Here is a 57,671-nt window from a genome sequence, read left to right as displayed (position 1 = left end):
TTAAATGTACGACCGATTTCCGTACCTTTTCCGGCCATCGTTTCCAGCGCGATTTGGACATGTTGCTCCTTATCAAGTACTTCATTTAAGCCTTCTATAATTTTTTCAATTCCAGCTTCTGCACCAGCACCTACATGGGCACCCGGATGAAGAACTATTTGATTAGCTCCAATCGCCTCTGTACGTTCAATTTCACTTCGCAAAAAGTTAACACCTAGTTCGAATGTTGCCGGTTTCGTTGTATTGCCTATGTTGATAATATAGGGAGCATGCACAACTAAATCAACAATTCCATTTTCCTCCATATGCGCTTTCCCGGCTTCAATATTAAGCTCCTCAATCGGTTTTCTCCTCGTGTTTTGTGGTGCTCCGGTGTAAATCATAAAAACATTTTCCTCAAATGAAACTGCTTCTTCACTTGAACCTAATAACATTTTCTTTCCGCTCATTGAAACATGTGAACCTATTTTTAACACGTGACACCTCTCCTGCCTGAATTATTTTCTACGTTTTGTATCTTTTGTTAACTGGCGTTTAATTTGTTCCTGTTGCTTTTTCATTTTCTTTTTGTAACCTGGTTTTACTTTTTTCGTTTTTCGTACCTTTTTCCAGGCTTCCTTCTCCGCATTTGTTTCGGTTTTCGTACGAAGATTGCGTTCATTCCACGCCTTGACTTCTTGCCATTCTCCATTTTTAATCGTATAAAATGTAAATGCAAGTCCTTTTCGTTCTAATTTTTCGATCAATTTAAGATCCTGCTCATCGTACAAGCTGATCGCGGTACCTTCCATCCCTGCTCTAGCTGTCCGTCCAACACGATGAATATAAAAGTCCTCTTCTTTCGGCAACTGTGCGTTAATCACATGGCTAACACCTTTAATATCAATTCCTCTTGAAGCAAGGTCTGTTGCCACAATATATTGATACCGGAGATTTTGAATATCTTTTAGCATCCGTTTGCGTTCTCGTGGCGTCAATCCACCATGAATTAATCCTACGTCCAATCCCTTTTGCTGCAAGGACGCTGCAAGTTCATTGGCCAATTCTTTCCCATTCGTAAAAATAATCGCTAAATATGGCTGGATTGTTTTGGTTATATCAAAAATAACCTCGGCTGCAGTCCGGTGTTTTAATGGAATTAGTCGGTGTTCCATTGTTTCTGGTGATAACTTGTCATCAATTTTTACATGTAATGGATTTTTCAAATACTTTTTGAAAAAGTGTTCCAGCCGCTGTGGAATTGTTGCCGAGAATACTAGTAATTGGATATCTTGTTTACAGCGTACCAATAATTGATCGACATCATGAATAAATCCTAGATCCAACATCAGATCCGCTTCATCAATGACAAAGGATTTGGCTGAATAAAGTGAAATGGCGTCTTCCTTTACCAAATCCAAAATTCTCCCAGGTGTTCCAACAACAATATGGGGAGGCTGTTTCAATTTTTCCATCATTTTTTGTTTATCTGTACCACCAACTAATAACTTCGCGAACCATTGATTGTCTTTATCAGCATAATGGATTATTTTCTTTACCTCTTCATGTATTTGCATAGCAAGCTCTCTAGTTGGTGCGGTAATGACAAATTGCACTTCACGTTTATTTACATCAATTTGGTTAAACAATGGTAATAAATAGGCATGTGTTTTCCCTGATCCTGTGTGTGACTGTCCGATGACACTTTTACCGTTTAAGGCAGCCGGAATCACCTGTCGTTGAATTTCTGTCGGTTGATAAAATTGCAGACGTTCTACTGCCTCAAGTAAAACTGGATGAAATGCAAACATACTAAAATGATTATTTTCCATAAATGTACTCCTTTTTCAGTTAACGATCTAATGTTTAAGATAGACTTTATTTCTATTATAGAGTACTTTCTTAAATAAAGCGAAATGGTTCTGTGTTTGCTTTTGACGTAATAACCTCGATATTTTGCTGTTTAAGTTGTTCCTCTAAATAATATTTGACAGCTTGTTTCATCACTTTTTCAACATGATGACCAGGATCAATAACGGAAAGCCCCATTTGCCAGGCATCCTGTGCTGCATGAAATGTTATATCACCTGTTATATAAGCATCCGCACCTTTGGCTTTAGCAGCATGAATATATTTTTCACCACTTCCACCTAAGACTGCTACTTTATTAATAGGTGTTGTCAAATCACCTGTTACCCGCAAATTAGGTACATCTAATACTGTTTTTAGATGTTCGCATAATTCAATTAAATCCATACTTTTCGTTAACCTACCAACCCGACCAATTCCATACGTATCTCCTTTGTTGTTCAGCGGATAAATATCATAGGCTGGCTCTTCATATGGATGTGCATGAAGGACAGCTTTTACGACTTTCTCTATCCTTTGTTCTGGTACAATTGTTTCTATTTTCACTTCATCAACTTTTGCTAATTCATTTTTTGTACCAATAAAAGGGGATGTCCCTTCCAGCGGTTTAAATGTGCCTTGGCCTTCTGTTTGAAATGTACAGTGACTATAATTACCGATATGACCTGCACCACCATCATGAAGGGCCTGTCGTACTTCTTCCAGTTGTGGACGAGGAACATAGACACTGAATTTCACTAATTTGTCTGTACTTGTTTCAAGCAGAACCTCACGTTTGTTGATACCAATTACATCACATAACATGTCATTAACGCCACCATTTGCAGCATCAAGATTTGTGTGTGCAGCATAAACAGTGATATCATGCTGGATCAATTTCTGCAGAATACGCCCTTGTACCGAATCGGTATTTAATTGTTTGATCGGTTTAAATAATAACGGATGATGTGCGATAATTAGATCAACATTTTTATCGATCGCTTCATCCACAACAGATTCTAGCACATCTAACGTTATCATAATTTTATTTACTTGTTTATCAAATGTTCCAACTTGTAAGCCTACATTATCCCAATCGTACGCCAAACGCTTTGGAGCCCACTGTTCAAGGATAGAAAATATAGTTGCATTAGTTGCCATCGTTCATAACCTCCTTGATCCAACTTAGTTCTCGTTCAAATTCTGTAATCTTTTTCTCATCTCGAATTGTTGCTTGTTTCATTTGGTTAATCACCCGAGTCATTTTTTCCATCTCATGTTGCCACTTACGATAAAAATCTGACGTTTGTTTTGCTAATAAAAAAGGACCAAATAACAATTCTTTTTCTGTCCATCTGTTCAACAAGGAATTATCATGACGTTTAGTTGCGTTAATGATTTCATAAAAATGACCATTCTCTTCAACTAGTTCTTCATCTGTAAGCTGAAAATTATGTGCCATCAGCCATTTTCGAACACCTCTTGCATCTACATTGGGTTGAGCGATGATTTGCTCGACATGTTGAAGCTTGTCCTTTCCGTTTTCTAAAATGGATTGAATTAGTGGTCCGCCCATTCCAGCAATAACAATCTGCTTTACCTCACCTTTTTCAATCACTTGCAATCCATCACCTAGACGCACATCAATTTTGTCGGAAAGCTGATACGCCTGTACCGTCGTTTTAGCACTGTTAAACGGTCCTACATTTACCTCACCGGCAATTGCTTTTGCTACACGATCTTGTCGACATACATAACATGGTAAATAAGCATGGTCCGATCCTATATCTGCAAAATTAGCACCTTTAGGTAAAAATAATGCTACTTTTTTTAATCGATTTGAAAGATTTATCTTTTGCGACATCTTACTCTCCTTTAATAGCGATTGTCCAACAAAGAGGATAAAAGAGGACTACGTAATTTCAATATGTCATTTTCACCGAACTTTTTGGACAACATTTTCTATGATAAAAGAAAGCCTTCTGCATGAATCAGAAAGCTTTCCCTGTAGTCTATATTGTTAATATTTGTTATTTCTTTTCTGAAAGCCATTTAGCTAATGCTTCTGCTTGTGGATCTTCTACTAATCCAGATGGCATTTGTCCACGGCCATTCATAATTGTGTTTTTAATTTCATCCTCAGAAAGTCGGCCGCCAACTTCCTGTAAGTTTGGTCCCATTCCACCAGATAGATCAGCACCATGACAGCTAGCGCAAGTATTTTCAAAAATAGCTTCTGGGTCGTCTGTTGCACCCTCTTCTCCGCCATTATCAGCTTGTTCGGTTGTATCTCCGCCTTCTTCAGCCTCTTGAATAGCTTCACGTTGGTCAATACCAGCAACAGAAAGAATGATTACTAAAGCTATCCCTACAACGGCGATAAGTGCAAACGGAATGATGTTTTTCTTCATTCGTATTTCCTCCTTATGTATACCCTTATTCAATTTTGTCAAAAGACTACCCTTATTTTACTTGAAAACCAATTTAGTTTAAAGAGAAATGATGCGAAAACTTATAGAACTATTATTAAAACTGTCAACACAATCCCAACAACACTTGCAATATTAATATATTTCAACTGGTTTTTCAGGCCCAATAGAAGCCAGCCAAAAAACTGTGCGATTATCAAGGCATTCGTCAAACCTTGATGATGGACATATAAGTTACTTAAAAAAACAGTTGTCAAAAGCAACAACAATAAAAAAACCACCAATGACAGGTGAGACAATGGCTTATCTTCTTTTTTGTAATAATAGTATTGCCAAAAAGAAGATCCCATAAATAAAATTAAAATACAAAGTTGCAATATTGGATGAAATTCCGTAAAATAGATAACAAGAAATGAAAACGGTACCAACAGCAATTGGATCACAAACTGCACCAAAAAAGACGGTTTGAAACGTGACTTTTCCTTTGCTGTCGATGGTTCACTAACTACTTCACCATTCGAATAAAGGGCTAAGAGATAATCACAATACATCTCTGGAAGCAGCTTATGGCTTTTCCAATAATTTATTTCCTTAATAATGGTAGCAATTCGTTCTTCTTCCATACATCATCACCTCAGTATAGGCGGCAATCTTGAACTGTGATATGTTGATAAAATAATCACGTACAGTCATTGTTCACGGAGTGAGTGTCCAATGACTGAACACCAATTATTCAAGGAAATCTTTAAGACGTTTACTACGACTAGGATGACGCAATTTACGTAATGCTTTTGCTTCAATTTGACGAATTCTTTCTCTTGTTACGCCAAACACCTTGCCGACCTCTTCCAATGTCCTTGTCCGTCCATCATCAAGCCCAAAGCGTAACCGTAATACATTTTCTTCTCGATCTGTAAGCGTGTCTAATACATCTTCCAATTGTTCTTTTAATAGTTCATATGCAGCATGATCAGAAGGTGAAATCGCTTCTTGATCTTCAATGAAATCACCTAAATGGGAGTCATCCTCTTCCCCAATCGGTGTTTCAAGTGATACAGGTTCTTGAGCAATTTTTAGAATATCTCGAACCTTGTCTGGTGATAAATCCATTTCCTCGCCAATTTCTTCTGGTGTAGGTTCACGGCCAAGATCTTGCAGTAACTGACGTTGAACACGAATAAGTTTGTTAATCGTTTCCACCATATGAACTGGAATTCGGATTGTTCTAGCCTGATCAGCAATCGCTCTTGTAATTGCTTGACGAATCCACCATGTAGCGTACGTACTAAACTTAAATCCCTTCCGATAATCGAACTTTTCGACTGCTTTCATAAGGCCCATGTTACCCTCTTGGATAAGATCTAAAAATAGCATACCTCTACCGACATAACGTTTAGCTATACTAACAACCAGACGTAAGTTAGCCTCAGCAAGCCGTCTTTTCGCTTCATCTTCACCTTGCTCGATTCGATTTGCAAGGTTAATTTCTTCAGCTGCTGATAATAAATCAACTCGACCAATTTCCTTTAGATACATACGAACTGGATCATTAATTTTAATACCAATTGGTACACTTAAATCATTTAAATCGAACTCTTCCTCTTTCGCTATTTGTTGCATCTTAGGATCTTCTTCAGACTCACCGATTACTTCTACACCTTGCTCATTCAGGTACTCATAAAACTCATCCATTTGTTCTGATTCAAGCTCGAAACTCGACAATCGATCTGCAACTTCTTCATAAGCAAGTGCACCACGTTTCTTTCCTATCTCAAGTAATTGGTCTTTTGCTTGTTCAAGTGTCAACTCATTTTGATTGTCTTTTGTCTTTGCGGGCTTATTTTCGGCCATGAGTCCCCCTCCTTCCATACTTCTAAAAACATCAATTTGTATTTTTTAGCTGCTTTTGTATTTCAATAATTTGCATTGCTATTTGGGCGGCTTTTATTGGATCGCTTTGCTGTTCAGCTATTCTCTGTTGTTCTCTCAGCGTCTTTATTGTCGCGACATCATGGTTCTCTGCGTAAATAATCCTCAGATAATCATTAATTTGTTGATCACTGATATTTTCAACCATAGGTATCATCGCGATTTCAATCACTATCTGCTTTATTTTTTCATCTGTCAACCTGTTAATAAAGAGGCTAACATCAGCAGGATGCCCTTCCTCATAATAAGCATACAAATGTGTAGCAATAATTTTATGCTCATCCACATTAAAAGCCCCACCAATTTCCTGTTGCACCTTATCAGCAATTGATGTGTCCTTTAACATATAAGCAATAAGTTCTCGTTCTGCATTGTGAAATGCCGGTAACAACTTTTTTGTTTGATAAATGTCTTTTGCATTATTAGTATATCTTTTCTTCCTGCTCTTATCCTTATTAACCTCGACATTTTGGCGGTATTTACGGATCTCCTGCTCCAATGTCTCCATTGTTAAATCATATTCACTGCTTAACTCTTTTAAATAATATTCCCGTTCAACCGCATTATCAATCATTGCCAATTGTTTTAAAATAATTTCAATATAGTTTATGCGATCGCCCTCAAGTTTTACATTATAATCCTTTTTCATATAACGCATAAAAAAAGTCATATACGTATCACTAGCTTTGATCACTTTATTCGTGAACGCATCAGCACCGTACGATTTAATATAGTCATCAGGATCCATTCCGTCTTCCAAACGGGCAATCTTCACTTGACATCCAACTTTTCTAAGTAGGTTCGCAGCTTTATAGGTAGCTTCAGTACCAGCATTATCTGAATCATAGCAAAGAATAACGGTATCTACATAGCGACGCAATAATTTTGCCTGATTTTCTGTTAAAGATGTGCCTAATGTTGCAATTACATTTTTCACACCTGCCTGGTATGCTGCAATGACATCCATATAGCCTTCAAACAGGACAGCTTCACCACTTGTGCGAATGTGCTTTTTGGCTTGATCAAAATTATATAGCAGTTTCCCTTTTTGAAATAATTCACTTTCAGGGCTGTTTAAATATTTTGGCTCTTGACCAGCAATTGCACGACCACCAAATGCTACTGTTTTTCCCAGGTGGTTTCTAATCGGGAAAATCACTCTACCTCTGAACCGGTCAGAAACGGTATTATCATCGTACAATGAGAGCAGACCTGCTTTTACTAGAACTTGTTGGTGAAATCCTTTTTTCTCAAGAAATTCAGCAGTAAAATCTTTTACGTTTGGGGCAAAGCCTAATTGAAACTGATCAATCGTTTCTTCTTCAATCCCCCGATCGATAAAATATTGATATCCTTCTTTTCCATCTTTAGTAAACCGAAGTAAGTGATGATATAATTTTTGCAACCATTCATAGGCAGATAAAATACTCTGGTTTTCCTGGGAAAGAGAACTTTCTTTGTTTATACCTGTTTCAGGTAATTTCGTACCACTTCTATCTGCAAGAAATTTCAAGGCATCATAAAAAGAATAGCTCTCCATTTCCATTAAAAATGTCACGACATTTCCACCTTTTCCACAACCAAAGCAATGAAAAATTTGTTTTTCCTGTGTGACTGAAAACGAAGGGGTCTTCTCACCATGAAAAGGGCACAATCCGAAAAAGTTTCGCCCTTGTTTTTTCAATTGTACATATTCTCCAATGACATCAACAATATCATTTGCTTTACGGACTTCTTCGATCACATCTTCTGGAACTTGATAAGGCATATAAAACCACCACTATACTATTATTCGAGATTGTTTTAGAAAATCCTTCATGGTTCGACAATATTTTTTATAACTCGAAAAAAATTTCCTTCTATTTTGTATGCTAAACTTAGAAGGATCTTTCCTATCTATGCAATTTTATTCACTATTATCTATTGTACCTCTTGAAGGATAAACATAAACACTAAGATGTTCCTAGTGATTGCTCTACAAGTAACTTTCCATTATAGATTAATTCTACACAAGCGAAATAGAATCCTCCTTAATTGGTAATGTTTTATTTTTCTGACTATGTCTTCCATCCTAAAAATATTATAATGTTAGAACACATTTTTACACAAATATTAATTATAATACAAGAAATACTAAAATGCCATAAAAAAATTCAAGAAAACATCCTACTCCTTTATGCAGAATGTTTTCTTGTTTATTCTATGATTTAATAATGCGTAAAATGCTATTTGCTGTTTCCTCGACTGCCTTACTGGATACATCCACTACTTTACAGCCAATTTTATTCACGATTTTATCAAAATAATCCAGTTCTTGATGAATCCTATCCATGTTTGCATATGTGGCTTGATCACCTAGCCCCAAAGCTTTTAGCCTCTCTCTTCGAATATCATTTAACTTCGTCGAATTTATTCTAAGCCCAATACATTTTTTTGGATTAACTTCAAATAATTCCTCAGGAGGTTCAACTTCCGGAACGATTGGCACATTTGCAACCTTTAATCGTTTGTGTGCTAAATATTGTGATAATGGTGTTTTCGATGTACGGGAAACACCAATCAAAATAATATCTGCACGTGCAATCCCACGTGGATCCCTTCCATCATCATATTTAACAGCAAATTCAATTGCCTCCACGCGTTTGAAATAATCCTCGTCCAATTTATGTACTAACCCCGGTTCGAGTCGCGGCTTTCCGAATAACCGCTCCATCGCTTCCATCATCGGACCCATGATATCAATCGCCTCAATATCAAGTTTTTTCGCTTCCTGATTCAAATAATTACGAAGTGCTGGATCAACCAAAGTAAAGCCAATAATTCCTTGTTGTTCTTTTGCTAACGCTAATGCTTCATCGATTGTTTGTTTGTCTTCTACATAAGGAATACGTTGGATTTTATATTCGCCATTATTAAATTGGCTCAGACCAGCCTTAATAACTAAGTCTGCCGTTTCCCCGACAGAGTCAGATAAAACATAGACTAATGGTTTTGATCCCATCTATCTCCACTCCTTTCCAGTTCGGACTTATTCTATAAGTGCTCATCCATAATCAATTCCACAAACGCCTTCGTGATCGTTGTTTTTGTAATACGGCCAACAACTTCTAGACCTTTTTCCGCATCTTTAATTACTGGGACGCCATCAATTTGTTTATCGATTAATTTTTTTGCAACGTCTAAAAGCGGATCGTCTCTCATACAAACCGTAATGTTAGGCATACGGGTCATGATAATGTGCACTGGTATATCATTTAGGTCTTGTTTTCCGATACTTGCTCTTAGCAGGTCTTTTCGTGACAGAACCCCAGTTAAACAGGCATTATCATCGACTACAAATAATGTGCCGACATCTTCTAGGAACATTGTTGAAATGGCATCATATACCGATGCACTTTCCTTAACTACGATTGGTACAGATTGGTATTCATGAACCTTAAATTTCTTTATCTTTTCAGTTAACAGTTCTGAACCAGTTTTCCCTGTAAAGAAATAGCCTACACGTGGTCTGGCTTCTAAAAAACCAGCCATTGTTAAAATAGCTAAATCTGGTCGTAAAGTTGCACGCGTCAATGACAGCCGATCAGCAATATGTTCTCCGGTAATTGGACCATTCTCTTTGACAATTTCAATGATTTGTTCTTGTCTATTTGATAATTCCACCTTTTCACCACCTACTAGCACAAATGTGACATACTATTCTATAAACATTATAGTTTATTTAAAGTGAAAAAGAAAATAAAGACATACAATTAGGAGGTAAAGGGCAATCGAAATCATTTGAGCCAGCCCTTTCCGTACACCCCCACAATCAATTTATGAACTAACTAATTTTAAAAATACTGTTTCCAGCTTACTTGTGTCATGTCAGCGTAATCATGGATTAAATTGGCAATTAAATGAATCAATGCTAGGCGATTATTCCGAACCCCGTCATCATCAGCCATTACCATGTTATTTTCAAAAAAGTCATGGATTCCACTATGAAGCTTACTTAATTCCATTAACGCTTGCTCAGCATCCAAATTATCCTTCGCTTGATGGTAACCAGTCGAAACTTCTTGAAATTTTTCATATAAATATCGCTCGGATGGTGTTTCAAACAAATTCGGATCAACCTGATTGCTGTCTGCTTTTTTCGCTAGGTTCAAGACCCGAGTAAATGCTTCTTGAGTCTGCTTGAAATCGGCTTGATTCCGTTTTTCTGATAATTCGGTTGCCCTTGCCAGTGTATAATCAAAAACCCCAATTTCTTTTGCTAAGATCGCTTGGATAATATCTTGCTCAACGCCCGCTTCTTTCAGCAAATACGTAGCACGTAATACTAGGAAGTCGTGCAATTCATTTACTACAGTTTCTTGATCATTAAGCTCGATATCAGTTGTTTGATACAGCTTTTGCGTGATTTCTAATAGCTGCTCAACAGAAATATCCCATTTGTTGTTTTGTAAAATTCTCAACACACCAACAGCCTGGCGTCTTAATCCATATGGGTCTTGTGAGCCAGTTGGCACCAATCCCACTGAAATACATCCGACAATTGTGTCCAGCTTATCTGCTACACTTACAATAGCACCTTCGATTGTTTCTGGTAATTGATCATTTGCATTTCGTGGCATATAGTGCTCTGCAATAGCTTTTGCAACGGTTTTGTCCTCACCATAGTTAATGGCATATTTTTCTCCCATTATCCCTTGTAGTTCTGTAAATTCGTTAACCATATTCGTCATTAAATCAAACTTACTGATTTCTGCTGTTCGAACTGCTCGTTGCTTTATCTCGTTATTCAAATCTAATGTATCAGCAATTTGTTTCGTAATCGCCATTACGCGTTCAACTTTATCATGAATGGTCCCCAGCTTCTCCTGGAAAACTACTTTATCTAGTTTTTGCAAGTAAAAAGCAATTGGATGCTTCTGATCTTCCTCGTAGAAAAATTGTGCATCCGATAATCGAGCTTTTAATACTTTTTCATTTCCTTTAGCAACCATTTCAAGCTGATGGTCATCACCATTTCTTACACCAACAAAATGCGCGAGAAGTTGACCGTCATTTGATTTAACTGGAAAATACCGTTGATGTTCTTTCATCGATGTAATTAGTACTTCAGGTGGCAATTTCAAGAACGCCACATCAAACGATCCCATAAAAGCAGTTGGATATTCAACTAAATTACGGACTTCATTTAACAAGTCTGCATCCATTGGGATACGCAAATCATTTTGTTTCTCCAATTCTTTTATTCCTTCAACAATTAATTTTTCACGTTTTTCCGGATCAGCAATGACAAAATTCGCAGCCAATTTGTCAACGTATTCACTTGGTTCTTCAAGTGTAATAGCCTCCCCTAGAAACCGGTGACCATATGTCTGGTTGGCTGTATGAACATGGGTAATCTCAAACGGAATCACTTCATGATCATATAATGCCACAAGCCAGCGAATTGGACGCACGTAGCGCAGACTTTCTGCTGCCCAGCGCATATTTTTTGGAAACTGTATCGATAAAATAACATCTTTGAACGATGGTAGTAATTCAGATGTTTGCTTTCCTTCAATATGTTTTTTAACAAAGATATAGGAAGTACCTTTCACCTCTTTTGTGTATATATCCTCCGTTGTTTTGCCCTGTCCTTTTGTAAACCCAACAGCTGCCTTAGTCCAATTTCCTTTCTCGTCTTGAGCAATTTTTGTTGCGGGTCCTTTTGCCTCTTCCTCAATTGTCGTTTGCTCTTCCGCCATTCCGTGGATAAGGACAGCAAGCCTTCTTGGCGTTGAATAGGAAGAAATGGACTCATAAGCGATCCGTAGTTCTTCCAGCCATTTTTTCGTTTTATCTTTTAATTGTTTTTCTGCATCATCAATAAAGCGTGCAGGTAACTCTTCTAATCCTATTTCAAATAACGCATCCTTTGCCATTATTCTTTCTCCTCCTTAAGCATCGGAAATCCAAGCTCTTCCCGTTTTGCCACATATGCCTTCGCAATGCCTCTGGCTAAATTACGAACTCTGGAGATGTATCCTGTTCGTTCTGTAACGGAAATTACACCCTTTGCATCAAGCAAATTGAATGTATGGGAACACTTTAATACATAGTCATACGCTGGGAAAACCAATCCTTTTTCCATTGTTGTCTTCGCCTCTTGCTCATACATACTGAATAATTGGAATAACATGTCCGTATTTGATTCTTCAAATGTGTACGTTGAATGCTCATATTCTGGTTGGAAAAAAATATCCTTAACCGTTACACCATCTGTCCATTCCAAATCAAACACATTTTCTTTATCTTGGATGTACGAAGCTAGTCGTTCAATTCCATATGTTAACTCAACTGTAACAGGATTTGCTTCTAAACCACCAATTTGCTGAAAATAAGTGAATTGAGTAATCTCCATTCCATCCAGCCATACTTCCCAGCCTAAACCTGCAGCACCAAGTGTAGGATTTTCCCAATTATCTTCTACAAATCGAATGTCATGTTGTAATGGATCAATTCCTAAAGCCTTGAGCGAATTTAAATATAATTCCTGAATGTTATCAGGAGACGGCTTCATAATCACCTGAAATTGATGATGCTGATACAAGCGGTTTGGGTTTTGACCATATCTGCCATCTGCCGGACGTCTTGATGGCTCTACATAAGCAACCTTCCATGGTTCTGGCCCCAAACTCCTTAAAAGTGTCATTGGCGACATTGTACCTGCACCTTTTTCCACATCATAGGCTTGGACTAAAATACACTTTTGATCTGACCAATGTTTCTGCAATGTTAGAATCATTTCTTGGATATTCATTGTGATTTACCCTCCAGTTTATACAATAAAAAACGTCCCTATGTCTATAATTATCTAGACATAGGGACGGGATTTCCGCGGTTCCACCCTATTTGCTCATATAGAGCCACTTTATTAAATTGCTCAGAAGCGCCTTTCCTTATTGTACTATTATCCAGCTCACACCGTTCCGGACTCGCTTTATGAGGTTGTTCAAAAAGTCACCAAATGATAAGCTGCGAACCTCTTCGTTGGCTTGTCATTCCGGTCCTCATGTGAATTTTACCTACATTCCGGCCCTTAAGACTACGCCGTCTCAACTTTCTTGCTTCTAATTTGGCAACTCTTTGAACACGCACTTTGAATAGCAATCAATAAGTACTTTTTCTCCATCTTCGCAATTGTATCTCACTTGAACATATGTACAAATAATACTGTATTTATAATGATTTTGTCAACATAATTCACCTAAAGAGATCCAGTTGATTTAAGAATTTCTTGGATTTTATATAAAACCCGCCATAGCGATCATAATAAGCGTCTAATAATTGCCTTAACAACCGAATATTCTTCTCTTTCATTGATATGTTACCAATCTGTTCCAGTCCAGCATGCAGAAAAACATGCAATAACTTTACTAAAACATTTGGCAAGGCGATTGCATCCTGATCCAAGTGTAAGCATCTTGTGCAAAGTAGACCTCCTTCGCTAATGGAAAAAGAAAATGGAGCTTCTTTGCAGCCGCAATTGACACAGCAATCAACAGTAGGAGCAAATCCACCTTTTGCAAACAGTTTTAATTCATACATCATAATCGGGATTTCTGCACGTTCATTTTCAGCAATCCAATATAGTGTTCGGTTCAACTGATCATATAAATAAACGTCGGGTGTATGCTGGTCCAAAAGCTTATCTGTTAGTTCAACAAGGTAAGCTGTGTAAGCTGTTTTAATAATATCTTCACGGATAGCACGGAATGATTGGACTATTTCCCCTTGCTGGATCGTACTTAGTCCAGTATTCATATAGACAAAAAATTCACCAAGAATGAATGGCTGCGTAACAGCAGCCATTCTGCTCTTAGGCTTCTTTGCGCCTTTGGCAATTGCCGCAAACTTCCCTACCTTTTTACTAAAAATCGTAACTATTTTATGTGTTTCACCGTAATCTTGTGTTTTAATGACAATACCTTCCACCTTTTCAAGCACATAGCTTCACCTATCCTTTATTAGGCAATCAAATCTCGTCCATTACCTAATACGTCCCCACGTCTATTGAAAAGTTTTCCAATTCAATTTAAATTTTCGTATCATGTTGCGTAATTTCGTCATTTTCATGTGGTGTTTGACCATTTGGTTCTGTCTCCAACTCTTTCAATAACAAATAGGTTTCAACGTTCCCCGTTTGACTAAATAATTTCCAAGTAAAGTCGATCACAAGAAACCACACCTTCCTTTATATCGTTTGAAAAAGCAATGTTTTTCCAGTTCAAATTGTAACCCTAAAAAATTTGAACCCTATTACTAGAATGACCCACACATGGTGAAAGAATGAGTTTTAAATTTTACCATGTTTAATATTCATCACGACGAAAACCTAACTCTCGAAGCTGACTTTGTCTATTCCGCCAGTCTTTTTGAACCTTTACCCAGAGTTCAAGATATATTTTTGTACCAAGTAACGCTTCAATATCTGCGCGCGCTTTCTTCCCAATTTCCTTCAACATATTTCCTTGTTTTCCAATCAAAATGCCCTTTTGTGTTTTTCTTTCCGTAATGACAGTCGCCTGAATAAAGACTGTATTAGAGTCTCTCTCTTCAATATTTTCAATTACAACCGCAATTGAATGCGGAACCTCTTCCCGGGTTAATTGCAAAACTTTTTCTCTAATTAATTCGCTGATAATAAAGCGTTCCGGGTGGTCTGTGACTTGATCTTCCGGATAGTACTGCGGACCTTCTGGTAAATGACCTTTTAAAACATCTAATAGATGATTAACATTATTACCTTGCAATGCTGAAATCGGGATGATCTCTTCAAAATTATATTTTTCCTTATATAATTCAATCAGCGGAAATAAATCATCTGGATGGATCAAATCAATTTTATTTATAATGAGAAAAACCGGCTTTTTAACTTGCTGGAGTCGATCTAAAATATATTGATCTCCCCTACCATATCCCTCTTTCGCATTAATCATAAACAAAACAGCATCCACTTCATTTAACGTGTTTTCAGCAATTTGCACCATAAAATCACCAAGTCGATGCTTCGGTTTGTGTATTCCTGGAGTATCAATAAAAACTAATTGCGCATCGTCCTCGGTAAGTACACCTTGAATTTTATTTCGGGTTGTTTGTGCTTTATCACTCATGATGGCAATTTTTTGGCCAATTACCCGATTCATAAATGTTGATTTTCCAACATTTGGTCTACCAATTATTGCAATAAAGCCAGATTTAAAATTATTTTCCATGCTATATCCTCCGGTGCCTAAGTTATTTCGTCTTTGTTTATACTATAATACTACAAAAAAGCGCTACTTTCATGTTATCGACAAAAGCTTTAAAAAGTTTTTCTTTTTCTTTGTTTCCTGACATGGAACTATACCCAAAAAGCGGCAATCTTTTATAAAACATTCAAAGTAAAAAACCCATCACTAAGGAAGGGTCTTAAATCATAAACAATCTGTATAGTTTCGGTAAAAAAATGATGAAGCCGATAATCACAGCAATTAGTGCAGCAACTAGCACGGAACCAGCAGCAATATCCTTGATTGCTTTTGCTATGGGATGGATATCAGGTTTTACGTAGTCAATTATTCTTTCAATCGCTGTATTTGTCATTTCCGCAACAAATACAAAGCCGATGGAAAACAATATGATGGCCCATTCGACAACGTTTAATTGAAGTAGAAAGCTTACGCCGATTATGATAATGGCTGTTACTGTATGAATTTGGAAGTTTCGTTCGGTTTTCAATACTTCAACAAGCCCATTCCATGCATATCGAATACCGATTCCACGCTTCTTTTGATTATCGTTCGAGCCCAAACGCATCTAAAATATCCTCTTGTTTTTGAAACATTACCGCTTCTTCTTCCTTTACCATATGATCATAGCCAAGCAGATGGAGGAAACCATGAACAGTTAAAAACCCGATTTCACGCTCAAGTGAATGGTTGTAATCCTCTGCCTGTTCTTTTGCACGATCGACTGAGATCACAATATCTCCTAACACGAGTGGTATATCCTCGCCAACGACATGAATTTCCCCTTCCACTGTCTCCTGTAATGCGAACGATATAACATCAGTTGGTTTATCTATCCCTCTGTAATTACGATTCAATTCTTGTATTTCTTTATTATCAACGAAGTTAACGGACACTTCCGCTTCGTTTGAAATACCTTCCTTTTCTGCAGCAAATATCAGTAATCGTTGAAGCATATCCACATAATCACTAGGGATCGATGTTGTTTGATCATGAAAATCAATATGCATGCTACTTTGCCTCCTTCATTGGGTATTGAATTCTAGAATGAAAAATTCCCTTCAACGTTTCACAAACCGTTTTATGAATGGTGTGTATTTCTTGAATCGTTAATGGACATTCATCAAGTTGCCCATCCATTAAACGATCTTTAATTATCGATGAAACAATTTCCTCAATTTTTTCCTCTGTTGGTTCCTTTAATGAACGAACGGCCGCTTCTACTGAATCACAGATACAAACAACTGCGGCTTCTTTCGTTTGCGGTTTTGGGCCAGGATAACGAAATTCAGCTTCCTTTACTTGGTTATTATTCTCTTTCTCCTTATAATAAAAGAATTTTAATAATGTTGTTCCATGATGCTGATTTGCAATATCAATTATTTCTTTCGGCAGCCGATGTTTTTTCAGCATTGCTGCACCATCATATGGATGATTAATAATAATTTCTGCACTTTGTTTTGGTTCGATCCGATCATGCAGATTTTTAATGGCTAATTGGTTTTCAATAAAGTAATGGGGCTGTACAGTCTTACCAATATCATGATAATAGGCACCAACCCTTGCCAGCAAACCATTTGCTCCAATTGCTTCGCATGCTGTTTCACTTAGATTTGCTACCATAACAGAATGATGATAGGTCCCTGGTGCTTCGGTTAAAATTTTTTTAAGTAAAGGCTGATTTGGACTCGATAATGAAAGTAACTTTATGTCCGATAATATACCTAACCCTGTTTCAAAAAACGGTAATAAACCAATTGTTAACACCGCGGATAAAAGGGCAGATCCAAAACCAAAGCCTAACGGAATAAAAAGATCATTTAATGAATATTTCTCGAATGAAAGAAATAAGAATAATAATACAGTAACTACATTTACAACTGCCATACCAATTCCAGATTTCACAATTGCCAGCCTGTCTTTTATATTCATTAAAAAGATGATACCAGCAATTTGCGAGAAAAAGAAATAAATACCGGCTTCAACATTTAATGATCCAGGGATTTCCCCATTGAAAATAATACTTCCCAAAATAGCGTATAAACCAGCTAATACAATTGCCAATCGTTCCTGAATCAACTGTTTTACAAGAAGTGCCCCTGTTGCTACGGGTACTAAGAAATAAAGTTGGTTTATTTGTGTTGTAAATAAACTAACACCCTTCATCAAAAATACAACGATAACACTGATGAGAAAAACAGCCGCAATTTTTCCACCATCCAACTGTTTCTTCTTGTCTAATAAGTACATTTCATACCCAATTACAGTAGCAATTAACACAATAAGTAAAGCTAGCCCAATTACCGGATATACATTGCGTTCCTTATTTAACAGTCCAACTAACTTTAAATCTTCATATATTTCATTTGTAATTGTTTGGCCTTCTCTAACAATTATTTCGCCAGCTCTAATAACAACCGGTTCAACACTGCTTGCCGCTTCCTTTCTAGCATCCATTGTTTTTTCAACATCAAAGAATGAATTTTCTACCACGGCAAACCCACTTAACGACATTAAGGCTTGTTTCAAATCGCCTCCAAGCTCCGTATATTTAATTTTCTGCTTTACCTCGGCTGTAGCACTTTGTACATTTTCCGTACGAACCCCATTGTGTAGTACTTCTCCCAATGCATCTAGCATGATCTTTTTGCCTGTTGCCCGCTCTTTTGGCGCAGTTTCAATTAATTGGGTTAAAATTAGTTCATCAACTTGCTCCGTTATTTCAGGCGAAAGTATGTTTTGTAATCGCTGCACTCTTTCTTGTGTAGTTAGTACAACCGCTTTCTCATTATCCTTAGAATCTTCTACATTTATAGGATTTTCCTCTTCAAGTTTCGTAATTGCATCAAAAATTTCATTGATATAACCAACTTGTTCCTCTGTAATTTCCGTTGATATGTCATATCGATCTTCAATCGACTGCACTGTTTCTCGTGTTTTTCGTTTCGTCTCCTGCTCGTTTTCAATCGTTATTGGAGAGCGAATTGATTCTTTTGCAACACTAAACCGGTCGATATCATACGTTTCGGTAAAGACATTATTTAATGTTACAGTAAAAATAACGATAGCTAGAGCTGTAACTGGTATGCCAATTCTAATCCATCTTGACTTTAATTTTACTAATGACGATAAATATTCCCCAAATTTTTTCATTATCGTTTCACCCCATTAATAGACCCTCATATAGAAAATAAGACCCTCTAAATTGGGGCCTTACCTATCAAGAATACCAGCACTAATTAACATTTTCATATGCGTCAATAATTCGTTGTACTAATGGGTGTCTGACAACATCCGTTTGTGTTAAATGTACAAAAGAAATGCCTTTTACGTTTGCAAGTAAATGGTTTGCAACCTGTAATCCAGACTTCACACCTTTAGGCAAGTCGATCTGTGTTATATCCCCGGTTATCACCATTTTCGAGCCGAACCCTAACCGGGTCAAAAACATTTTCATTTGTTCAGGAGTAGTGTTCTGCGCCTCATCTAAAATCACAAATGCATCATCAAGTGTTCTCCCTCGCATGTACGCTAGTGGTGCTATTTCTATCGTTTCACGCTCAATTAGCCGCATTGTATGTTCTGCACCAAGCACATCATGCAATGCGTCATACAATGGTCGTAAGTAAGGGTCCACCTTTTCCTTCAAATCGCCCGGTAAAAATCCTAAACTCTCCCCAGCCTCTACTGCTGGTCTTGTTAGAATTATTCGCTTTACTAAACCATTTTTTAACGCATGGACAGCCATTACAACTGCCAAATACGTTTTTCCTGTACCAGCGGGACCAATTCCAAAAACAAGGTCATCCGTTTTTATTGCTGTAATATAGCTTTTTTGTCCTAACGTTTTAACACGGATTGATTTTCCTTTTACATTTTTTGTGATTTCATCTTCAAACAATGTTTCAAGTTGATTGATCTTGCCAGCTTTTGCTAACTCAACCGCATAGACAACATCACGTTCTGAAATTGTTAATCCCTTTCGAATAATTGATAAAAACGTTAACAAAATAGCTTGAACTAATGCAATATCTTCCTCTGAACCTGAAACACGAACTTGTTCGCCTCTTGTAACAATCGATACCGATAATTGTTCTTCTATTTGTTTTAAAAACTTATCGTTTGTTCCAAATAAAGCCAGTGCTTCACTTGGACTTGTTATTTGTAAATCAATTGTGCTAAGATTCTCTGACATAATCAATCTCCTTGATTTATAGGTTCTGCTTTAGCAATATTTTCTTCAACTGTATGATATAAGGTTAATTTAACTTTACCACGCTCCGTGGTTTCATGCAAAACTTTTTGAGAGATTATTTTTGCCTCAGGCCCCAGCCTTAGTTGTAATTCGTTTTTCGCCTGTTTTCTTCCGACCTGAATTGCTTCTTTCTTCGTTCGGTCAAGTTTATGATACTTTTTTTCACTTAATTTAGATTCGATAAAGTTAATTGGCAGTTCCCATTTTAAAAAATGAATGGGATTGTCATTAACCTCTTCATGAATATTTTTATATTCGGGATCACCAAATCCCCAAATAGGCAATTTAACATCACCAAAACCTAAATAGTACTTTTTTTCATTCTTTCCAGTTAACATTTCAAAATTAGCATGAAGTGGAACGGTTACAGATACTTCATACCATGTTTTTGCGATAACCTCCCCTTCTGCTGCTATCAACTTTGGTTTATCATCATCTTTTTCTTCCTTTCCTGCATCTTCTTCAAAATCAAGTTTCCCAGACACAAGAATATCTCCTGGCTCCACATAATCATTTACATGTTTTTTAGAAAGCCCCTTAGAAACATACATATTTTGGATGACACCTTTTTTAGTTGCAACTAAATTACGGGGGCCTTTAACCTCCTTTTCTTTAACGATTGATTTCTCTACACCTTCAAGAAAATAGGTTGTCCCTTTTTTATTCACACCAACCCACAGTAATTCAGGTATATCACTCACTAACTTTTGTTGAATTACACTTGGTGGTTCTAGTGTTAAACTCCACGACCCTGGGTGAATGCCATATATATCAAGCTGTTTGACGATTTTCTTTTCGATATCTTTAGGCAATCCTGTCACCTTTACATCCCATATAATATTAGATAAAAGAAAAATCAACAGAATACTAACCAAGAGACCTGTAACGATCTCTTTTTTTCTGATTATCCTTTTTAAGAAAAAGGGGGAGCCTTTCTTGTGAATAAAAGATAGCTTGTATATTGTTTCCCTTTTTAATTGCTTGATTAATTTTATATCCTGTAATTTAACATTACCTTGGCAGGAAGTTTGGGACACTTTTTTTACATCCCAAACAAGAATCCCTTGTTTAACACACTTTTGAAAGAAAAGTTCTGGCATATGTCCTTTTACTAAAATGGTTACATATCCGGTTATAAACGATCCTTGAATTTGCTTCATTTCCTCCTCCTTATCACACTTCAATAAAATTACGCTGGAATAAACTTGACTTCCTCAATTTGCCCTTCCACTAAAATCTCTTCAGGAAGCATCATTTTTAAAACAAAGGAAGACCCTAAAATCTGAATAAAACCTTTGTTTGTTTTTAATTTTAGTTCGGTGTCTGAATAGACTTCAAGCCCTTGGTGATTCTCGATATAGCAATGTATTTGCCCAATCATGGTAATTCTAGGAAGTTCAAGAATGACATCTGAAGGAAGTGCAAGATGCTTAGTTAACCATGGTGCGATACGTTTATGCCATTTCACTTACAGAGCCCCCCTCTCACATTCATATTTATGAAAGTTACAGTGAGATAAGAACAAGAATTACGAAAGTGACCAATTCCCTGATTGTACTGTCGGGATCAATCATACATAATCTTTTCACTGACCATCACGATTTTAAAAGCACCGTGAATCTCGCCCCGTAATAATTTGGATTGAATTAACATGTTATCAAAACAAAAAGGCCTTCAAGAAAGCATGCTCGCTTTTCCTGAAGGCTTTTAAGACAGCTATTAATTTTTTCTTCTTCGTTCAGAAATAATACTTTGGTATGGCTTATGTGCCTTGGGTGGTCCTAAAACCTCGGCCATGATAATACCATCAATCAATCCTTTATTTGATAAATTTTTCTTAACCTGTTTCTTTAATGGGGACTTTCGATTCGAAAGCTCACCAGGCTTTCGAATTGTATTACCAATTATCGCATCATGAGGTTGTTTATCAGCCTTTTGCTTGGTATTCGTGTTCATGATATCCGCCAATTGTTTCATTTGGTCTTCTCGCTGTTCCTCCAGTGATGCAGTATTCTTCACCTGTTTCGGTTGCATAGCCGGACCTTCACGTCTTGATTGATAATTTCCACCAGATGGCGTTGCTGTTGGCTTTGGCACTTGATATGGCCGTTTATTTTTTGTCTCTGTTGATTTGTCCTTGAACATCCCAATAGCGCCACCAATTATAGCAAGAATCGCGAGAAATACTTCCATAGTAGTCCTCCTCTATAGCTTTGAGCTTCCTTTATTTGTCGTTATCCTCGTCGTCTTCTTTGGATAGCTTGCCAATTGTATCACGCATATCTGTATCGGCATCAATGTTCTTATAATTCATATAGTCCATTACACCTAGGTTACCCGAACGTAATGCTTCAGCAAGTGCAAGCGGAACATCTGCTTCAGCTTCGACAACTTTTGAACGCATCTCTTGAACTTTTGCAACCATTTCTTGTTCTTGGGCAACAGCCATTGCGCGTCTTTCTTCCGCCTTGGCCTGTGCAATGTTTTTATCAGCCTCAGCCTGGTCTGTTTGTAAGATTGCCCCAATATTTTTACCAATATCAACGTCTGCAATATCGATCGATAAAATTTCAAAAGCCGTTCCAGCATCAAGCCCTTTATTTAATACATTGTGGGAGATTGAATCCGGATTTTCCAACACTTTTGTATGGGCCTCTGAACTACCGATTGTACTAACAACACCCTCACCTACACGGGCGATAACCGTTTCTTCACCAGCGCCCCCGACAAGACGATCAATATTTGCTCGTACAGTAATTCTTGCTTTTGCTTTTACCTCAATTCCATCCATCGCAATACCTGCAATAAACGGTGTCTCAATTACACTTGGATTCACACTCATTTGTACCGCTTCAAGAACATCACGGCCTGCTAAATCGATCGCAGCACAACGTTCAAAACTAAGTTCAATGTTTGCCCGCTGTGCAGCAATTAAAGCATTGACAACCCGATCAACATTACCACCTGCTAAATAATGACTTTCCAATTGATTTGTCGTAACATCCAAACCTGCTTTATGTGCCTTGATTAACGGATTAATTACTCTTGATGGTACAACACGACGTAAGCGCATACCCACCAATGTAAAGATACCTACTTTTACCCCAGCCGCAAGTGCACTAATCCATAACATTACTGGAATAAATGTAAATAGCACAGCAATAACAATCAAAATGATTCCGATGATGATAATCGGCATTAGTTCCTGAAATTCCATTTTTGTATTCCTCCTATTATTTTTCTATTTCTATATACTATAATTCTCTAACCACTACCCTAACTCCTTCAACCTTAACAATTTTCACAAATTTATCTTCCGGTATAAAACTCCCCTCTGACACTACATCGATTCGTTCTTCATCAAATAGTGCTGCGCCTGATGGTCTAAGGGGTGTCACTGTTTTTCCCTCAAGCCCAATTAGTTCTAAACGGTTTGTCGATGATACATAACCCAATTCTGTGGATGTTGTGTCTTTTAAAATAACATGTCGGAAAAAGCCTTTATCCATCCCCATCATTTTAAACAGAATAACAGCGGCAGCAATAGCAATAATTAATGCAATACTAACACTCATTGCCATGTGTCCAATGTCCTGACCTGATAAAAAGAGGGAGCCAAGAATGGAACCAATCCCTAACAGACCAACAATACCACCCGGCACAAAAAACTCTGCAATAATTAAAATAATACCTAGGATAAGTAAAAAAATCGCTTCAAACCCCGCTAATCCAGCAACAATATGGCCATAAAAAAACAACACAAGAGATAGGAGTCCCATTATACCTGGTACGCCAAATCCTGGTGAAAAAAGCTCTACAATAAGTCCCAGGCTTGCTATTGATAATAATATCGGAACAACTACTGGATTCGTTAAAAATCTCGCAATTTCTTCTGAAAGCGTTGGCTCGATTTCTACGACCGTTGCTTTGCTTAAACCAAGTGCTTGTAACAGTTCCTCCCGATTGTCAACGGTTCCTTGCGAATAACCAATATCAAGAGCTGAAGAAGGTTCTAATGTTAAGAATTCTCCTTTTGGTGCTCCATAATCCGGCAAATCGATACTAGAATCAGCCATTGCTGCTGCATATAAAGGATCACGCCCCTTTGATTCTGCGGCACTTTTCATGGCTGATAACCAAGCCGATTGAGCTTTTTTATCAGCGGCTGTACCATTTTGATTTATCACACCACTTGCACCCATTGTTGCCTGCGGTTTCATAAAAATCGAGTCGGTATTTAAAGCAATATAGGAACCTGCCGATAACGCTTGGTTGACAATATAACTGGTTGTTGAAATTTCTAGATTTTGCAGTAATTCCGCAATTTGACTTGCTGCATCTACTCTCCCGCCCGGGGTATCAATTTCAAATATAATGTGATCGGCACCCTCATTTTCAGCCTCTTTAGTAGCACGAGTTAAAAATGATTCCAAGCCTTTCTCTACTTCGTGTTCAATCGGGACAACGTACACTAATTTGCCATTACCATCTGCAGCATGTGTAAAGCTAACACTATGTAAAAAAGCGAATATCATTACAAGACTTATTATGGTATATGCTGGTAACTTTTTTCGTATCACTTTCTCACCCCCTATTTAATTGATTAACTTATATACGGATTGCGATGTTTTTAGGTTTCACTTTATTAATCTGCAAACGAAATAATTAAGATAGGATATAACACAGTAAATGACAGGGCAATACAATAACTACAGATAGTAAAAAAGGTCTCTGCCTAGTTTGACAAAGACCTTTTGTAATTCTTATTTGATGAATAATTAGCTTAAATGCTTTTTCACAAGCATATTAATTTTTGAGCCGTCTGCCTTCCCTTTAACTTTAGGCATAATCGCACCCATCACTTTACCCATCTCATGCATTGATGTTGCATTTACTTCCTGAATCGTCGACTGAACGATTGCCTCAAGTTCATCATCTGACAACTGTTTTGGCATATATTCCTGTAAAATATTGATTTCAATTTCAAGTTTTTTAACAAGATCATCGCGTCCAGCTGATTTAAATTCTTGGAGGGAATCTTTTCTTTGCTTTAACTCTCTCGACAGAATAGTTAATTCTTCGTCTTCAGAAAGTTGTTCTTTACCGAGCTTAATTGTTTCATTTTGTAATGAAGCTTTAACCATGCGAACAACACTTAGCTTTTCTTTATCTTTTTGCTTCATTGCTTGCTTCATTTCCTGATTAAGCTGTTCTAACAATGTCATGCTTGGCACCCTCTTTAGAATTTACGCTTTCTAGCAGCTTCCGATTTCTTTTTACGCTTAACGCTAGGTTTTTCATAATGTTCACGTTTACGATATTCCTGTAGTGTACCACTTTTTGACACACTACGTTTAAAGCGACGAAGAGCATCCTCAAGAGACTCGTTTTTACGAACGCGAGTTGTATTTGACATGCTAATTTCCCCTCCCTCCGAAGCATAAAACAGTTTGTACAGGCATATGTAACTACCTCACATGCCTTGTTAAATTATAATATAACCATTCTTGAAGGTCAACTCATTTTCCCGAATTCGTTAACAATATTAGTTTTAGTAATCGGAATTCCCTTGATTTCCCGCTATGATATCAACACCGGCACTAGCACCAATTCGCGTTGCTCCGGCATCAATCATCGCCTTTGTTGATGCTAAATCACGCACACCCCCAGAGGCTTTTACTCCCATTTCATTACCTACTGTTTCACGCATTAATTTGATATCTTCAACGGTTGCACCACCACCAGAAAAACCGGTGGATGTCTTCACAAAATCCGCACCTGCTGCTTTTGCCAATTTACACGCACGAACTTTTTCATCATCAGTTAGCAATGCTGTCTCAATAATTACCTTTGTTAACGCGTTTCCTTTAGCGGCTGAAACAACTGCTTCAATATCACGTTTTACGGCATCATCATTATTTGATTTCAATTGGCCAATGTTAATCACCATATCAACTTCAGTAGCCCCATCTTTAATTGCTTGACCAGTTTCAAACACTTTTGCTTCTGTCGTTGTAGCACCCAACGGAAAACCGATAACTGTGCAAACTTTTACTTCTGTATCTTTTAAATTTTCATGACAATAAGATACCCAATATGGATTGACGCAAACAGAAGCAAAATGATTTTCTTTTGCCTCTTCAATAATTTGGGTGATTTTATCTTTTGTTGTATCCGGCTTTAATTGTGTATGGTCAATGTATTTTGCTAGATCTTTTCCCATATAAACTCCCTCTCTTGATTGTTGTACGTACCTCTTCGACAATCATAGCATGGTTTAAAATGAAAAACAAATAAACCCGGTATTACACCGGGTTTTAGAAAGCGCTAAAGCCATTAAGAAGTGGCACTAATGTAATCATTTGTCACATCATCCATAACTCGCACAAACGTTCCTTGATTATATGGGTATCCTGATTCCGTGATTTTTACGCGGACAATTTTACCAACCATGTCATGACTGCCCGAGAAAACTACTTTTAGATAATTATCTGTATACCCAACAAGTAAATCTGGATTATCTTGATCAGGCATGCGTTCTTCTGGGATAACTTCTAATACTTCATTTTCATAGTCTGACGCATATTCTTTAGCCAATTGATCAGATAATTCAATCATACGATGGACACGATCATTTTTTACATCGTCATCCACTTGATCACTCATTCGAGCAGCTGGTGTACCTGTTCTTCTTGAAAAAGGGAAAACATGCAGTTCGGAATAACCAATATCTTTAACAAAGTTATACGTCTCCATAAATTCTTCCTCAGTTTCACCTGGAAAACCTACAATAACATCTGATGTGATAGCTAGGCCAGGCAATGCTTTACGAATCTTTTCCACTTTTTCTTTATAGTAAGCACTTGAATATTTTCTACGCATTCTTTTTAAGACTGAATCTGAACCAGCTTGAAGTGGAATGTGTAAGTGACGGACAATTTTCTCCGATTTGTCAAGTACGTCAATTACTTCATCGGTAATTTGACTTGCTTCAATTGAAGAAATACGAATTCGTTTTAAACCATCTACTTTTGTTTCCAGTTCTTGAAGAAGCTTGGCGAAATTGTAATCCTTCAAGTCCTCTCCGTATCCTGCAGTATGAATACCAGTTAAGACGATTTCTTTATACCCCGCATCAACTAACTTCTGAGCTTGATCAAGTACATCTTCTGGTTTTCTAGAGCGCAATAAACCGCGTGACCACGGAATAATACAAAATGTACAGAAATTATTACACCCTTCTTGTATCTTTAACGATGCCCGTGTTCTATCCGTGAATTCAGGAACATCCATTTCCTCAAAGACACGATTTTTCATAATATTAGTGACGCCATTAATTGGCTCACGCGTTTTTTGATGTTCTTCAATGTAATCGATCATTTTTTTCCGGTTTTGCGTCCCCACTACAACATCTACACCAGGGATCTCCATAATTTCTCCAGGAGATGTTTGGGCATAACACCCAGTTACACAAACAACCGATTCTGGATTTTTTCGAATAGCACGACGGATAACTTGTCTACTTTTCTTATCCCCTGTATTTGTAACAGTACACGTATTAATAACATATACATCGGATTGTCGGTCAAAATCTACCCGTTCATATCCATTTTCCTTAAAAATATTCCAAATACCCTCTGTTTCATAATGGTTTACTTTACAGCCCAATGTGTGAAAGGCTACTGTTGGCATTATTTGCACCCCAATTCTTCAAAATGATAAGAAATACTTGCTAATACATATAACGGCGCTGTTTCTGTTCGTAAAATACGTGGCCCTAAACGAACGGGAGAAAAGCCGCCTTCTTTTAATTTATCAACTTCCTGCAAGGAAAATCCACCTTCTGGACCTACACATACCAGAATATTTTGCTGCTCCTTCAAAGAACTTACAGCCGCTGCAAATGACTGATATTCGGCTGTCTTCGCTTCTTCTTCATAGGCAAACAGTAAAACATCATAGTTGCTGCTTTCCCTGATAAGTACATCTACGTTCATCATTTCCCTTATTTCAGGTATTTTATTGCGATGACTTTGTTCACTTGCTTCTTTAACAATTTTTTCAAAACGCTGCATTTTTTTCTCTGTTTTCTTCTTGTCCCAGACAACAACCGATCGTTCAGCTTGAAAAGGAATAAATGCTGCTGCACCTAATTCTGTCCCTTTCTGCAGGACAAAATCAAATTTGTCTCCTTTTGCAAGTCCCTGAGCAATCGTAACATTAACAGGGAGTTCAGTATTTTCGTCAAGCCACTCCATGATCGTTGCTTGGACATAATCGTGTTCAAGTTTGTCAATTACACATATTGCTGCATTGCCACCCGGATTGTTGCATATTATTTTACTACCTTCTTTATAGCGCATTACCCGTGTAATGTGGTGGACATCATCACCGGAAATAATAACTTTATCGCCTTGCCATTTTGTTGCCGGAATAAAATAGCGTTGCAAATTGAACACCTACTTTTGAGCTGGTTTCTTTGCCACAATAGAAACCCAGTCTTCCATCTCATTTATTTCTAAAATAGTAAATCCATTTTCCTGCAGTTGATCTTTTACCATTTGTTTCTTTGCTTGAATGATACCAGATGTGATGAATAACCCATCTTCTTTTAAATTATTCCATGCATCATGAATAAATCGAACAATAATCTCCGCTAATATGTTGGAAACGATAATATCGGCCTGTTTACTTACATGATCCAACAAATTATTTTGCTTGGTCTCAATTTGTTGTCCTAGTTTATTCAGTTTTGCATTCAATTTTGTACTTTTAACAGCAATTTCATCTAAATCATACGCATAAACCTTTTGAGCACCAAGTAAAACAGAAGCAATGCTAAGGACGCCAGAACCACAACCAACATCCATGATCATATCATCTTGTTTAATGTATTGCTCCAGCGCTTGAATACTTAATACCGTTGTTGGATGTGTGCCCGTTCCAAATGCCATACCAGGATCTAGTTCGATGATTAGCTCATCACTTGCTACAGGTGGATAGTCTTCCCATGTTGGTGTAATCGTAATCTTCTTTGATATTTTAACAGGCTTATAATATTTTTTCCATGCTGTCGCCCATTCCTCTTCTTTTACTTCACTTAATGTAATGTTATTTCTACCCAAATCAATATCATAAATCATTAAATTATTAATCGCTTGCTTAATTTCCTCAACCGTCTCACCTAAGAAACTATTTACTGGTAAGTAAGCCTTAACATAAACACCTTCTTCCGGATATTCACTTGTATCCAGATCATAGATTTCGCCAAATTCATTTTCTCTTTCCTTAACCAAATCTAATGGATCTTCAATAACAACACCACTTGCTCCATTTTCATGAAGAATATTAGATATCGGCTCAATCGCCTCATTAGTCGTGTGAACGCATATTTCGGACCATTTCAATAGTACCCACTCATTTCTCAAGAATGTAACAAATATGTAAACGATGTTGCTTCACGCAACACCGTTTCGTAATCTTAACCATTTTCGCTTATCTATTAATCACCTTTGAAGGCCTTTTTAAATCGTTGGAAGAAAGATCCTTCTTGTTCATCTGTTGCTTCATTACCACCAATTTCATTAAATTCACGAAGCAATTCTTTTTGCCGATCTGTTAATTTCTTAGGTGTAACAATACGTATTTGTACATGTTGATCGCCATATCCATAACCACGGACATTTGGAGCGCCTTTTCCTTTTAGACGGAAAATTTTACCTGTCTGTGTGCCGGCCGGAATCTTTAACATTACTTTTCCATGCACAGTAGGAACTTCAATCTCATCACCAAGTGCTGCCTGTGTGAATGTAACAGGTAGTTCACAGTAAATATGATCGCCTTCACGCTCGTAGAATTCATGCGGTTTAACTTTTATTACCACATATAAATCTCCTGCAGGACCGCCATTCACACCTGGTTCTCCTTTTCCAGATACACGAATTTGCTGCCCTTCATCAATACCAGCTGGAATGGAGATATGAATGGTCTTGTTTTTCTTCACTTTTCCAGTCCCACCACAAGTATTACATTTTTCCGGAATAATTTTTCCTGTACCATTACAATGATGACATACCCGGCGGTTAACAACCTTACCAAATGGTGTATTTTGTTCCATATTCAGTTGTCCAGAACCGTTACAATGTGAACATGTTTTCGTTTTCGTGCCAGGTTTTGCCCCCGAACCCTCACAAGTATCACATGTTTCCTCTTTTGGTATATTGATATCCGTTTCCTTACCAAAAATAGCTTCTTCAAAATCAAGGACCATGGTATATTGTAAATCCGCTCCTTGTTGTGGGGCATTCGGGTCTCGTCTTCGTCCGCCACCACCAAAGAACATATCAAAAATGTCACCAAAGCCACCGAAGTCCTGCGCACCACCGCCAAAGCCACCAAATCCTTGACCTTGTGCACCTGCATGGCCAAATTGGTCATATTGAGTACGTTTTTGCTCATTACTTAAAACTTCGTACGCTTCTTTAGCTTCCTTAAATTTATCTGCGGCATCTTCTTCTTTGTTCACGTCAGGGTGATATTTCCTAGCTAATTTTCGATAAGACTTTTTTATTTCCTCTTTTGATGCGTCCTTGCCAACGCCAAGGACATCATAATAATCACGCTTACTCACTTATTCATCACTCTCCCGATACACTACTCGCATAGCTTTAATCTTATCATCATTTATTTGTTAATAGCAAATGTGAGAAAATACTTAAATTCTCAAGCTTATGCGTTCCTTACATGAAAAAAGCCAAAGCCAAGAGAATCCTGACTTTGACTTGGAATTACAGGATAAGGAAAGCTTTCACAGCTGAAACATTACAATTTTGCAATGTCGGTAGAATCTCCCCTTATTGTCTATTAACAATTACTCCTGTTTTCGTTTATTTTTTATCTTCTTCATCGTCTACTTCTTTATAGTCCGCATCAACAACATCGTCATCACCGTTTTGGCCTTCTTGACCTTGTGCTGCTTGCTGTTCCTGTTGCATTTGTTCATACATCTTAACAGATAGCTGTTGAACTTGTTCTTGTAGTGCTTCTTTCTTTTCTTTGATTTGATCTAAGTCATCGGATTCGATTGCTTTTTTCAATTCTTCTTTTGCTTCTTCTGCTTTTTGTTTTTCTTCATCCGATACTTTATCGCCAAGATCTTTGATTGTTTTGTCGGTAGTAAAGATTAGTTGATCTGCTTCGTTGCGTAATTCAACTTCTTCACGACGTTTTTTGTCGGCTTCGGCATTTTCTTCTGCTTCATGTACCATTTGTTCTACTTCCTCATCTGATAGACCGGAAGAAGATTTGATTGTAATTGATTGTTCCTTATTTGTACCCATATCTTTTGCGCGAACATTTACAATACCGTTAGCATCAATATCAAACGATACTTCGATTTGTGGTACACCGCGTGGAGCTGGTGGGATGTCCGTTAATTGAAAACGTCCAAGCGTTTTATTATCCGCAGCCATTTCACGTTCACCTTGTAATACATGGATATCTACAGCTGTTTGATTATCAGCAGCAGTAGAGAATACTTGTGAATGACTAGTAGGGATTGTTGTGTTACGCTCAATCAATTTTGTAGATACGCTACCCATTGTTTCAATACCTAATGATAGTGGTGTAACGTCAAGCAATACAACATCTTTTACATCACCTTGTAACACCCCTGCTTGAATTGCAGCACCAAGCGCAACAACTTCATCTGGGTTTACACCTTTTGATGGTTCTTTACCAATTTCACGTTTGATTGCTTCTTGTACAGATGGGATTCTTGTTGATCCACCAACCAAAATAACTTTATGGATTTCATTAGCAGAAAGATCAGCATCTTTAAGTGCTTTGCGAGTTGGAACCATTGTACGTTCAACTAATTCCGTTGATAACTCATCAAATTTAGCACGAGTCAAATTCATTTCTAAATGTAACGGACCAGCTTCGCCAGCTGTAATAAATGGTAGCGAAATTTGTGTTTGTGTAACACCTGACAAATCTTTTTTCGCTTTTTCAGCTGCATCTTTCAATCGTTGCATTGCCATTTTGTCTTTAGAAAGATCAATACCATTTTCCTTTTTGAATTCTTTTACTAGATGATTAATAATTACTTCGTCAAAGTCATCCCCACCAAGACGATTATCACCAGCGGTAGAAACAACTTCAAATGTACCATCACCGATATCCAAAATAGATACGTCAAACGTACCGCCACCAAGGTCATATACAAGGATTGTTTGATCTTGATCGTCTTTGTCAATACCATAAGCCAAAGCAGCCGCTGTAGGTTCATTAATAATACGTTCTACTTCTAATCCAGCAATTTTACCAGCATCTTTTGTTGCTTGACGCTCAGCATCATTAAAATAAGCTGGAACAGTTATAACTGCTTTATCGACTGTTTCACCTAAATAGTCTTCAGCATATGATTTAATATGTTGTAAAATGATAGCTGAAACTTCTTGTGGTGTATAGTCTTTATCTTCAATTTTCACTTTATAATCAGTACCCATATGACGTTTAATGGATTGAATTGTATTAGGGTTTGTAATTGCTTGACGCTTTGCTACTTCCCCAACTTGACGTTCCCCATTTTTAAATGCTACTACAGATGGTGTCGTACGGTTTCCTTCAGGGTTTGGAATAACGACAGCTTCTCCACCTTCCATTACTGACACACATGAATTTGTTGTACCTAAGTCAATTCCGATTATTTTGCTCATAATCGTGTTCCTCCTTTACTGCTCATCCATTTATTTATTCACTTTAACCATTGCAGGTCGAATAACGCGATCTTTTAGGATATACCCTTTTTGCAATTCTTCTACAACACTATTAGGTTCCATTTCATCATCTTCAATTTGCATAACAGCGTGATGTAAATTGGGATCGAAGGTCTTTCCAACTGCTTCAATTTCTTCTACACCTTGATTTTTTAATGCATCCTTCAACTGGTTGTAAACCATGGTAATTCCTTCTACAAAACTTTTATTTGCTTCGGTAACTTCTTGATTCAGAGCACGTTCGAAGTTATCCAAAGCAGGTAAAAGTTCATTTACCAAATCTTGAGATTTATATTTTCGTTCTTTTTCTTTTTCTTTTTGCGAACGTTTTTTAAAATTCTCAAATTCTGCCTGACTTCGTAACAATTTTTGATATAAGTCATCTTTTTCTTGCTTTACGTTCTCCATTTCCACTTTTAATGTTTCCATTTTACTTTCATCAGAGTCTAATATCTGCTCTTCAACCTTCTCATCTTCTTCATCGATTACTTCGGTGATTTCAGGTTCTGCTTCTGTAAATTCTTTTGTTTCATTATTGTGATCTGCCATCATAGCCACCTCCTCTTTAAATAACCACGTTAGACTATATCATGAAAAGAATGTAAATTAAACTGTAAAGAATGATGGTGAAATGCTGTAGATTCAGCTACTTCCATAGTATAAATTGACTTAATCATTGTTTTTATACCAGATATACAATGCTTCTGTCATTTCGGTTGATAAAACGTTTAATAAAGCAATCACCTTTTTATACTCCATTCTTGTTGGACCAAGTAATGCGATGGTCCCCATCTGTTCATCACCCAAATGATAGGTAGCTGTTATCAAACTTAAATCCTTAATTGCCTCCACCTTGTTTTCATGCCCAATGGTTACTTTGATACCATCTGTTTTCGATTTTAACAGATTAGCAATTTCCTCTTCTTTTTCCATCATCGTATAGAATGAGCGGACTTTTTCAATATCCTTAAATTCGGGTTGCATTAACATATTGGTTTTACCACCGATATATAATTTTGCTGGATATTCATTGAAAAAAGCAGCTTTCAAGTAGTCATATGACTTCTCGAAATCATTTACATACCGCTTCATTAGCTCCAATACTTCGCTATTCAACTTTTCATGCAAGCGAACGATTGGCACACCATAAAGACGATCATTTAATATGTTCACCATTTTCTCCAAATCTGCGGCATTAATTTCTTTCGGTATAGAAAATGATCGATGCTCAACATGCCCTGTGTTCGTAATCAAAATCGCCACAGCTGTTTGTGGTGTTAACGCAACAATTTGAATTTGTTTTAATTTCGCCTCAAATATTTCAGGGCCTAAAATAATCGACGTATAATTTGTCAAATCAGACAGCACTTCAGCGGACTTTTGAACAATTTGCTCGAATTCAAAAAAGCCATCCTGAATGACGTGCCTTATCACATTCACATCTTCCCGCGCTATTTGTGGTGATAACAAATTGTCGACATAATAACGGTACCCTTGCTCTGAAGGGATACGACCAGATGAGGAATGTGTTTTTTCCAAAAATCCCATGTCTTCTAAATCCGCCATCACATTTCTAATGGTAGCTGGACTATAGGGGATGTTTCCTTTTTTAGAAATCGCACGAGAACCAACTGGCTGCGCTGTCTGGATGAAATCATCAATAATGACCTGTAGAATCAATACCTGTCTTTCTGTTAACATGATGACCACCTCTGTTAGCACTCTCTATTAGTGAGTGCTAATTCTATTAATAAATTATCAAATCCTTATTTTTTTGTCAACGAAGATGAACTAAAATATCATCATCCAATAAAAATTGTTCAAATACATCATTACCAAATAGTAATCCTTGATCAGTCAAGCAAATTCTATCTTCCATATTAGCAAGCAATCCTCTATTCACAAGCTGATCAATGGCAGATTTATATAACGCATCCATACTAAAGCCAAACTTTTTAGTAAATGTCGCTTTACTTACACCTGCTAGTCTTCGTAAACCTAAGAACATCTCTTCCTCAACCTGTTCCTTTAATCCAATACGCTCGGTATTTAGAATCGGTTTCCCATCTTCCATCGCCTGTTTAACATAGTGAGGCAGTGGTCTAATATTTCCCGTCCGCACCCCTGGCATATATCCATGGGCACCCGCCCCAAAACCATAATAGTATTCATTGTTCCAATACGTTAAATTATGCTTACTTTCAAAACCCGGCTTGGCAAAATTGCTTATTTCATATTGCAAGTTTCCATTTTGACGCATCGTATTGCGCAAGATTTCATACATCTCCACTTCCGTTTCTTGTGGTGGTCGATGTAGCTTCCCCTTATGATAGCGTTGGTAAAATACAGTTTTAGGCTCAATTTGTAATGCGTAAGTTGAATAATGCGGTAAATCAAATTGAACTGCTTCATCCAATGTGTGCCGGAAATTTTCCAACGTTTGGTTTGGAAGTGCATAAATTAAATCAATACTGATATTGGAAAAATTCTGCTGATGCAGCGCGTCAATTGTTTGATAGACATCTTTTACTTTGTGCAAACGACCAATTTCTTCAAGCATTTTATCATCAAAAACTTGCACACCAAGTGATATGCGTTTAACACCGAAATCTCGTAGTAGCTTTATTTTCTCAGCATCAAAGTCACCAGGGTTCGCTTCGATAGTATATTCTTCACAGTTTTGCACATCAAATTTTTCATTAACCAACTCCAACAATTGACGTAATTGGGTTATGTTTAAAGCTGTCGGCGTACCACCACCAATAAAAATTGTCTTTACCCTATTATTCTTTCCGTTAACATTCACATTTATTTCATTAGCTAATGCTTCCATATATTCATCTGCCAGTTTTTCATTATAAAAAAACTTCGTAAAATCACAATAATGACAGATTTGCTGACAAAATGGTATATGGATATATGCAGATTGTATCAATTAATTTCACCCCTAAAAGTCATCAAAAGAATAGGGTCAAACCTTTGACTACAACAAGGTTTATACCCTATCCATAAAAATTTAATCATCATTCATTTGCAGAACAGCCATAAACGCCTCTTGCGGAACTTCAACAGATCCGACCATCTTCATGCGCTTTTTCCCTTCTTTTTGCTTCTCTAACAATTTACGCTTTCGGGAAATGTCGCCACCGTAACATTTTGACAAAACATTTTTCCGCATTGCCTTAATCGTTGACCGTGCAACAATTTTATTTCCGATCGCCGCTTGGACAGGTACTTCAAATTGCTGCCTTGGAATTAGTTCCTTTAGTTTATCAACAATCTGTTTTCCTCGTTCATAAGCAAAATCACGATGAACAATGAAAGATAACGCATCGATTGTTTCACCATTAAGTAGGATATCCATTTTAACCAGCTCTGAAATTCGATAACCTATTAAGTCATAATCAAATGATGCATAACCTTTAGTTTGTGATTTCAATTGATCAAAGAAATCATAAACTATTTCTGATAAAGGGATATTATATATGATATTTACACGTATATCATCTAAATATTCCATATCAACAAATTGCCCACGCTTTTTCTGGCAAATTTCCATCACTGCCCCAACGAAGTCATTAGGGACCATAACCGTTGCTTTCACAAATGGTTCACGAATTTCCTTTACTTGTTGTGGATCAGGCATTACCGAGGGATTATCAACTTCTACGGTTTCATCATTCGTTTGCTCTACTTCATAAATCACACTCGGAGCCGTTGTAATCAAATCAATGTTAAATTCTCGTTCGATTCGTTCTTGAATAATTTCCATATGTAAAAGTCCTAAAAATCCACAACGAAAGCCAAAACCTAGCGCCTGTGATGTTTCAGCCTCATATTGCAGTGATGAATCATTTAACTCAAGCCGCTCCAACGCTTCTCGTAAATCATTATACTTATTCGAATCAATCGGGTATAACCCACAAAATACCATTGGATTTAATCTTTTGTAACCAGGCAACGGAGTTTCAGCTGGATTATTGACATGTGTAATGGTGTCACCAACCCTTGAATCGCCCACTTGTTTGATCGAGGCTGTTAAATAACCAACATCACCGACGACTAATTCATCTTTTGTAACCGGTTTTGGTGTAAACACTCCAATTTCATTAACTTCAAACTCTTTTTCGGTGGCCATCATCTTTATCTTATCGCCCACCTTAACTGAGCCCTCTTTCACACATACATAAGCAATAACACCACGGTACGGATCATATAACGAATCAAAGATAAGTGCTTTTAGCGGTTCATCGCTGTCGCCAGCTGGTGCCGGCACAGCATCTACAATCCGTTCCAAAATCTCTTCAATTCCAATATTGGCTTTTGCAGAGGCTAATATAACGTCATCTCCATCTATACCAATCACATCTTCCAATTCTTTCGTAACACGGTCTGTATCTGCATTAGGCAGGTCAATCTTATTGATAACAGGAATAATTTCTAGATCATTATCTAACGCAAGATACACGTTTGCGAGAGTTTGAGCCTCGATTCCTTGAGCTGCATCTACCACAAGAATTGCCCCTTCACAGGCAGCAAGACTTCTGGAAACTTCATATGTAAAATCGACATGACCCGGCGTATCGATAAGATGAAATGTAAATTCTTCTCCATTTTTACTTTGGTAATGTAACTGTACAGCGTTCAATTTAATTGTTATACCACGTTCCCGTTCCAAATCCATGGCATCGAGAAATTGCTCTTTCATTTCACGTTGTGTTAATGCTTTTGTATTTTCTAAAATACGGTCCGCTAACGTAGACTTTCCGTGATCGATATGTGCAATAATCGAAAAGTTACGGACGTTTTTTTGTTTTTTTGCCATTAGTGATGTTCACTCCTACTATTTCCGTTTAGACATGACATTAACTAGGATACATTATAGCAATAGCACACCAGACATTCAATTATGATTAATCATTACCTGTCCTTAAATAACAAAACCCCTTCATTATTCGTAAAACACTGAATAGTGAAGAGGTTGTTAAATAGTGTTTTCGGATAGATTGTTGCTATCTGACCCACAGCCCGTACAAGACTACGCACATCCTAAGGCGGCCGGAAAGCGAAGTGTTCTGCCGGAGCGGACCCAAGCACTGAATTATCATTAGAACAAGAAAAAACGTCAAAAAAAAGAATTTTCACTGTGTCACATTATATTTTGTGTAAAAAGCAACAATTTTTTAGAAAACAACCTTTTAGAAAAAATATTAAACAAACAACTGTGCAATTTGATAAACAATCATGACGACCATTTCATAGAAACCTTTTATGCTTGCCTCCAAAAATGATGCCATTTTTTGCGTGAAACCAATAGGTGCATCAATATCCGCTGGCATTTCACTTTCAATTTCGATGGAATCGGTTGTACCCTGCTCCACATTTTTATCCGATACAATAACTTCTTTTATCTCCTCTTCTTGGTGAGCATTATCATCTTGTCCATGATCAATCCCTAACAACATACCGGTTAAAAAGCATACAGCTAACAATAACAATGTGATAAAGGAGCGCACCATCGACTATTCCTCCTCTGCATCCGCGTTTACTTTTTCGGCATCCCAGTAAAAATCACTAAAGACTTCTCCTAAGGCATCTGCGGATCGGTACAATTCCTCAAAGTTGTTTTCCACACCACCAAATTCAAACAGCAAGGAATTTCCCGACAAATCTTGATTATATACACCATTATTTCCCGCACCACCACGTTCAATAAATCCTCTACTTAGGCCAGGATACTTTTTCTCAAGACGATTATGGAGCTCGTAAGCAAGTTTTAAATTCTTTTCATTATTTTCATAATCCGCACCAACAACAATCATAATTCTTGCGTATTTTTTTCCATCGATTTCTACAGTTGTTTTATTCTTAGGAACAGAATCTCGATGAATATCAAAAGCAAATTTGTTATCCTTATTATTTGCGAAGGCTTCTTTTACCACCTCTCGTGAGGCATCATAGGACTGCCAATACTTCCAATCCCTTTTATTTAATTCACTCATAATGTCCGTGTGGTCAACACTTGTTCCAATGCCATTAGCTTCTAATGCCTTAGCGAGCCTGTCACTTACCTTGGTAATGTTAACTTTATCGTGTTGAGCCAAATCCTTATCATTTACTTTAGGTAGATGCGGTAAAAAGGATTCCCTATTATGCGAATTGTAAAGGAATACGACGTCCCGATCGCCGGTCGTTGGTGTATCTTTTTTATCTGTATCCGCATCTGTATCGGCGTCTGATTGATCCGATTCATCAGGCTCATCCATTACGGCTTCTCGATCTTTCAATACTTCTTCTAGTGGTGGTGACGATTCAACAGGCAGGTTCGTATAGTCTGTACCTTCCCCCGCCACAATAATTTTCGTATCAAACGTTGAAAAACCAGGTAATTCATTGCCCAATAAGCTCCTTGGATCATTCGGCTTGATACTTGTCGCCATCTGAAAAAGAGTTGTCGATACCTTTGGCAATTGTTTATCATCTGGATATGCCTTCTGAAATGCTCGGTTTTCCATCCCCATCAAGTACAAAAAAGTAGTACTATCGATTTCGCTTGTCCACTCCGTAATCGCATTGGAAGAAAATCTGTATGCCGGTGAAATGCTTGTTAATATACCTATCGAAACGAACAAAATAATTACACATAGTAAATATATTCCGCTTTTTTTATAGATCCGATTTAATAAACTTCTTCCTTTATCAGGTTGGTTATAATTATAATTCCGACTCATTGTTCCATCCCTTCCGAAGTCTGCGTCATTGGTAAAATCTATGTCGCAACTTCAGAAACTAGAACAAAGCCTTATAATTTTTTCAAAAAAGTAGACCCTACTAGAGTTAAAAATTATCTTGAATACGAAGCAAAATTATCCACATCAACTTTTTCATGCAGAGCAGCATTAACACCATTAGCGATAACATGCGACATGTCGATCATAAACCCATCAACTTCTTTTGGTGTCACCATTAAGTTATGTCCAATTGGCGTAAGTACCTCTTTTATTAATGATTTTTTTTCTTCTTCTGATAGAGTTCCTACTATTCCTAGGAATGTTTGTCGCTTTTCTTCATCAGGTAAATCAGCTTCACTGAATTTTTTCTCACCAAAAGTTAAGCTTGCAGGTGCTAGAGACTTGGATGGGTTGTCTTTTTCATTCCACTCCCTACCAAAATGTTTTAACATGTAATCGATGGTATCGCTTGTAATTGTAACTGCATCCACAACCGTCGGAACACCAATGGCAATTACTGGGATTCCCAATGTCTCTTTACTTAATTCCTTCCGCTTATTTCCAACACCAGAGCCCGGATGAATCCCTGAATCAGAAAGTTGAATCGTTTCATTCACCCGCTCAATTGACCTGGAAGCCAACGCATCAACAGCAATAACAAAATCCGGCGAAAACTTTTCGATAATACCGAATATAATGTCGCTTGTTTCAATACCGGTTACCCCCATTACACCTGGGGTTACAGCCGCTACGGAACGATACCCATCGGCAACCGTTTCCTGCTGGAGTTTAAATAAGTGACTTGTTACAAGGACTTTTTCAATTGTCATTGGACCAAGTGCATCAGGCGTCACGTTCCAATTGCCTAATCCAACGATTAATCCAGTAGCATTTTCTGAAATGTTGTTTTTTGCTAATAGCTGCTCCAGTTCCTTGCCCAAAATCTTTGCAGCAGCCTCCTGTTTAGCTGTATCCTGTTTTTTTACACCATCTGCATAAATGGTAATATAAGTACCTTTCTTTTTATTAAGTAACTTTTCTCCTTCTTCATCTATTTCTACATGAGAGATATTAATGTTATTTTCATCACGTTCTTTTATGGTTACTCCGTTTATTTGATCCTTTTCGGTTTTATTTTTTTCTACGTACATATCCTTTGCCTCAACAGCCAAATCTGTCCGAACTTGATAATTTTGTTCCTTATCTTCCATTTTGTGCACCCTTTCTTGTGATTTTCTACTGATTCATTAACCATAGACTACGCAAATCAACAAGAATTCATACAAAATGTTACATAGACAACACATAGCTATTGAAAACAATGCTTCTGTTTGGTAAAATGACTTTTGTTCACAACTATGTAGAATGGTTGTTATTAGGAGGTGAAACAACAATGGCTAATATTAAATCTGCAAAAAAACGTATTGACGTAAATAATAAAGCCCGTGTGCAAAATCAGGCTGATAAATCTGAAATGCGTTCTCAAATCAAACGTGTTGAAAAATTAGTTGAAGCTAAAGATCTTGAAAATGCAAAAACTGCTCTTATCTCTGCTACAAAGGTTATTGATAAAGTAGTTCAAAAAGGGATTGTTCATAAAAATACTGGTAATCGTCAAAAATCCCGCTTAGCAAACAAAGTTAATAATTTAAGTGCTTAATCTAAAAACGATCCCTTTTAAAGGATCGTTTTTTATTAGGCTGTTTCGTAATGTTTGTTGTTTCTTAATTTCGTAGTTTATATATAATGCGCAGTAATGAAGTTCTCTTTGGTGACACTTTCTTCCCGTTCCAATGGTATATGAGTGCTTGGATTCGCTTCGTCAGAATACTCCGCTAGTAGAAGTTCCCTGATTTTTGTGTAGATATAGCATGTATACCAAGTAATAGCATCTACTAGCGTAGTGTTTTCCCGTAGCGGTTGTCAAAGCTCCGAACTTGATTTCTAGTTATTGCACATAATCCTTCTATTGTGTAAAAAATAACGATCTTTTAGAAAACAACCTTTATAAAACAGCTTTTTTATTACCTTGTCTGAATCAAATCATATAATAACAATTCAAAGGCTAGTTCTTTTTCCATTTTTCCCTGTTTCATTGCTGTATCAGCTTCGGTTAATTTATCCATTATAGTTTGCAATACATCAATGGTAAATTTACTCTCCCGACTATAAGCTATTTTAACAACATATGGATGGACACCTAACTGCTTTTGCATTTGAAACTGACTATACCCTTTTTGTTTCAACAACTTAACCCGAAAGATGGTACGAAACTGAAAGGCTAATAACCCGATCAACGCAATTGGCTCTTCCTTCATTTTCTCAAGATCCTTGAAGATGGAAATTGCTTTATGTATATCCCGCCCAATTACAGCATCAACAAGTCTTAACGAGGAACTATTTGTTGTATGGGATACTAAACTTTCAGCTATCTCTCGAGTTACGTTACCACCCTCCCCTACATAAAGTGCCAACTTTGTCAGCTCATTTTGTAACAAATGAAGGTTGGTTGAAATTTCTCCTTCCAGTATATCGTAGGCCTCAGGTGCAATGGTAATGTTCAGGTTATCGGCTTGATTCTTAATCCACTTTGATACTTCCTGCTCTTTGATTGGGCTGCAGTTCGCAACCGCACCATGTTTTTTTAACAATTTGCTTATTTTTTTGCGTTCATCAATTTTTTCATATGTAGCAATAAATACAACGACAGAATAATCTACAGGGTTTTCAATGTAGTTCTGTAAAACATTTATATCATGATCAAACGGTAACTTGTCCGGTTTCGCTTTTAGAAATGTTGGATTATTAGCGATGATTAATTTCTTTTCTCCAAAAAAAGGATATGTTTCTGCATCCGAAATCACTTCTTGAATTGGCGTTTCTGCCAGGTCATATGAAACCAAATTTTCATAATCATCTGTCGGTAAAACAGCTTTGGTAATTTGTTTCTTTAAATTTTGTATGAAATAAGAATCCGATCCATATAATAAATATATTGGTGAAATTTGCTTGTTCTTTACCTGTTTTAAAACATCCATATATGCCATACGTTTCACTCCAATTATGTATATATATTATCGTAAAACGTACCCAACACAATAGCAAGCAAAAGTTGATAATTAAAGGGTTTGAGGGGATTACTGTTCACAATCCCCTCAAGGATCTATATAAACGTTTAAATCACAGCCCCAGGAAACTGTTCTTTAAACGATATTTGCTTTCACTTATAGAATGACCATTCCATGTGAAAGTATAGCTGTAAACTCTTTCTAAAAATGGAGACATAGGTTTTTGTGAAATTTTCCATATGGAAGTGGATTTTTTTGTGTATTTAATTTATACTAAATATGATATAGGAGGGATAGATGTGAACGAATTCGAAAATGACGTACAGTCAAAAAATAATGATGTAGTTGATTCTATAAAAGGCTTTGGTTTCTCTTTTATATTCTTTGTCCTAATTTTTGCGATTGGTGCAGCCATCAGTGTTATAGGATCATAAACAGTCTATTTATACTTAATAAACATGTTTAACAAAGAGACTCCCATACGGTAGTCTCTTTTGTTCTGTCTAAATTAGCTTATGGTAAGAACTTAAAAAATGTGCCTTGTTTACCTTGATAACGGAATGTAACTGCACCATTTAAATCAGTTCGAAGTAAATAAATCCCCTCTGCTTCCAACTTATCCAGGACTTCATTTGCTGGATGACCATAGGCATTGTTTTTTCCTACAGAAATAAGTGCATAGGTTGGAGCAATCTGAGTAAGCAATGCTTGATCTGTTGATGTATTACTCCCATGATGAGCTACTTTCAAAACATCAACTGTCAAATTTGGATAATCCGCTAGCATTTCTTGTTCTGTATTTTTGTCAATATCCCCAGTAAATAGCCAAGATAATCCCCCTAATTCTGTATAAACTACGAGTGAATTCTCGTTAGCGGTGGCCTTTTCAGCATTTGGTGAGAGGACAGAAAATGACTGATTAGCGATCGTAATCAACTGATTCTTTTCGATGCGCTGAATTTCCAACCCATTTTTTGTCCATTGGGAAGCCTGTTTCTCACTAAACTGAAAAAAATTACTCACAATAACTTTCTCTACATCCATTTCTTCTATTAAGAATGGCACACTTCCAATATGATCAGTATCTTCATGCGATAAAAAGACGGCATCGATTTTACTGATTCCTTTAGATAGCAAATAAGGCCTAATAATTTGTCGGTAATTTTTATCTGAGGATTTTTCTTCCCCAAAAGTCACCTTTGCACCTGCATCCACCATAATAACACCACGGCGATAGGGCAATTCAATTATAAATGCATCTCCTTGCCCAATATCAAGCATCGTTACGGATCCAGTTTGAGAAAAATACGGCTTTAGTGTAATTCCAATGATGAATATGGTTAGAAAGCAACCGTATTGAAGGGCATTACTCAATTTCTTTTGCTGCGTTTGTTTCATAAATAAAAAGAATAAACAGTAATATAACAAAGCACCGACAATGGTTATCGAACCAATTACAAAGGGAAAATAGGAGGTCTGATCAACTGCTTGAATAACGGAAATAAAAATGCCATGCACAAACACAAATATACGATCAAGAATGGAGAGCAAAAGTCCAGAAACCGGTGAAATTACTAGCAATAGAAACATCAGTGGTATAACAAAAATTGAAAAATAAGGGACAACCACAATATTAAGTACAATTGATAAAGGTTGGAACGTATAAAAATAGGCAACTTGAAGTGGCAAAATCATCATTTGTGAGACAAAGCTTATTTGTAAAACGAGAAAAACCGGTGAACTTGTTTCAGCCAGCCATCGTTTTGACAAAAGTAGTCCAAACGTTACTAAAAAAGATAGTTGAAAACCAACACTGTACACAATATATTTATTCGCAAGTATTAATAAGAAGAATACAATACTTAATGCATCAGTTACACTGTATTGTAGTTTTAATTTTGCTAACACAATGAATACCATAGCCATTACACTTGCGCGCCAGACAGATGGTTCACCACCAGCAACAATTGCATAAAACGGTAAAAAGAAAATCATTACCCATTGCGCTTTTTCCTTTGTAAGTAAATTCAGCTTAATAAGTATAAAATACAATAATGTTATGATTAACCCTACATGCAAGCCGGAAATTGCCAAAAGATGTGATAAACCCCATCGTTGAAATAATTCAATTGTATCATCACTAATCATTGAATCATCGCCAAGCACTAAGGCAGTTAACCAGGCAGCTGTTTCCGAACTTACTTGTTCATGAATATGACGAATTGCTTTGGTACGCACCTCATAAATATTGGCCATGGCAGATGAACCAGAACATGAAATATCTTCAAGTGAATCTAGTGTTACTTGATAGTCAATCCCCTGGGAAAGCAAATAATTGTGATAATCAAACTGCCCGGGGTTCCTGCTGCCATCCGGACGTTCTACCTTGCCTTTCAGCTGACATGAAGCACCATCTTTCAACATAGCTATATTTTTGTTGCGAATATTTTCTTCTTCATTTGTAAAATAGACAACGAGGAATTTGGTTTTTGAAAGTTGATCACGAAGCACAAAATCAACTTTTTTTGCTGTATTGTTAATCGAACCGACAATTTTTCCTGATAAATTGGAAACAGTATCGTTAGAAGTTGGTTGTTCAATAGGGGTTATCGTTGGAATAAATGTGTAAAAAAAGAGGAAAAGCGTTAGGGAAATAATAATCGGTACTTTCCCTAACCTATTAAAAACATACAAAAGTAAAAGCCATAATATCAATCCTACAGCAAACCAGAACGTATGAAAAATTATTGTCAAAATGCTCATCGCGACTGAAATAGCCGGAAAATGCCAATACCCTTTCACGTCACATATCACCTTGTTTCAATTAAGTTTAAATAATTTCTTTGCTTCATTTTTAAGTGAAGAAAGTTGGTCATTTGTTGATGTGTCCTCAAGGTTATCTAACAATGATTTGACTACTTCTGTCTTTTCTGCAACATTTTCATCAATTGCAACATAATTTAATTCTACTTTCTTTGTCTCCACTCCGGCTTCTTTAAATAAATCAATTGCGTATGGATGGTTTTTATAGTCTTCCGCGTAATAAACGGATTTAATGCCACTCTGAATGATTTGTTTGCAACATTGCAAGCAAGGGAAGTGTGTAACATATAATTCAGCACCATCCGTTGGCACACCAAATTTAGCACATTGCAATAAAGCATTCGCCTCAGCATGGACGGTTCGAACACAATGTCCATCAATTACATAACACCCTTCATCAATACAATGAACGCCCCCGGAAACACTGCCATTGTAACCGCCAGCAATAATGCGTTTATCCCTAACAATGGTTGCACCTACCATTAATCTAGTACACGTACTTCTTAGCGCTAATAAATGGCTCTGCGCCATAAAATATTGATCCCAAGAAATCCTCTCCATGAAAATATACTCCTTTGTTATCATTTGGTGACATTTTGAATAATCTCTACAAAATAATAGTTTACATGTACAGTTTCGAATTCGTCAATTCACTATGGAACTTGAATATCATCTTTAAGATTTTCCAATGTTTTTTCACCAATTCCTGAAACATCAAGCAAATCTTCAACCGTATGAAAAAAACCATTTTCTTCTCGATACTGAACAATTGCCTGTGCTTTTGACGGACCAATTCCATTTAGTCCTTCTATTTCTTCTTTTGTGGCATAATTTAATTTAACTTTGTCATTACTATTCGTTGGAGAACCTAATCCTGATCCAGATTCCGAGCCGGTACTTAATTCGCCCATTTTTGGGATCGTAATTACCATTTCGTCCTGTACTTTTTGGGCTAAATTTACCATTGATTGGTCTGCATGTTCAGAGAAACCACCCGCTAATTGGATCACATCATGAACCCTAGTATTTCCGTCTATTTCATATACTCCCGGGTTCATCACTTCACCTTTGACGTCAACTATTACCATTTGATTTTCTGTTTTCTTACTTTTAGGTTCATCTTTTGGGGAGGTTTCAATAGGAGTAAATTCAGAAGCAGGGTCTTTAGTATCATCATCATTATTATTAACTACCAAAAAAAGAATAATAACAATGCCTAGTACAATAAAAAGTGCACTCTTCTTTAGTAATTCAATGATCATGGAAATCACATCTTTCATTTGAGGTGGGTTAACAGGCGCGGAAAAATATGGGGCATTATCTATACTATTCGACATAAACTTCAAAAATCCTTCAACAAAAAGAAAGATCGAAAAAATATTATTTTCCCGATCTTTTTTCTGCAGCAAAAAATATTCGTTCTGTACTGTCTGATACACTTTCCGGTTCTACTGAAAAATCACCATACAAGTTTTTAATTTCAAAACCAGCTTCTTGTAACAATTTCCGATAAACCTCAATCGGAAATGTGCACTGATGATGATATTCATCAAAACGAATGTAGCTATCATCATCACCTGAAACAAAAAACGTTAAATCATGATACATATCACCAGTTGCTTCTCCAGGAGAACAGAACCATATATAAGAAATAGCATCATCCACCTGTGCGAACGTTTCGCCTACAAGATGATTTTCAACATGATACAGGGAATGCACATCAAAGATAAACATTCCTCCTTCATGAAGCATATTCGCCACATGACGGAAAACAGTCTCAAGTTCCTCTTCTGTTGTAATATAATTGATGACATCACAGTAACTTACAACTGCATCCATACCGCTGATACCCTCTAAGGATCGTAAATCTTGATGAATCCACTGAACTCCAAGACCAGCACTGCTTGCACGTTGTTCGGCATAGCTAAGCATATCCTCAGAATAATCCACCCCGATCATATCGAACCCTGCCTTGGCTAACTTAGATGTGATTTTGCCTGTGCCACATCCTAAATCAGCAACTGCCTTAATTTCTTCTTTTCCTGATTGTTTGAAAATTTCTCTTGTTACAGCGACCCACTCATCGTACGGTGCATCAAGCATCAGTTGATCATATAAATAAGCCAATTGTTGATATGCCATGGTTTATCCTTCTTGCCCAAAGTTTAATGTAACCTGGGAGGCATCGCCCCATAAACGTTCTAGATTATAATAAGACCGCTCATCTTTATGGAAAATGTGACAGACAATGTCTCCAATATCGACTAATATCCAACGCGCTTGTTCAAATCCTTCTAAACGTTTTACATCTAAACCTTCTTCTTCAGCAGTATCTTTAATGGATCTAGCAATTGCCTGTACTTGCCGCTCATTACTTCCGTGACAAATTAAGAAATAGTCCGCAACTAATGAAACATTTTTCATATCCAATGCAATAATATCTTCGGCACGTTTATCATCACACGCTTCTGCTACGTTTTCTAGAATTTCTTTCGTTTCCTTCAAGTTAGTTACCTCCATTTAATTGCTTTGTCAAATCATTATATGCATGAAAGGTATCTGGATATATACGTGATTGTTTTTGCATTAAAAATGCGATCGTATTTTTCAGTGTCAGCCAACATGCATGGGTTAAATCCCGTTCTGCCATCTCCCTGACTTCATCTAACCCCGGGAAGGATCGGCCAGGTTCAATATAGTCAGCCAATAAGACAACCATTTCCAGTCTATTCATGTGTGCTTTTCCAGTAGTATGATTATGGATGGCTCCAAGAACCTCTTGATCGTTAATACCATGCTCTTGATTCACCAAAATTGCCCCAACTGGTGCGTGCCATAATTCATGATGATATTGTAGTAAATCATTTGGCAGTGAGCTTGATAAAATGATCCGTCTCATTTCATCTAAGGAACGGAATTTTGCATAATCATGTAAAATACCCGCTAACTCTGCCTTACTTTCGGATACATTGAATCTTTTCGCTAATTCAACAGCCGTTTGGGCAACCCGTAATGTATGATCAAATCGTTTTTCAGTAAGATGAGGTTTAACGGCTGCAATGGCATCATTTTTCTTCATATAACTGTTTCTCCTTAATAAAAGTTTCCACCTTTTCTGGCAGTAAATACTTGACTGATTGGTTCGATTTTAGACGATCTCTAATTAAGGATGATGACACATCGATCATCGGAATATCCAATTCAATGATCGAATAATTCGTATGTAACTGATATCCGTTCCGTTTTACGCCGACAAATTTAACAATATTCATTAATTCGTCAATTCGATCCCATTTAGGTAAATATTCGACCATATCAGCCCCAATGATAAAATAAAACGTTATATTAGGATATGATTCATTCAATAGTTTCATTGTATCAAACGTATACGATTTTCCTAAACGATTAATTTCTATTGTATTTACCTGAAAATCTTGATTGTTCTCAATTGCTCTATTTACCATGGCAACACGATCTGCTGCACAAGTTCTAGCTCTTTGTTTATGTGGTGGTTCATATGAAGGAATAAACCAAATTTCCTCCAATTCAAGCTTATTCTTTACTTCTTCTGCAATCAGTAAATGTCCTAAATGCGGTGGGTCAAATGTCCCTCCTAGAATACCAACACGTTTCATAATGGCTCCTTTATGGTAATTGGATATGTTTATTTTCTTCCGACTCTTTATATAATACAATAATATTGCCAATTATTTGAACGACTTCTGCCTCTGTTCCTTCTGCTAATCGGGCAGCAACATCATCCTTTTCTTCCAAGCAATTTTGTAAAATGCTTACTTTAAGTAATTCTCTCTTTTCTAATGCTTCTTTTATTTGTTCGATCATATTCTCATTTACGCCGATTTTTCCAACTTGAAATATCGGTTTTAACTGATTAGCTTGCGAACGTAAATATCTTTTTTGCTTACCTGTTAACATATTATCTTCCTTCCAAAATTTGTTGTAGTTGACTTTCCATATCACCGATCGGAACATGTTTATTTGTCCATATTTCAAAAGCATATTGTGCTTGATATAAGAGCATTGTATGCCCGTAATGGATCATTGCTCCTGCGTTATTTGCTTGTTGTAGAAATTTCGTTTCAATTGGTTGATAAATGATATCACTTACCAAACTAGTACTATCCATAGGTGACTTCATTGTTATAATCGTTTGGTCTTGATTCGGTTTCATACCAACAGATGTCGTTTGAATGATCACATCATACATATTCAATCTTTGTTGTAAATCATCTAAAGATAAAATAGTCGTATTGGTGTTATTTTGTTGTAAATCAGCAATAGATTCTGCGCTTTTTACTGTTCGATTGGCGATATCAATAAAAAGAAATCCCTCTGTTACAAGTGCATCATAAATCCCTCTTGCAGCGCCACCTGCTCCAACGATCACTATTTTTTTTTGCTTGTCAGAGAATATAGCAGGATAATGTTCTTTTAGAGATCTGGTATATCCTTTGCCATCTGTATTATAACCGACCCATTTACCCTCCCGATTTACAACCGTATTCACTGCACCTATTCGTTCAGCTTCAACATCCAGTTCATCTAAATAAGTGATGATTTTTTGCTTATATGGGACGGTTATATTAAACCCATCAATCTGACTATCCTTGAGTTCCTTCATGCTATTAGTAAATGATTCATCTGGATCCAATTCTTTTATTACGTAGTCACCGCTTAACCCAGTTTTCTGTAAAAATTGTTTGTGAATCCATGGTGAAAGCGAATGGTTTATCGGGTAACCAATTAGAGCAAATTGGTAATGCATTCAGAATCCCCCCTTTAGATCAATGACTTCCGAACAGACACGGCTACACCTTTTGGACTATATGCAGTAACCGTCGTTTGATAGCCAGGGACACTCACCCAGCCTAAGCCAGGAAAAACAATATCCGTTTTTCCTTCGTTTAACCGATACGTCGTTTCTGTTAAATCTGGTAATTTCTCTAGTGTCTGTTCATCTGGAGGCGATAAAAGTTCCCCTTTATGCTCCTTATACAATGTATCTGCATTTTCAAGCTTCGTCCGATGAATCGGCAACTGATTTGAGAAGTAGCAAACGAACGATTGTTTATCCCCTTTAAGAAAATCCAAGCGAGCAAGTCCACCAAAAAATAATGATTGACCACTATTCAATTGATAAATTCTCGGTTTTATTTCCTTATTCGGTGTAATAAGCTTCAAATCCTGCTCGGAAACGTAATGAGCTATTTGCTGTTTATTCACAATCCCCGGCGTATCAATTAATGCAGTCGATTCATCTAAAGGTATTTCAATAAAACCTAGTGTTGTCCCTGGAAAATAAGATGTTGTAATCACATCTTTCATGCCTGTTGAATGCTTAATTAAGCGATTAATAAATGTTGATTTGCCAACGTTAGTTGTTCCGACAATGTATACATCCTTATTCGCACGAAAATGCTCAATAGCCTCTGTTAATGCTTCCATTCCATGTCCCTTTGCTGATGAAATCAAAAACACATCTTCCACACGGATTCCCATTTCTTTAGCTGATGATCGAAGCCAATCGGTTAACTTTCGTTTATTTGTTGATTTTGGCAATAAATCCATTTTATTCCCCACCAAAATGATCGGGTTATTCCCGGTGATCCTTGGTAAACTTTTAATTAAACTTCCACTAACATCAAATATGTCAACGATGTGAACAATCAATCCTCTTCTTTCCCCTATTTTACTAACCATTTGCAAAAAATCATCATCACGAATTGAAACGGACTGTATCTCGTTATAGTGTTTCAGACGAAAGCAACGTTGACATAAAATCGTATCCTTTTGTAGTGCTGATTCTGGTGTATAGCCAATTTCTTTTGGTTTAGCTGTCTGAATCGGGGCACCACAGCCTTGACAAAGTCTTTTTTCCACCATTATTCCTCCCAGGTAATTTTTCCTTTTTTCCGCATGTAGCTTAAAATTTGCCGTTCTATTTTTCGATTGATTCTAGTCATTTTTCCATCGGTTTGTACAATTGGAACAACCAATATCGTATAAAATCCCGCGAAATTTCCGCCGAGAACATCTGTTAGTAATTGATCGCCGACAACTACAATTTCTTCCTTTTTTAACTTCATTTGTTTCGCGGCAGATTTGAACGCGTGCCCTAGTGGTTTTCTTGCACTAAAAACAAATGGTGTACCTAGAGGTTCTGAAAAAACTTTAACACGTTCTTCTTTATTATTCGAAATAATCGTTACTTTAATATCATGTTCTTTCATTAACTTAAACCATTGGACAATTTCCGGTGTTGCATCTTTTACATCCCACGCAACAAGCGTATTATCCAAATCGGTTATAATTCCTCGAATACCCTTTTGCTTTAATGCAGCAGGGTGAATATCAAAAATACTTTTAACATGCTCATTCGGTAAAAACTTCTTTAACAACTGTCACACCTCATTATTATCTTCCCTAACCTAGTCCTATTTTATTGGGCAAAACAATACCATCTATTACCACAAGTTAACATTATACCTCAATCCTATAACAACTTTCTACAATATTAAAGCGAAACTTCTGTCGGGCTGTTTAATTTGTCATATCCTGGCAAAACTATCATGATCTACTGGCATTTGGAACAGAATGAGCGGATAAATTTTGTATGTTTATGTCTATTCACAAAAAATTATGCTTGTATGGGCGCATTTTCTACTAAAAACCGTTCGACAAATTCCATCATAATCCGACCTGTGGATAACTTTAATCACATTATCCACATTTATATAATAGTATTCAAGGGGTGATTTTTTACTTTTATACACAAGTTATCTACAAGGGATTGTAGATAACTATTGCCTTGTTCAGTACTATTATTCGTGGTAAGTTATTAATAACTTCAAATGGAAGTACTACTAATTACCCGGGAGGGGCTGTACTGATGGAGCATTTGTCAAATGAATTGTTGTTAGAATCATATCGTAAAGCAAATGAATTAAATCTAAGCCCTGATTTTCTTTACCTTATTGAACAGGAAATAAACAGAAGGTCATTAACACATAAAATAAAGTGTTCCAGAAACGATTCGAAAAACTTGCTTAATACTTCAATCCGCTAGAGACACTGAAAAGTTTAAAAAGATTGCTCTATGTTAACTCTTGTCATTTTTATGAATGATAGGGGTTTTTTATTTTGCAGGATCCTATAATATGATAAGCTATCATTTGAACATATGTAGGGAAAGCAGGATTTTAAGATCAATTTTAATATAATAAACTTTATTACACATATTACAGCGTATACTTGATACATAATGAAAAGAAAATACGTTAGAATGGATAATACCGCTAACATCCCCCATCAAGTTACCTGACAAAGCCTCAGACGTATGTTCATTTATCCTATTAGAGGTTGTTCAAAAAGTCACCAAATAATAAGCGGCGAATCTCTTCGTTGGCTCGTCTTTTCGGTCCTCATGTAGATTTTTCCTACATTCCGGTCCTCAAGACTACGCCGTCTCGACCTTCTTGCTTCTAATTTGATAACTTTTTGAACACACACTATTAACTTAAAAAGTAGGCTGAAAGTTTTTAAAACAAAGGAGGAATCCCAGTAGATGATTTTCACTGTAATAATACCACTTATACTAGCATGCTTTGTTCCATTACTTAGTAAAATAAAAGAAAAAATACATACTGGTATTTTTGTGTTTTTCATCCCATTTATCATTTTTCTTTACTTTATTCAATTTATTGGCAGTGACTTTTCGCCAATAGCAAAAACATATAAGTGGATACCATCACTCGGAATCAACTTGAACTTTTATTTAGACGGTTTAAGTTTGTTATTCGTTTTGTTAATTAGTGGTATTGGCGCCCTTGTTGTTTTATATTCCATATACTATTTAGATAAAACAGAACGGCTTGGTCACTTTTATGTTTATCTCCTTATGTTTATGGCAGCGATGCTCGGTGTCGTATTATCCGATAATGTATTTGTGCTTTACACATTTTGGGAGCTAACATCTATCTCTTCCTTTTTATTAATTGGTTATTGGCATTTTAATGAACGTTCCCGCTATGGGGCATTAAAATCAATGCTTATTACTATTTTTGGTGGTTTGAGTATGTTCGGTGGATTTGTCTTACTATCTGTTGTTACTGGTACGACGAGTATCCAATCAATGATCGAACAAAAAGATGTTATTTTAAACAGTACCTATTTACCATTAATTCTTGGGTTTATTCTGCTCGGTGCATTTACCAAATCAGCGCAATTTCCGTTTCATATTTGGCTACCGGATGCAATGGAAGCACCTACACCTGTTAGTGCTTACCTGCATTCGGCAACAATGGTAAAAGCAGGACTATTTTTAGTTGCCCGGTTTTCACCTATTTTCTCTAGTTATGAATGGTTCTTTATTATTGTCAGCCTTGCAGGGATTGTGACATTATGCTGGGGATCATACATGGCAGTAAGACAAACGGATTTAAAAGCAATCTTAGCATTTTCTACCATTAGTCAATTAGGTATGATTATGGCCATGCTTGGATTTGGCACAAAAGTAGCCGTATTTGCAGCGGTATTTCATATTTTAAACCATGCAACATTTAAAGGCAGTCTTTTCATGGTTGCAGGTATTGTTGACCATGAAACAGGAACACGTGATATCCGTAAACTTGGTGGATTAGTAACGTTTATGCCAATCACTGCTACACTAGCCTTGTTTGGAACATTCTCAATGGCAGGAATCCCATTACCATTTTTAAATGGGTTCTATAGTAAGGAATTATTTTTCGAATCAAGCCTTGATCTAGAAGGCGCTACGACATTTGCAAGTGTTCTCGCCCAAGTGATTCCATATCTTGCTGTATTCGGGAGTATCTTTACGTTTGTCTATTCGATTTATTTATTATTTGGGACTTTTGCCGGTAAAAAACATCTTGATTTATTGCCAAAGAAACCGCATGAAGCACCAATTGGCATGTTGCTGTCCCCTTTTATTCTAGTTTTAGGTGTTGTGTTAATCGGACTGTTTCCTAATTTAGTAAACGGAACATTTCTAGCTCACGCAGCGGAGGCAATAAAAGGTGCTGAAATTGATCAGCATATTGCTTTTTGGCACGGATTTAACACACCACTTAAAATGACATTAATCGTTGTTGGTTTAGGTTTTCTATTAGTTTTAACACGTAAAAAATGGGCAGGTGCCTATCGTGTACTACCTGGTAAATTAAGCCTTAACAAACTGTATGATTACATCTTAGAAAAACTAGATATCGTTTCACAAAAAGTAACACAATCTTATATGACGGGATCATTACGGTTATACGTAGCTATTATCTTAGGTGTAACACTTGTTGTAACCTTTATTGTTATGCTGGTAACGGATGGATTCAACATTCAATTCGATAATTTAGCAGATGTAACAATTATTGAGGTATCTGTTGTCGCCATCATGATTGTTGCAGCACTTGCTACTATTTTAGCTAAAAACAATGTGTCTGCTATCCTAATATTAGGTGTTGTTGGTTATGGTGTGGCTATTCTATTTGTTCTTTACCGTGCACCTGACTTGGCATTAACACAGTTAGTAATTGAAACAGTAACAGTTGTCTTGTTTTTGCTTTGTTTCAGACACATGCCAAAACTGCGAAAAAGGAACGAAACAAGTGGAACCAAAATCGTTAATATCGTTATTTCGGTTGGCTTTGGAGCCTTAATGACACTAATTGGAATTTCAGCACACAGCAGTAAATGGTTTGAATCCATCTCAAATTACTTTATCGAAACATCTCTAAAACTAGGGGGCGGTCATAACATCGTAAACGTCATCCTTGTCGATATGCGCGGTTTCGATACATTATTTGAGATCACAGTGTTAGGTATAGCAGCACTCGCTATCTTTAGCCTCATAAAGCTTAAGAGGGGGGCGAAATAAATGGAGATTATTATTCTCATTTTGGCAGGTATCTTATTTGCTGCAGCTATTTATAATTTGCTGCAAAAGCAGTTACTGCGGATCATTATTGGAACCGGACTGCTATCCCATGGGGCACATTTGTTTATTTTGACAATGGGACAACTCAAACGTGGACAACCACCTATTTTAACAGAAGGCAAATCAGACTATGCTGATCCACTACCACAGGCATTGATTTTAACATCGATCGTTATCAGCTTTGGTGTAACGAGCCTGTTATTGGTTTTAGCTTACAGAGCTGCTAATGAAAACAATACAGATGACATGGCACAATTAAGGGGTGACGAAAATGAGTAATTTAGCAGTATTGCCAATTATCATCCCATTGATATCCGGGATAATCCTGGCCTTTTTTCACAATAAAGTAGGCATCTCCCGTTGGTTAAGTAAAATATTCATCTTAATAAACCTCGGGGTGGCATCATATATTGCATGGATTGTTTTCAACAATGGTGCACTTATATTGGAAACTGGCGGTTGGGAAGCACCATATGGAATTATTCTTGTCGCTGATCCGCTAGCAGTAACACTTGTTCTAACAACGAACATCATTGCAACTGCTTGTGCATTCTATGCACCATATTCCATGGATGTAAAACAAGAAACCCATTACTTTTATGCGTTTTTCTTCCTGTTAATTGCTGGTGTTTCTGGAGCCTTTATCACAGGCGATTTATTTAACCTGTATGTATTTTTTGAAGTATTATTAATGGCCTCCTATGCCCTAATCGTTTTAGGTGGAGGAAAAGTTCAATTACGTGAATCCATTAAATATGTATTAATTAATCTCTTTTCTTCGGTATTATTTGTTACAGCCATTGCTTTCCTCTATTCCGTAGTTGGTACAGTAAACATGGCGCAAATTGCCGAACGAGTTCAGGATGTTGATCAAAAAGGTGTTTTAACAACAATCGCTGTATTACTCTTTTTTGTTTTTGCAACAAAAGCAGCATTGTTTCCATTATATTATTGGATGCCTAAATCATATGTTGTACCAAATCCAGTCATTTCCGCATTGTTTGGTGCACTCTTGACCAAAGTTGGAGTCTATTCGATCTTACGTGTGTTTTCCCTAATTTTTATATATAAATTAGATTTAACACACCATGCATTTATTTGGATCGCTGGTCTATCGATGATTTTCGGTATTATTGGGGCATTATCCACTTCCAATATTAAATTAATTATTGCATATAACATTGTCCCTGCTATCGGTTTTATTATGATGGGAATCGGTGTATTCAATCAGGATGCGATTAGCGGATCAATTTATTATTTGGTTCATGACATGATAATAAAATGTGCATTATTCTTGCTTGTTGGGGCCGTAGCGTATGTTGCCGGAACCTCTGATCTGCGCAAGTTTAGTGGATTAATTCACTATTATCCACTGCTTGGCTGGTTATTATTTGTTTCTGCCTTTGTGCTTGCAGGAATACCACCATTCAGCGGATTTATCGGAAAACTATTGTTACTCAAAGGTTCACTATCTGCCAATGAAGTTGCAATTGTTATTCTCGCCTTACTTTCAAGCCTGCTTATTCTTTACTCCATTATGAAAATCTTTATTAATGGGTTTTGGGGTGAAAAGGATGAGTCACTTATCACGGAAAAAAAATCTACCAAAGGCTTGGTTGGACCAATTGTATTTTTGTTAGCATTTTCTGTTATTCTAGGTTTAGGTGCAGAATTTATTTACCCATCAATAGAATCGATCTCAACATATTTACTTGATCCAGAAGTTTATATGGAATCTGTTTTAAAGGAGTAATGGATGATGGCCTTTCAGATAGTCATTAATTTTATTATTGCAATCATGTGGATGTTCCTAAGTGAATCATACACGGCAACTAGTTTTCTTGCAGGATACTTATTGGGACTGCTCTTGTTGTTATTGCTAAATCGTTTTGTTCCCGACACTTTCTACTTAAAACGGGTCTATAAAATAGTGAAGCTGATCCTTTTGTTTATCAAAGAGTTGATCTCGTCAAACATTGATATTGTAAAATTAGTTTATAAACGAAAACCTGAATTTGAACCGGGGATTTTTGCACTGCCGGTTGATCTAAAAAGTAACTGGGGAATAACGTTGCTTGCTAATTTAATTACCTTAACACCGGGAACTTTATCGGTTGCCATTTCATACGATCATTCACATATTTATATTCATGCGATGGATATCGATACAATCGATGATTCCATTAATTCCATTAAAAATACGTTTGAGAAAGCAATTATGGAGGTGACACGATGAACGATCTTTTAGAATTCACGCAAAAACTTATTCATGTGTCTACCGTTATTTGTATTGTTGCTATCTCTGTGTCCCTCCTATTGCTTTTAATTCGGGTGATAATTGGCCCATCGAATGCTGATCGTGCCGTTGCATTAGACGGAATCGGAATTAATTTAATGGGAATTGCAGCATTAATTTCAATTATCATAGTGACAACCAAATTAAACGATGTTGTCTTGTTAATTGGGATCCTACTTTTCATTGGAACACTAGCTATCGCAAAATATTTAGAAAAGGGTGTTATAATTGATCGAGACATGGATTAACATCATCTTAAATATTCTCATTGTTTTTCTTATATTAGCTGGTTCATTTT

At 36.8% G+C, this 57,671-nt stretch carries 60 protein-coding genes (2 of these 60 cut by a window edge); 9 read left to right on the top strand and 51 right to left on the bottom strand.

The genetic code is table 11. From position 1 onward, the window contains the following. The 39 genes from C8270_RS12355 to gpr form a co-directional block, all read right to left on the bottom strand. Window positions 1–476, bottom strand: partial view of a deoxyribonuclease IV gene (locus C8270_RS12355; protein ID WP_106497128.1) — the 5' portion only. 418 nt of this gene lie to the left of the window's left edge; 476 of the gene's 894 nt are visible here — the first part of the coding sequence; its start codon is at window positions 474–476; its stop codon lies beyond the left edge, outside the window. 21 nt (window positions 477–497) lie between these two features. Then, window positions 498–1,811, bottom strand: coding sequence for a DEAD/DEAH box helicase (locus C8270_RS12350; RefSeq protein ID WP_106497127.1), 1,314 nt, complete (start codon window positions 1,809–1,811; stop codon window positions 498–500). A gap of 70 nt (window positions 1,812–1,881) precedes the next feature. After that, window positions 1,882–2,988, bottom strand: a complete 1,107-nt coding sequence (locus tag C8270_RS12345; RefSeq protein ID WP_106497126.1) for a Nif3-like dinuclear metal center hexameric protein — start codon at window positions 2,986–2,988, stop codon at window positions 1,882–1,884. Continuing rightward, on the bottom strand, window positions 2,978–3,691 hold the full coding sequence (locus C8270_RS12340; RefSeq protein ID WP_106497125.1) for a tRNA (adenine(22)-N(1))-methyltransferase: 714 nt from the start codon (window positions 3,689–3,691) through the stop codon (window positions 2,978–2,980). Before C8270_RS12340 ends, C8270_RS12345 begins: the two co-directional genes overlap by 11 nt. A gap of 166 nt (window positions 3,692–3,857) precedes the next feature. Next, window positions 3,858–4,238, bottom strand: a complete 381-nt coding sequence (cccA, locus tag C8270_RS12335) for a cytochrome c550 (protein ID WP_106497124.1) — start codon at window positions 4,236–4,238, stop codon at window positions 3,858–3,860. A 101-nt stretch (window positions 4,239–4,339) separates the two neighbouring features. Then, on the bottom strand, window positions 4,340–4,879 hold the full coding sequence (locus tag C8270_RS12330) for a hypothetical protein (RefSeq protein WP_106497123.1): 540 nt from the start codon (window positions 4,877–4,879) through the stop codon (window positions 4,340–4,342). 106 nt (window positions 4,880–4,985) lie between these two features. Continuing rightward, entirely contained in the window at window positions 4,986–6,107 is a 1,122-nt protein-coding gene (rpoD, locus tag C8270_RS12325; RefSeq protein ID WP_106497122.1) for an RNA polymerase sigma factor RpoD, read from the bottom strand. Window positions 6,108–6,138: 31 nt separating this feature from the next. Continuing rightward, window positions 6,139–7,953: a DNA primase gene (dnaG, locus tag C8270_RS12320; RefSeq protein ID WP_106497121.1), complete on the bottom strand. Its 1,815-nt coding sequence runs from the start codon at window positions 7,951–7,953 to the stop codon at window positions 6,139–6,141. A gap of 432 nt (window positions 7,954–8,385) precedes the next feature. Next, window positions 8,386–9,186: a pyruvate, water dikinase regulatory protein gene (locus C8270_RS12315; protein ID WP_106497120.1), complete on the bottom strand. Its 801-nt coding sequence runs from the start codon at window positions 9,184–9,186 to the stop codon at window positions 8,386–8,388. 32 nt (window positions 9,187–9,218) lie between these two features. Then, window positions 9,219–9,848: a helix-turn-helix transcriptional regulator gene (locus tag C8270_RS12310; RefSeq protein WP_106497119.1), complete on the bottom strand. Its 630-nt coding sequence runs from the start codon at window positions 9,846–9,848 to the stop codon at window positions 9,219–9,221. Between the two features lie 170 nt (window positions 9,849–10,018). Beyond that, entirely contained in the window at window positions 10,019–12,103 is a 2,085-nt protein-coding gene (gene glyS / locus C8270_RS12305; RefSeq protein WP_106497118.1) for a glycine--tRNA ligase subunit beta, read from the bottom strand. Then, on the bottom strand, window positions 12,103–12,981 hold the full coding sequence (gene glyQ, locus C8270_RS12300; protein WP_106497117.1) for a glycine--tRNA ligase subunit alpha: 879 nt from the start codon (window positions 12,979–12,981) through the stop codon (window positions 12,103–12,105). The genes glyS and glyQ overlap by 1 nt, the downstream gene beginning before the upstream one ends. 443 nt (window positions 12,982–13,424) lie before the next feature. Next, window positions 13,425–14,168: a DNA repair protein RecO gene (gene recO, locus C8270_RS12295; protein WP_106497116.1), complete on the bottom strand. Its 744-nt coding sequence runs from the start codon at window positions 14,166–14,168 to the stop codon at window positions 13,425–13,427. Between the two features lie 88 nt (window positions 14,169–14,256). After that, window positions 14,257–14,397 carry a YqzL family protein gene (locus C8270_RS12290; protein ID WP_106497115.1) on the bottom strand — a complete coding sequence of 47 codons (141 nt, stop codon included), beginning with the start codon at window positions 14,395–14,397 and terminating at the stop codon, window positions 14,257–14,259. A 136-nt stretch (window positions 14,398–14,533) separates the two neighbouring features. Further along, window positions 14,534–15,436, bottom strand: a complete 903-nt coding sequence (era, locus tag C8270_RS12285) for a GTPase Era (RefSeq protein WP_106497114.1) — start codon at window positions 15,434–15,436, stop codon at window positions 14,534–14,536. 196 nt (window positions 15,437–15,632) lie between these two features. Continuing rightward, window positions 15,633–16,019, bottom strand: a complete 387-nt coding sequence (locus tag C8270_RS12280; RefSeq protein ID WP_106497113.1) for a diacylglycerol kinase family protein — start codon at window positions 16,017–16,019, stop codon at window positions 15,633–15,635. After that, window positions 15,997–16,461: an rRNA maturation RNase YbeY gene (gene ybeY, locus C8270_RS12275; protein WP_106497112.1), complete on the bottom strand. Its 465-nt coding sequence runs from the start codon at window positions 16,459–16,461 to the stop codon at window positions 15,997–15,999. Before ybeY ends, C8270_RS12280 begins: the two co-directional genes overlap by 23 nt. 1 nt (window position 16,462) lies before the next feature. After that, a complete protein-coding gene (locus C8270_RS12270) occupies window positions 16,463–18,604 on the bottom strand; it encodes an HD family phosphohydrolase (RefSeq protein WP_106497111.1) in 2,142 nt (713 codons plus the stop codon). A gap of 82 nt (window positions 18,605–18,686) precedes the next feature. Continuing rightward, entirely contained in the window at window positions 18,687–19,646 is a 960-nt protein-coding gene (locus C8270_RS12265; protein ID WP_106497110.1) for a PhoH family protein, read from the bottom strand. 2 nt (window positions 19,647–19,648) lie between these two features. Further along, window positions 19,649–20,866 (bottom strand): sporulation protein YqfD, encoded by a 1,218-nt coding sequence (gene yqfD, locus C8270_RS12260; RefSeq protein ID WP_106497109.1) that lies wholly within the window; start codon window positions 20,864–20,866, stop codon window positions 19,649–19,651. Window positions 20,867–20,895: 29 nt separating this feature from the next. Beyond that, complete coding sequence (yqfC, locus tag C8270_RS12255; RefSeq protein ID WP_106497108.1) at window positions 20,896–21,174, bottom strand: sporulation protein YqfC; 279 nt, start codon at window positions 21,172–21,174, stop codon at window positions 20,896–20,898. 251 nt (window positions 21,175–21,425) lie between these two features. Further along, entirely contained in the window at window positions 21,426–21,899 is a 474-nt protein-coding gene (locus tag C8270_RS12250; protein WP_106497107.1) for a hypothetical protein, read from the bottom strand. Window positions 21,900–21,930: 31 nt separating this feature from the next. Beyond that, window positions 21,931–22,923 (bottom strand): flotillin-like protein FloA, encoded by a 993-nt coding sequence (gene floA / locus C8270_RS12245; protein ID WP_106497106.1) that lies wholly within the window; start codon window positions 22,921–22,923, stop codon window positions 21,931–21,933. A 37-nt stretch (window positions 22,924–22,960) separates the two neighbouring features. Then, window positions 22,961–24,241: an NfeD family protein gene (locus tag C8270_RS12240; RefSeq protein ID WP_106498530.1), complete on the bottom strand. Its 1,281-nt coding sequence runs from the start codon at window positions 24,239–24,241 to the stop codon at window positions 22,961–22,963. Window positions 24,242–24,484: 243 nt separating this feature from the next. Beyond that, on the bottom strand, window positions 24,485–24,931 hold the full coding sequence (locus tag C8270_RS12235; RefSeq protein WP_106497105.1) for a GatB/YqeY domain-containing protein: 447 nt from the start codon (window positions 24,929–24,931) through the stop codon (window positions 24,485–24,487). 14 nt (window positions 24,932–24,945) lie between these two features. Continuing rightward, window positions 24,946–25,122, bottom strand: a complete 177-nt coding sequence (rpsU, locus tag C8270_RS12230) for a 30S ribosomal protein S21 (protein ID WP_010650937.1) — start codon at window positions 25,120–25,122, stop codon at window positions 24,946–24,948. Window positions 25,123–25,257: 135 nt separating this feature from the next. Continuing rightward, a complete protein-coding gene (gene deoC / locus C8270_RS12225) occupies window positions 25,258–25,929 on the bottom strand; it encodes a deoxyribose-phosphate aldolase (RefSeq protein ID WP_106497104.1) in 672 nt (223 codons plus the stop codon). Window positions 25,930–26,042: 113 nt separating this feature from the next. Continuing rightward, window positions 26,043–27,398 (bottom strand): tRNA (N(6)-L-threonylcarbamoyladenosine(37)-C(2))-methylthiotransferase MtaB, encoded by a 1,356-nt coding sequence (mtaB, locus tag C8270_RS12220; RefSeq protein WP_106497103.1) that lies wholly within the window; start codon window positions 27,396–27,398, stop codon window positions 26,043–26,045. Beyond that, window positions 27,398–28,156 carry a 16S rRNA (uracil(1498)-N(3))-methyltransferase gene (locus C8270_RS12215; RefSeq protein WP_106497102.1) on the bottom strand — a complete coding sequence of 253 codons (759 nt, stop codon included), beginning with the start codon at window positions 28,154–28,156 and terminating at the stop codon, window positions 27,398–27,400. Before C8270_RS12215 ends, mtaB begins: the two co-directional genes overlap by 1 nt. Window positions 28,157–28,165: 9 nt before the next feature. After that, window positions 28,166–29,113, bottom strand: a complete 948-nt coding sequence (prmA, locus tag C8270_RS12210; RefSeq protein WP_106497101.1) for a 50S ribosomal protein L11 methyltransferase — start codon at window positions 29,111–29,113, stop codon at window positions 28,166–28,168. A gap of 95 nt (window positions 29,114–29,208) precedes the next feature. Beyond that, window positions 29,209–30,336, bottom strand: coding sequence for a molecular chaperone DnaJ (gene dnaJ / locus C8270_RS12205; protein WP_106497100.1), 1,128 nt, complete (start codon window positions 30,334–30,336; stop codon window positions 29,209–29,211). A gap of 256 nt (window positions 30,337–30,592) precedes the next feature. Further along, window positions 30,593–32,425, bottom strand: coding sequence for a molecular chaperone DnaK (gene dnaK / locus C8270_RS12200; RefSeq protein ID WP_106497099.1), 1,833 nt, complete (start codon window positions 32,423–32,425; stop codon window positions 30,593–30,595). 30 nt (window positions 32,426–32,455) lie between these two features. Then, window positions 32,456–33,034 carry a nucleotide exchange factor GrpE gene (gene grpE, locus C8270_RS12195; protein WP_106497098.1) on the bottom strand — a complete coding sequence of 193 codons (579 nt, stop codon included), beginning with the start codon at window positions 33,032–33,034 and terminating at the stop codon, window positions 32,456–32,458. Window positions 33,035–33,154: 120 nt separating this feature from the next. After that, complete coding sequence (hrcA, locus tag C8270_RS12190; protein ID WP_106497097.1) at window positions 33,155–34,186, bottom strand: heat-inducible transcriptional repressor HrcA; 1,032 nt, start codon at window positions 34,184–34,186, stop codon at window positions 33,155–33,157. A 76-nt stretch (window positions 34,187–34,262) separates the two neighbouring features. Continuing rightward, window positions 34,263–35,420 carry a radical SAM family heme chaperone HemW gene (gene hemW, locus C8270_RS12185; RefSeq protein ID WP_106497096.1) on the bottom strand — a complete coding sequence of 386 codons (1,158 nt, stop codon included), beginning with the start codon at window positions 35,418–35,420 and terminating at the stop codon, window positions 34,263–34,265. Between the two features lie 81 nt (window positions 35,421–35,501). Further along, entirely contained in the window at window positions 35,502–37,310 is a 1,809-nt protein-coding gene (gene lepA, locus C8270_RS12180; RefSeq protein WP_106497095.1) for a translation elongation factor 4, read from the bottom strand. 385 nt (window positions 37,311–37,695) lie between these two features. Further along, entirely contained in the window at window positions 37,696–38,004 is a 309-nt protein-coding gene (locus C8270_RS12175) for a hypothetical protein (protein WP_106497094.1), read from the bottom strand. Window positions 38,005–38,007: 3 nt separating this feature from the next. Then, a complete protein-coding gene (gene spoIIP / locus C8270_RS12170) occupies window positions 38,008–39,216 on the bottom strand; it encodes a stage II sporulation protein P (protein ID WP_106497093.1) in 1,209 nt (402 codons plus the stop codon). A 113-nt stretch (window positions 39,217–39,329) separates the two neighbouring features. After that, window positions 39,330–40,427 carry a GPR endopeptidase gene (gpr, locus tag C8270_RS12165; protein WP_106497092.1) on the bottom strand — a complete coding sequence of 366 codons (1,098 nt, stop codon included), beginning with the start codon at window positions 40,425–40,427 and terminating at the stop codon, window positions 39,330–39,332. Between the two features lie 182 nt (window positions 40,428–40,609). On the opposite strand from gpr, the gene rpsT reads away from it, so the two are divergent. Then, window positions 40,610–40,876, top strand: coding sequence for a 30S ribosomal protein S20 (gene rpsT, locus C8270_RS12160; RefSeq protein ID WP_106497091.1), 267 nt, complete (start codon window positions 40,610–40,612; stop codon window positions 40,874–40,876). A 364-nt stretch (window positions 40,877–41,240) separates the two neighbouring features. On the opposite strand, the gene holA is transcribed toward rpsT, so the two are convergent. After that, window positions 41,241–42,263: a DNA polymerase III subunit delta gene (gene holA, locus C8270_RS12155; RefSeq protein WP_106497090.1), complete on the bottom strand. Its 1,023-nt coding sequence runs from the start codon at window positions 42,261–42,263 to the stop codon at window positions 41,241–41,243. Between the two features lie 320 nt (window positions 42,264–42,583). Between holA and C8270_RS12150 the strand changes: the two genes are divergently transcribed. Continuing rightward, window positions 42,584–42,718 carry a YqzM family protein gene (locus tag C8270_RS12150; RefSeq protein WP_106497089.1) on the top strand — a complete coding sequence of 45 codons (135 nt, stop codon included), beginning with the start codon at window positions 42,584–42,586 and terminating at the stop codon, window positions 42,716–42,718. Window positions 42,719–42,797: 79 nt separating this feature from the next. On the opposite strand, the gene C8270_RS12145 is transcribed toward C8270_RS12150, so the two are convergent. The 11 genes from C8270_RS12145 to C8270_RS12095 all read right to left on the bottom strand — a co-directional run bounded on the left by C8270_RS12145 (window position 42,798) and on the right by C8270_RS12095 (window position 51,526). Beyond that, window positions 42,798–45,086: a DNA internalization-related competence protein ComEC/Rec2 gene (locus C8270_RS12145; RefSeq protein WP_106497088.1), complete on the bottom strand. Its 2,289-nt coding sequence runs from the start codon at window positions 45,084–45,086 to the stop codon at window positions 42,798–42,800. Window positions 45,087–45,104: 18 nt separating this feature from the next. Further along, window positions 45,105–45,668 (bottom strand): ComE operon protein 2, encoded by a 564-nt coding sequence (locus C8270_RS12140; protein WP_106497087.1) that lies wholly within the window; start codon window positions 45,666–45,668, stop codon window positions 45,105–45,107. Window positions 45,669–45,760: 92 nt separating this feature from the next. Then, window positions 45,761–46,444: a helix-hairpin-helix domain-containing protein gene (locus C8270_RS12135; protein WP_234028555.1), complete on the bottom strand. Its 684-nt coding sequence runs from the start codon at window positions 46,442–46,444 to the stop codon at window positions 45,761–45,763. Between the two features lie 43 nt (window positions 46,445–46,487). Then, the gene (locus tag C8270_RS12130; RefSeq protein ID WP_106497086.1) at window positions 46,488–47,249 is read right to left on the bottom strand and encodes a class I SAM-dependent DNA methyltransferase; all 762 of its coding nucleotides are present in this window, start codon (window positions 47,247–47,249) and stop codon (window positions 46,488–46,490) included. Between the two features lie 3 nt (window positions 47,250–47,252). Further along, complete coding sequence (gene rsfS / locus C8270_RS12125) at window positions 47,253–47,612, bottom strand: ribosome silencing factor (RefSeq protein ID WP_234028554.1); 360 nt, start codon at window positions 47,610–47,612, stop codon at window positions 47,253–47,255. Between the two features lies 1 nt (window position 47,613). Then, window positions 47,614–48,186, bottom strand: coding sequence for a bis(5'-nucleosyl)-tetraphosphatase (symmetrical) YqeK (yqeK, locus tag C8270_RS12120; protein WP_106497084.1), 573 nt, complete (start codon window positions 48,184–48,186; stop codon window positions 47,614–47,616). Continuing rightward, the gene (locus C8270_RS12115) at window positions 48,173–48,742 is read right to left on the bottom strand and encodes a nicotinate-nucleotide adenylyltransferase (protein WP_106497083.1); all 570 of its coding nucleotides are present in this window, start codon (window positions 48,740–48,742) and stop codon (window positions 48,173–48,175) included. Before C8270_RS12115 ends, yqeK begins: the two co-directional genes overlap by 14 nt. A gap of 10 nt (window positions 48,743–48,752) precedes the next feature. Next, window positions 48,753–49,043 (bottom strand): ribosome assembly RNA-binding protein YhbY, encoded by a 291-nt coding sequence (gene yhbY, locus C8270_RS12110; protein ID WP_106497082.1) that lies wholly within the window; start codon window positions 49,041–49,043, stop codon window positions 48,753–48,755. Between the two features lies 1 nt (window position 49,044). Further along, on the bottom strand, window positions 49,045–49,893 hold the full coding sequence (gene aroE / locus C8270_RS12105) for a shikimate dehydrogenase (RefSeq protein ID WP_106497081.1): 849 nt from the start codon (window positions 49,891–49,893) through the stop codon (window positions 49,045–49,047). A gap of 14 nt (window positions 49,894–49,907) precedes the next feature. Further along, on the bottom strand, window positions 49,908–51,008 hold the full coding sequence (gene yqeH / locus C8270_RS12100) for a ribosome biogenesis GTPase YqeH (protein WP_106497080.1): 1,101 nt from the start codon (window positions 51,006–51,008) through the stop codon (window positions 49,908–49,910). Between the two features lie 2 nt (window positions 51,009–51,010). After that, window positions 51,011–51,526: a YqeG family HAD IIIA-type phosphatase gene (locus tag C8270_RS12095; protein ID WP_106497079.1), complete on the bottom strand. Its 516-nt coding sequence runs from the start codon at window positions 51,524–51,526 to the stop codon at window positions 51,011–51,013. A 491-nt stretch (window positions 51,527–52,017) separates the two neighbouring features. Here C8270_RS12095 and C8270_RS12090 point away from each other — a divergent pair, with 491 nt between their 5' ends. The 7 genes from C8270_RS12090 to mnhG form a co-directional block, all read left to right on the top strand. Beyond that, complete coding sequence (locus C8270_RS12090; protein WP_106497078.1) at window positions 52,018–52,194, top strand: sporulation histidine kinase inhibitor Sda; 177 nt, start codon at window positions 52,018–52,020, stop codon at window positions 52,192–52,194. Window positions 52,195–52,692: 498 nt separating this feature from the next. Next, window positions 52,693–55,017: a Na+/H+ antiporter subunit A gene (locus C8270_RS12085; RefSeq protein ID WP_106497077.1), complete on the top strand. Its 2,325-nt coding sequence runs from the start codon at window positions 52,693–52,695 to the stop codon at window positions 55,015–55,017. Further along, on the top strand, window positions 55,018–55,356 hold the full coding sequence (locus C8270_RS12080; protein WP_106497076.1) for a Na(+)/H(+) antiporter subunit C: 339 nt from the start codon (window positions 55,018–55,020) through the stop codon (window positions 55,354–55,356). Continuing rightward, entirely contained in the window at window positions 55,349–56,830 is a 1,482-nt protein-coding gene (locus C8270_RS12075) for a Na+/H+ antiporter subunit D (RefSeq protein ID WP_106497075.1), read from the top strand. Before C8270_RS12080 ends, C8270_RS12075 begins: the two co-directional genes overlap by 8 nt. Window positions 56,831–56,836: 6 nt before the next feature. Continuing rightward, window positions 56,837–57,313: a Na+/H+ antiporter subunit E gene (locus tag C8270_RS12070; RefSeq protein WP_106497074.1), complete on the top strand. Its 477-nt coding sequence runs from the start codon at window positions 56,837–56,839 to the stop codon at window positions 57,311–57,313. Then, the gene (locus tag C8270_RS12065; protein WP_106497073.1) at window positions 57,310–57,621 is read left to right on the top strand and encodes a Na(+)/H(+) antiporter subunit F1; all 312 of its coding nucleotides are present in this window, start codon (window positions 57,310–57,312) and stop codon (window positions 57,619–57,621) included. Before C8270_RS12070 ends, C8270_RS12065 begins: the two co-directional genes overlap by 4 nt. Then, window positions 57,602–57,671 carry the start of a monovalent cation/H(+) antiporter subunit G gene (gene mnhG, locus C8270_RS12060; RefSeq protein ID WP_106497072.1) on the top strand. 311 nt of this gene lie beyond the right edge of the window, so the window shows 70 of its 381 coding nt (coding positions 1–70); its start codon is at window positions 57,602–57,604; the stop codon falls past the right edge of the window. The genes C8270_RS12065 and mnhG overlap by 20 nt, the downstream gene beginning before the upstream one ends.

Source organism: Lentibacillus sp. Marseille-P4043, from assembly GCF_900258515.1.
Lineage (GTDB): Bacteria > Bacillota > Bacilli > Bacillales > Amphibacillaceae > Lentibacillus_C.
Note: the sequence above shows the minus strand (reverse complement) of the source record. Positions and strands in the feature narration are given on the sequence as shown.

Bases quoted from the DNA above. Each gene is read 5' to 3' on its own strand.
- C8270_RS12350 (WP_106497127.1), bottom strand. From the start codon at position 1,811: ATGGAAAATAATCATTTTAGTATGTTTGCATTTCATCCAGTTTTACTT.
- C8270_RS12345 (WP_106497126.1), bottom strand. From the start codon at position 2,988: ATGGCAACTAATGCAACTATATTTTCTATCCTTGAACAGTGGGCTCCA.
- C8270_RS12340 (WP_106497125.1), bottom strand. From the start codon at position 3,691: ATGTCGCAAAAGATAAATCTTTCAAATCGATTAAAAAAAGTAGCATTA.
- cccA (WP_106497124.1), bottom strand. From the start codon at position 4,238: ATGAAGAAAAACATCATTCCGTTTGCACTTATCGCCGTTGTAGGGATA.
- C8270_RS12330 (WP_106497123.1), bottom strand. From the start codon at position 4,879: ATGGAAGAAGAACGAATTGCTACCATTATTAAGGAAATAAATTATTGG.
- rpoD (WP_106497122.1), bottom strand. From the start codon at position 6,107: ATGGCCGAAAATAAGCCCGCAAAGACAAAAGACAATCAAAATGAGTTG.
- dnaG (WP_106497121.1), bottom strand. From the start codon at position 7,953: ATGCCTTATCAAGTTCCAGAAGATGTGATCGAAGAAGTCCGTAAAGCA.
- C8270_RS12315 (WP_106497120.1), bottom strand. From the start codon at position 9,186: ATGGGATCAAAACCATTAGTCTATGTTTTATCTGACTCTGTCGGGGAA.
- glyS (WP_106497118.1), bottom strand. From the start codon at position 12,103: ATGGCAAAGGATGCGTTATTTGAAATAGGATTAGAAGAGTTACCTGCA.
- glyQ (WP_106497117.1), bottom strand. From the start codon at position 12,981: ATGAATATCCAAGAAATGATTCTAACATTGCAGAAACATTGGTCAGAT.
- era (WP_106497114.1), bottom strand. From the start codon at position 15,436: ATGGAAAATAATTTTAAATCTGGCTTTATTGCAATAATTGGTAGACCA.
- C8270_RS12280 (WP_106497113.1), bottom strand. From the start codon at position 16,019: ATGCGTTTGGGCTCGAACGATAATCAAAAGAAGCGTGGAATCGGTATT.
- ybeY (WP_106497112.1), bottom strand. From the start codon at position 16,461: ATGCATATTGATTTTCATGATCAAACAACATCGATCCCTAGTGATTAT.
- C8270_RS12270 (WP_106497111.1), bottom strand. From the start codon at position 18,604: ATGAAAAAATTTGGGGAATATTTATCGTCATTAGTAAAATTAAAGTCA.
- C8270_RS12265 (WP_106497110.1), bottom strand. From the start codon at position 19,646: ATGTCAGAGAATCTTAGCACAATTGATTTACAAATAACAAGTCCAAGT.
- yqfD (WP_106497109.1), bottom strand. From the start codon at position 20,866: ATGAAGCAAATTCAAGGATCGTTTATAACCGGATATGTAACCATTTTA.
- C8270_RS12250 (WP_106497107.1), bottom strand. From the start codon at position 21,899: ATGGAAGTATTTCTCGCGATTCTTGCTATAATTGGTGGCGCTATTGGG.
- floA (WP_106497106.1), bottom strand. From the start codon at position 22,923: ATGGAATTTCAGGAACTAATGCCGATTATCATCATCGGAATCATTTTG.
- C8270_RS12240 (WP_106498530.1), bottom strand. From the start codon at position 24,241: ATGATATTCGCTTTTTTACATAGTGTTAGCTTTACACATGCTGCAGAT.
- C8270_RS12235 (WP_106497105.1), bottom strand. From the start codon at position 24,931: ATGACATTGTTAGAACAGCTTAATCAGGAAATGAAGCAAGCAATGAAG.
- rpsU (WP_010650937.1), bottom strand. From the start codon at position 25,122: ATGTCAAATACAACTCGCGTTCGTAAAAACGAGTCTCTTGAGGATGCT.
- deoC (WP_106497104.1), bottom strand. From the start codon at position 25,929: ATGGGAAAAGATCTAGCAAAATACATTGACCATACACAATTAAAGCCG.
- mtaB (WP_106497103.1), bottom strand. From the start codon at position 27,398: ATGCCAACAGTAGCCTTTCACACATTGGGCTGTAAAGTAAACCATTAT.
- dnaK (WP_106497099.1), bottom strand. From the start codon at position 32,425: ATGAGCAAAATAATCGGAATTGACTTAGGTACAACAAATTCATGTGTG.
- grpE (WP_106497098.1), bottom strand. From the start codon at position 33,034: ATGGCAGATCACAATAATGAAACAAAAGAATTTACAGAAGCAGAACCT.
- hrcA (WP_106497097.1), bottom strand. From the start codon at position 34,186: ATGTTAACAGAAAGACAGGTATTGATTCTACAGGTCATTATTGATGAT.
- lepA (WP_106497095.1), bottom strand. From the start codon at position 37,310: ATGGCAAAAAAACAAAAAAACGTCCGTAACTTTTCGATTATTGCACAT.
- C8270_RS12175 (WP_106497094.1), bottom strand. From the start codon at position 38,004: ATGGTGCGCTCCTTTATCACATTGTTATTGTTAGCTGTATGCTTTTTA.
- spoIIP (WP_106497093.1), bottom strand. From the start codon at position 39,216: ATGAGTCGGAATTATAATTATAACCAACCTGATAAAGGAAGAAGTTTA.
- gpr (WP_106497092.1), bottom strand. From the start codon at position 40,427: ATGGAAGATAAGGAACAAAATTATCAAGTTCGGACAGATTTGGCTGTT.
- rpsT (WP_106497091.1), top strand. From the start codon at position 40,610: ATGGCTAATATTAAATCTGCAAAAAAACGTATTGACGTAAATAATAAA.
- holA (WP_106497090.1), bottom strand. From the start codon at position 42,263: ATGGCATATATGGATGTTTTAAAACAGGTAAAGAACAAGCAAATTTCA.
- C8270_RS12140 (WP_106497087.1), bottom strand. From the start codon at position 45,668: ATGGAGAGGATTTCTTGGGATCAATATTTTATGGCGCAGAGCCATTTA.
- C8270_RS12135 (WP_234028555.1), bottom strand. From the start codon at position 46,444: ATGTCGAATAGTATAGATAATGCCCCATATTTTTCCGCGCCTGTTAAC.
- C8270_RS12130 (WP_106497086.1), bottom strand. From the start codon at position 47,249: ATGGCATATCAACAATTGGCTTATTTATATGATCAACTGATGCTTGAT.
- yqeK (WP_106497084.1), bottom strand. From the start codon at position 48,186: ATGAAGAAAAATGATGCCATTGCAGCCGTTAAACCTCATCTTACTGAA.
- C8270_RS12115 (WP_106497083.1), bottom strand. From the start codon at position 48,742: ATGAAACGTGTTGGTATTCTAGGAGGGACATTTGACCCACCGCATTTA.
- yhbY (WP_106497082.1), bottom strand. From the start codon at position 49,043: ATGTTAACAGGTAAGCAAAAAAGATATTTACGTTCGCAAGCTAATCAG.
- aroE (WP_106497081.1), bottom strand. From the start codon at position 49,893: ATGCATTACCAATTTGCTCTAATTGGTTACCCGATAAACCATTCGCTT.
- C8270_RS12090 (WP_106497078.1), top strand. From the start codon at position 52,018: ATGGAGCATTTGTCAAATGAATTGTTGTTAGAATCATATCGTAAAGCA.
- C8270_RS12085 (WP_106497077.1), top strand. From the start codon at position 52,693: ATGATTTTCACTGTAATAATACCACTTATACTAGCATGCTTTGTTCCA.
- C8270_RS12080 (WP_106497076.1), top strand. From the start codon at position 55,018: ATGGAGATTATTATTCTCATTTTGGCAGGTATCTTATTTGCTGCAGCT.
- C8270_RS12075 (WP_106497075.1), top strand. From the start codon at position 55,349: ATGAGTAATTTAGCAGTATTGCCAATTATCATCCCATTGATATCCGGG.
- C8270_RS12070 (WP_106497074.1), top strand. From the start codon at position 56,837: ATGGCCTTTCAGATAGTCATTAATTTTATTATTGCAATCATGTGGATG.
- C8270_RS12065 (WP_106497073.1), top strand. From the start codon at position 57,310: ATGAACGATCTTTTAGAATTCACGCAAAAACTTATTCATGTGTCTACC.